50 protein-coding genes and 1 riboswitch (2 of these 51 only partly in view) are annotated in these 57,440 nt (G+C 73.2%); of the genes, 12 read left to right on the top strand and 38 right to left on the bottom strand.

Annotated elements, in window-relative coordinates:
* From argG to infC, 9 genes are all read right to left on the bottom strand, one after another.
* Positions 1–761, bottom strand: partial view of an argininosuccinate synthase gene (gene argG / locus AC3WRM_RS07585; RefSeq protein WP_492247605.1) — the 5' portion only. The gene continues 685 nt to the left of window position 1, outside the view; 761 of the gene's 1,446 nt are visible here — the first part of the coding sequence; its start codon is at positions 759–761; its stop codon lies off the left edge, out of view.
* Positions 762–1,475: 714 nt separating this feature from the next.
* Complete coding sequence (gene pheT / locus AC3WRM_RS07590) at positions 1,476–3,989, bottom strand: phenylalanine--tRNA ligase subunit beta (protein WP_492247604.1); 2,514 nt, start codon at positions 3,987–3,989, stop codon at positions 1,476–1,478.
* A gap of 82 nt (positions 3,990–4,071) precedes the next feature.
* A complete protein-coding gene (gene pheS, locus AC3WRM_RS07595) occupies positions 4,072–5,175 on the bottom strand; it encodes a phenylalanine--tRNA ligase subunit alpha (RefSeq protein WP_492247603.1) in 1,104 nt (367 codons plus the stop codon).
* A gap of 64 nt (positions 5,176–5,239) precedes the next feature.
* Entirely contained in the window at positions 5,240–6,268 is a 1,029-nt protein-coding gene (locus AC3WRM_RS07600) for a sensor histidine kinase (protein WP_492247602.1), read from the bottom strand.
* 24 nt (positions 6,269–6,292) lie between these two features.
* Complete coding sequence (locus tag AC3WRM_RS07605; RefSeq protein WP_492247601.1) at positions 6,293–7,021, bottom strand: 3-keto-5-aminohexanoate cleavage protein; 729 nt, start codon at positions 7,019–7,021, stop codon at positions 6,293–6,295.
* The gene (locus AC3WRM_RS07610; protein WP_492247600.1) at positions 7,018–7,842 is read right to left on the bottom strand and encodes a TrmH family RNA methyltransferase; all 825 of its coding nucleotides are present in this window, start codon (positions 7,840–7,842) and stop codon (positions 7,018–7,020) included. Before AC3WRM_RS07610 ends, AC3WRM_RS07605 begins: the two co-directional genes overlap by 4 nt.
* Positions 7,843–7,862: 20 nt before the next feature.
* The gene (gene rplT, locus AC3WRM_RS07615; RefSeq protein ID WP_492247599.1) at positions 7,863–8,255 is read right to left on the bottom strand and encodes a 50S ribosomal protein L20; all 393 of its coding nucleotides are present in this window, start codon (positions 8,253–8,255) and stop codon (positions 7,863–7,865) included.
* A gap of 27 nt (positions 8,256–8,282) precedes the next feature.
* Entirely contained in the window at positions 8,283–8,477 is a 195-nt protein-coding gene (rpmI, locus tag AC3WRM_RS07620) for a 50S ribosomal protein L35 (protein ID WP_253024664.1), read from the bottom strand.
* Position 8,478: 1 nt separating this feature from the next.
* Positions 8,479–9,207 (bottom strand): translation initiation factor IF-3, encoded by a 729-nt coding sequence (infC, locus tag AC3WRM_RS07625; RefSeq protein ID WP_253024694.1) that lies wholly within the window; start codon positions 9,205–9,207, stop codon positions 8,479–8,481.
* Positions 9,208–9,482: 275 nt separating this feature from the next.
* On the opposite strand from infC, the gene AC3WRM_RS07630 reads away from it, so the two are divergent.
* On the top strand, positions 9,483–10,502 hold the full coding sequence (locus AC3WRM_RS07630) for a GNAT family N-acetyltransferase (protein WP_492247598.1): 1,020 nt from the start codon (positions 9,483–9,485) through the stop codon (positions 10,500–10,502).
* An 18-nt stretch (positions 10,503–10,520) separates the two neighbouring features.
* Here AC3WRM_RS07630 and AC3WRM_RS07635 read toward each other — a convergent pair whose 3' ends face one another.
* The 9 genes from AC3WRM_RS07635 to rpe all read right to left on the bottom strand — a co-directional run bounded on the left by AC3WRM_RS07635 (position 10,521) and on the right by rpe (position 17,099).
* Positions 10,521–11,006 (bottom strand): SseB family protein, encoded by a 486-nt coding sequence (locus AC3WRM_RS07635; protein WP_492247597.1) that lies wholly within the window; start codon positions 11,004–11,006, stop codon positions 10,521–10,523.
* Entirely contained in the window at positions 11,003–11,419 is a 417-nt protein-coding gene (locus AC3WRM_RS07640) for a PH domain-containing protein (RefSeq protein WP_492247596.1), read from the bottom strand. The genes AC3WRM_RS07635 and AC3WRM_RS07640 overlap by 4 nt, the downstream gene beginning before the upstream one ends.
* Positions 11,416–12,261, bottom strand: coding sequence for an ATP phosphoribosyltransferase (gene hisG / locus AC3WRM_RS07645; RefSeq protein WP_492247595.1), 846 nt, complete (start codon positions 12,259–12,261; stop codon positions 11,416–11,418). Before hisG ends, AC3WRM_RS07640 begins: the two co-directional genes overlap by 4 nt.
* 91 nt (positions 12,262–12,352) lie before the next feature.
* Positions 12,353–12,616 carry a phosphoribosyl-ATP diphosphatase gene (locus AC3WRM_RS07650; RefSeq protein WP_492247594.1) on the bottom strand — a complete coding sequence of 88 codons (264 nt, stop codon included), beginning with the start codon at positions 12,614–12,616 and terminating at the stop codon, positions 12,353–12,355.
* 7 nt (positions 12,617–12,623) lie between these two features.
* Positions 12,624–13,103 (bottom strand): 6,7-dimethyl-8-ribityllumazine synthase, encoded by a 480-nt coding sequence (ribH, locus tag AC3WRM_RS07655; protein ID WP_492247593.1) that lies wholly within the window; start codon positions 13,101–13,103, stop codon positions 12,624–12,626.
* Positions 13,104–13,179: 76 nt separating this feature from the next.
* The gene (locus AC3WRM_RS07660; RefSeq protein ID WP_492247592.1) at positions 13,180–14,463 is read right to left on the bottom strand and encodes a bifunctional 3,4-dihydroxy-2-butanone-4-phosphate synthase/GTP cyclohydrolase II; all 1,284 of its coding nucleotides are present in this window, start codon (positions 14,461–14,463) and stop codon (positions 13,180–13,182) included.
* A complete protein-coding gene (locus tag AC3WRM_RS07665; protein ID WP_492247591.1) occupies positions 14,460–15,086 on the bottom strand; it encodes a riboflavin synthase in 627 nt (208 codons plus the stop codon). The genes AC3WRM_RS07660 and AC3WRM_RS07665 overlap by 4 nt, the downstream gene beginning before the upstream one ends.
* Positions 15,086–16,123 carry a bifunctional diaminohydroxyphosphoribosylaminopyrimidine deaminase/5-amino-6-(5-phosphoribosylamino)uracil reductase RibD gene (gene ribD, locus AC3WRM_RS07670; RefSeq protein WP_492247590.1) on the bottom strand — a complete coding sequence of 346 codons (1,038 nt, stop codon included), beginning with the start codon at positions 16,121–16,123 and terminating at the stop codon, positions 15,086–15,088. Before ribD ends, AC3WRM_RS07665 begins: the two co-directional genes overlap by 1 nt.
* An 81-nt stretch (positions 16,124–16,204) precedes the next feature.
* A riboswitch (FMN riboswitch) is annotated at positions 16,205–16,332 on the bottom strand.
* A 101-nt stretch (positions 16,333–16,433) separates the two neighbouring features.
* Complete coding sequence (rpe, locus tag AC3WRM_RS07675) at positions 16,434–17,099, bottom strand: ribulose-phosphate 3-epimerase (RefSeq protein ID WP_492247589.1); 666 nt, start codon at positions 17,097–17,099, stop codon at positions 16,434–16,436.
* Positions 17,100–17,175: 76 nt separating this feature from the next.
* Here rpe and AC3WRM_RS07680 point away from each other — a divergent pair, with 76 nt between their 5' ends.
* A complete protein-coding gene (locus AC3WRM_RS07680; protein WP_492247588.1) occupies positions 17,176–17,400 on the top strand; it encodes a hypothetical protein in 225 nt (74 codons plus the stop codon).
* 4 nt (positions 17,401–17,404) lie between these two features.
* On the opposite strand, the gene AC3WRM_RS07685 is transcribed toward AC3WRM_RS07680, so the two are convergent.
* From AC3WRM_RS07685 to AC3WRM_RS07720, 8 genes are all read right to left on the bottom strand, one after another.
* A complete protein-coding gene (locus AC3WRM_RS07685; protein ID WP_492247587.1) occupies positions 17,405–18,679 on the bottom strand; it encodes an RsmB/NOP family class I SAM-dependent RNA methyltransferase in 1,275 nt (424 codons plus the stop codon).
* Positions 18,676–19,599 (bottom strand): methionyl-tRNA formyltransferase, encoded by a 924-nt coding sequence (gene fmt, locus AC3WRM_RS07690; RefSeq protein WP_492247586.1) that lies wholly within the window; start codon positions 19,597–19,599, stop codon positions 18,676–18,678. The genes AC3WRM_RS07685 and fmt overlap by 4 nt, the downstream gene beginning before the upstream one ends.
* Before the next feature lie 59 nt (positions 19,600–19,658).
* Positions 19,659–21,653, bottom strand: a complete 1,995-nt coding sequence (locus AC3WRM_RS07695; protein WP_492247585.1) for a primosomal protein N' family DNA-binding protein — start codon at positions 21,651–21,653, stop codon at positions 19,659–19,661.
* Positions 21,654–21,768: 115 nt separating this feature from the next.
* Entirely contained in the window at positions 21,769–24,570 is a 2,802-nt protein-coding gene (locus AC3WRM_RS07700) for an aconitate hydratase (RefSeq protein WP_492247584.1), read from the bottom strand.
* A gap of 189 nt (positions 24,571–24,759) precedes the next feature.
* Entirely contained in the window at positions 24,760–25,476 is a 717-nt protein-coding gene (locus AC3WRM_RS07705; protein ID WP_492247583.1) for a hypothetical protein, read from the bottom strand.
* The gene (locus AC3WRM_RS07710; RefSeq protein ID WP_492247582.1) at positions 25,473–29,024 is read right to left on the bottom strand and encodes an SCO7613 C-terminal domain-containing membrane protein; all 3,552 of its coding nucleotides are present in this window, start codon (positions 29,022–29,024) and stop codon (positions 25,473–25,475) included. Before AC3WRM_RS07710 ends, AC3WRM_RS07705 begins: the two co-directional genes overlap by 4 nt.
* 56 nt (positions 29,025–29,080) lie before the next feature.
* Positions 29,081–30,286: a class I SAM-dependent RNA methyltransferase gene (locus AC3WRM_RS07715; RefSeq protein ID WP_492247581.1), complete on the bottom strand. Its 1,206-nt coding sequence runs from the start codon at positions 30,284–30,286 to the stop codon at positions 29,081–29,083.
* An 81-nt stretch (positions 30,287–30,367) separates the two neighbouring features.
* Positions 30,368–32,413 carry an APC family permease gene (locus tag AC3WRM_RS07720; RefSeq protein ID WP_492247580.1) on the bottom strand — a complete coding sequence of 682 codons (2,046 nt, stop codon included), beginning with the start codon at positions 32,411–32,413 and terminating at the stop codon, positions 30,368–30,370.
* Between the two features lie 119 nt (positions 32,414–32,532).
* Here AC3WRM_RS07720 and AC3WRM_RS07725 point away from each other — a divergent pair, with 119 nt between their 5' ends.
* Both AC3WRM_RS07725 and AC3WRM_RS07730 read left to right on the top strand, forming a co-directional pair.
* Positions 32,533–33,195, top strand: coding sequence for a potassium channel family protein (locus AC3WRM_RS07725; RefSeq protein ID WP_492247579.1), 663 nt, complete (start codon positions 32,533–32,535; stop codon positions 33,193–33,195).
* Entirely contained in the window at positions 33,195–33,857 is a 663-nt protein-coding gene (locus tag AC3WRM_RS07730; RefSeq protein ID WP_492247578.1) for a potassium channel family protein, read from the top strand. Before AC3WRM_RS07725 ends, AC3WRM_RS07730 begins: the two co-directional genes overlap by 1 nt.
* Positions 33,858–34,569: 712 nt before the next feature.
* On the opposite strand, the gene AC3WRM_RS07735 is transcribed toward AC3WRM_RS07730, so the two are convergent.
* From AC3WRM_RS07735 to dut, 4 genes are read right to left on the bottom strand one after another with little or no spacing between them, the layout of a single operon-like run.
* A complete protein-coding gene (locus AC3WRM_RS07735) occupies positions 34,570–35,262 on the bottom strand; it encodes a DUF3159 domain-containing protein (RefSeq protein ID WP_492247577.1) in 693 nt (230 codons plus the stop codon).
* Positions 35,255–35,611 carry an OB-fold nucleic acid binding domain-containing protein gene (locus tag AC3WRM_RS07740; protein WP_492247576.1) on the bottom strand — a complete coding sequence of 119 codons (357 nt, stop codon included), beginning with the start codon at positions 35,609–35,611 and terminating at the stop codon, positions 35,255–35,257. Before AC3WRM_RS07740 ends, AC3WRM_RS07735 begins: the two co-directional genes overlap by 8 nt.
* A gap of 9 nt (positions 35,612–35,620) precedes the next feature.
* Positions 35,621–36,268, bottom strand: coding sequence for a DUF3710 domain-containing protein (locus AC3WRM_RS07745; protein WP_492247575.1), 648 nt, complete (start codon positions 36,266–36,268; stop codon positions 35,621–35,623).
* Positions 36,265–36,723 (bottom strand): dUTP diphosphatase, encoded by a 459-nt coding sequence (dut, locus tag AC3WRM_RS07750; protein WP_492247574.1) that lies wholly within the window; start codon positions 36,721–36,723, stop codon positions 36,265–36,267. Before dut ends, AC3WRM_RS07745 begins: the two co-directional genes overlap by 4 nt.
* Before the next feature lie 51 nt (positions 36,724–36,774).
* Between dut and AC3WRM_RS07755 the strand changes: the two genes are divergently transcribed.
* On the top strand, positions 36,775–37,260 hold the full coding sequence (locus AC3WRM_RS07755; RefSeq protein ID WP_492247573.1) for a DUF3093 domain-containing protein: 486 nt from the start codon (positions 36,775–36,777) through the stop codon (positions 37,258–37,260).
* Positions 37,261–37,265: 5 nt separating this feature from the next.
* Complete coding sequence (locus tag AC3WRM_RS07760) at positions 37,266–37,712, top strand: DUF4235 domain-containing protein (RefSeq protein WP_492247572.1); 447 nt, start codon at positions 37,266–37,268, stop codon at positions 37,710–37,712.
* A gap of 42 nt (positions 37,713–37,754) precedes the next feature.
* Here the strand turns inward: AC3WRM_RS07760 and AC3WRM_RS07765 are convergent, their stop codons facing one another.
* The 3 genes from AC3WRM_RS07765 to AC3WRM_RS07775 form a co-directional block, all read right to left on the bottom strand.
* Positions 37,755–38,054 carry a DUF4193 domain-containing protein gene (locus tag AC3WRM_RS07765; protein ID WP_067857109.1) on the bottom strand — a complete coding sequence of 100 codons (300 nt, stop codon included), beginning with the start codon at positions 38,052–38,054 and terminating at the stop codon, positions 37,755–37,757.
* A gap of 64 nt (positions 38,055–38,118) precedes the next feature.
* Complete coding sequence (locus tag AC3WRM_RS07770) at positions 38,119–38,937, bottom strand: inositol monophosphatase family protein (protein WP_492247571.1); 819 nt, start codon at positions 38,935–38,937, stop codon at positions 38,119–38,121.
* Positions 38,934–39,986 (bottom strand): ferrochelatase, encoded by a 1,053-nt coding sequence (locus AC3WRM_RS07775; protein ID WP_492247570.1) that lies wholly within the window; start codon positions 39,984–39,986, stop codon positions 38,934–38,936. The genes AC3WRM_RS07770 and AC3WRM_RS07775 overlap by 4 nt, the downstream gene beginning before the upstream one ends.
* Before the next feature lie 907 nt (positions 39,987–40,893).
* Between AC3WRM_RS07775 and AC3WRM_RS07780 the strand changes: the two genes are divergently transcribed.
* Entirely contained in the window at positions 40,894–42,105 is a 1,212-nt protein-coding gene (locus AC3WRM_RS07780) for an MFS transporter (RefSeq protein WP_492247569.1), read from the top strand.
* A gap of 1 nt (position 42,106) precedes the next feature.
* Entirely contained in the window at positions 42,107–45,550 is a 3,444-nt protein-coding gene (locus tag AC3WRM_RS07785; RefSeq protein WP_492247663.1) for a proline dehydrogenase family protein, read from the top strand.
* A 4-nt stretch (positions 45,551–45,554) separates the two neighbouring features.
* On the opposite strand, the gene AC3WRM_RS07790 is transcribed toward AC3WRM_RS07785, so the two are convergent.
* Positions 45,555–46,175, bottom strand: coding sequence for a trimeric intracellular cation channel family protein (locus tag AC3WRM_RS07790; RefSeq protein WP_492247568.1), 621 nt, complete (start codon positions 46,173–46,175; stop codon positions 45,555–45,557).
* 103 nt (positions 46,176–46,278) lie between these two features.
* On the opposite strand from AC3WRM_RS07790, the gene sepH reads away from it, so the two are divergent.
* The gene (gene sepH, locus AC3WRM_RS07795; RefSeq protein WP_492247567.1) at positions 46,279–47,283 is read left to right on the top strand and encodes a septation protein SepH; all 1,005 of its coding nucleotides are present in this window, start codon (positions 46,279–46,281) and stop codon (positions 47,281–47,283) included.
* A gap of 16 nt (positions 47,284–47,299) precedes the next feature.
* Here the strand turns inward: sepH and AC3WRM_RS07800 are convergent, their stop codons facing one another.
* Genes AC3WRM_RS07800 through AC3WRM_RS07815 form a run of 4 tightly spaced genes read right to left on the bottom strand, consistent with a single transcriptional unit; the run spans position 47,300 to position 52,355 of the window.
* Positions 47,300–47,953, bottom strand: a complete 654-nt coding sequence (locus tag AC3WRM_RS07800) for a thymidine kinase (protein WP_067857088.1) — start codon at positions 47,951–47,953, stop codon at positions 47,300–47,302.
* 21 nt (positions 47,954–47,974) lie between these two features.
* Positions 47,975–49,084, bottom strand: coding sequence for an alkaline phosphatase family protein (locus tag AC3WRM_RS07805; RefSeq protein ID WP_492247566.1), 1,110 nt, complete (start codon positions 49,082–49,084; stop codon positions 47,975–47,977).
* Positions 49,081–49,653, bottom strand: coding sequence for a DUF5998 family protein (locus AC3WRM_RS07810; RefSeq protein ID WP_067857083.1), 573 nt, complete (start codon positions 49,651–49,653; stop codon positions 49,081–49,083). The genes AC3WRM_RS07805 and AC3WRM_RS07810 overlap by 4 nt, the downstream gene beginning before the upstream one ends.
* Positions 49,653–52,355 (bottom strand): bifunctional acetate--CoA ligase family protein/GNAT family N-acetyltransferase, encoded by a 2,703-nt coding sequence (locus tag AC3WRM_RS07815; RefSeq protein WP_492247565.1) that lies wholly within the window; start codon positions 52,353–52,355, stop codon positions 49,653–49,655. Before AC3WRM_RS07815 ends, AC3WRM_RS07810 begins: the two co-directional genes overlap by 1 nt.
* A gap of 171 nt (positions 52,356–52,526) precedes the next feature.
* On the opposite strand from AC3WRM_RS07815, the gene AC3WRM_RS07820 reads away from it, so the two are divergent.
* The 3 genes in view from AC3WRM_RS07820 to AC3WRM_RS07830 are tightly spaced (at most 4 nt apart) and all read left to right on the top strand, a layout consistent with a single transcriptional unit that may run on beyond the window.
* Positions 52,527–54,995: a DNA gyrase/topoisomerase IV subunit A gene (locus AC3WRM_RS07820; protein ID WP_492247564.1), complete on the top strand. Its 2,469-nt coding sequence runs from the start codon at positions 52,527–52,529 to the stop codon at positions 54,993–54,995.
* 4 nt (positions 54,996–54,999) lie between these two features.
* Positions 55,000–55,746 carry an LppX_LprAFG lipoprotein gene (locus AC3WRM_RS07825; protein WP_492247563.1) on the top strand — a complete coding sequence of 249 codons (747 nt, stop codon included), beginning with the start codon at positions 55,000–55,002 and terminating at the stop codon, positions 55,744–55,746.
* Positions 55,747–55,749: 3 nt separating this feature from the next.
* Positions 55,750–57,440: the 5' portion of an MFS transporter gene (locus tag AC3WRM_RS07830; protein ID WP_492247562.1), read on the top strand. 94 nt of this gene lie beyond the right edge of the window; 1,691 of the gene's 1,785 nt are visible here — the first part of the coding sequence; it begins with the start codon at positions 55,750–55,752; its stop codon lies off the right edge, out of view.

Below are 57,440 nucleotides of genomic sequence, written 5' to 3' on the forward strand. Positions count from 1 at the left end.
AACCGGGTCCCGTTGATCGCGACCGGACGACCCTCCTCGAAGGAGATCGTGACGTCCTCGGTGGGGATCTCGACGGACGCGTCCCAGAACTTGACGCCCATGATCGGGTCGACGGTCTCCAGGGAGACGTCGAGGTGCTCGAGGGTCTTCGCCTCGTGGGTGGCGCCCCAGATGTTGGCGTCGGTGGAGTACGCCTTCTCCGTGGAGTCGCGGTAGGGCAGGCCGTGCGCGACGAGCCACTCGCTCATCTCGGTGCGTCCGCCGAGCTCGGTGACGAAGTCGGCGTCGAGCCACGGCTTGTAGATCCGCAGGTCGGGGTTGGCCAGCAGGCCGTACCGGTAGAACCGCTCGATGTCGTTGCCCTTGAAGGTGGACCCGTCGCCCCAGATGTTGACGCCGTCCTCCTTCATCGCCCGCACGAGCAGCGTGCCCGTGACGGCCCGCCCGAGCGGCGTGGTGTTGAAGTAGGTGCGTCCGGCCGACGTGATGTGGAACGCGCCGCACGCGAGCGCGGCCAGGCCCTCCTCCACCAGCGGCGCCTTCGCGTCGACAGACCGCGCCAGCTCCGCGCCGTACTGCATCGCGCGCCCCGGCACCCCCTCGATGTCGGGCTCGTCGTACTGACCGATGTCAGCGGTGTACGTGCACGGCACGGCACCCTTGTCGCGCATCCACGCGACGGCCACCGACGTGTCGAGCCCTCCGGAGAAGGCGATGCCGACGCGCTCGCCGACGGGCAGGGAGGTGAGGACCTTGGACATGCTCACAGTCTTGCATATGGCTGCAAGGTCTTGCAGAGGGGGGTGGGGGTGGTGAGGGTGGGGTGGCGGCGGGTCGCCGCGCTGCGCGCGCGGCTCTGTGCTTGCTGGTGCGCTGCCGCATCCGGGCGGTGCTTGCTGGTGCGCTGCCGTAGGGGGTCTGTGCTTGCTGGTGCGCTGCCTCGGCTTTCGCTGTGTCTGGTCTCCGAAAGGGCCTCGACCGGGCAGCTGGCAACCGCGCTGGTCTGGGGTCTCGGGCTGCGGGTCGGCGCTGTGGGTGGACGCAAGATGCTGCGTTCGTGCGCTGGGACTCGAAGGATTCTGCGTTGGCTACGGGATCCCGTCGTGAACGCAGAAGCGTTCGACCTGACTCGCGTGAATGCAGAATCTTGGGTGCCGTTTGCGTTGGGGGGACGAAGGATTCTTCTTTCTCGTGGAACGGTCCACGAGAAAGAAGAATCCTTGCCACGTCTGGCCCCCGCGTCGGTGGATCTGCCACCTGTAGAGCGCTCAGAAGGTGGCAGATCCACCGCCGGACCGCGCAAACGCAGAATCTTGCGTTCAACGCGGGCCACAGCCCGAGAACCCCGACCAGCGCGCCCGCCAGCTGCCCGGTCGAGGCCCTTTCGGAGACCACCTCCAGCGCCAGCCGAGGCAGCGCACCAGCGAGACGAAACCCCCTGCGGCAACGCACTAGCAGGAGCACGCCACGCCGCCTCAGCGCAACGTGCCGCCCAACGCCTCGCCGGCGGCGACGAGGGCGGCGCGGGCCTCGGCGATCTCGGTGTCCTTGAGGGTCCGGTCGGGCGCGCGCAGGCGGACGGCGAAGGCGAGCGACTTCTGCCCGTCCGGCACGGGTGAGCCCGTGTAGACGTCGAAGAGGCGCACCGACTCGACCGCGGGGTGGGCCGAGGCCAGTGCCGCGCGCAGCGACTCGGCGGTCACGGAGGTGTCGACGACGAAGGCGAGGTCCTCCTTCGCGACCGGGTAGGTCGAGAAGGCCGGTCGCGGGCCGATCGCGGGCGATGCCGCGAGCAGCGCGTCGAGGTCGATCTCGCCCGCCACCGAGCGCGCGGGCAGGCCGTGCTCCTTGAGCACGGTCGGGTGCAGCTCGCCCGCGTGCCCGACGACGGTGCCGTCCAGCACCAGCGCGGCGCACCGACCCTGGTGGAACGGGGCGGTGGCGGCCTGCTCGACCGTCAGCTCGACGTGCAGCACGTCGGCCAGCCGACGCGCGACCGCGACGGCGTCGGACCACGCCACCGGGCGGCCTGCACCGTCCCAGCCGGATCGTTCACGCTCGCCCACGAGCACCCAGCCCGCGTGGAACGGCTGGTGCGGCAGGGCGGCGTCGAGCGCCGCGAGCTCCTCGGGCGTCGGACGGCGGTCGGTGCCGTAGATCGGAGCCTCGGGCGCTCCCTCCCGTGCGAGGAACACGCGGCCGACCTCGCTCACCTGCACCGACTCGTGACCACGCCCGACGTTCAGCGACGCCGCGCGCAGCAGTCCGACGAGCAGCGTGGTCGTGAGACCGGGCTCCTCGGTCGACAGCGGGTTCGCGAGCAGCACCTGACGTCGGCGGACGTCGTCGGCGTCGATGCCGAGCCGGTCGAGGTCAGCCGGTCCCGCGAAGGGCAGGGTCGTGACCTCGACGAGACCGGCACCCGCGAGCACGTGCCCGACCCGCCGGCGCAGCTCCTGGTGGCGGGTCAGCCCGCGACCTCCCGTCGGCGTCGGCAGCACCGACGGCACCTGGTCGTAGCCGGCCGTGCGCAGCGCCTCCTCGACGAAGTCGTAGGGGTCGTTCAGGTCGAAGCGCCAGCTCGGCGGCGTCACGACGAACACGTCGCCGTCGCGCTCGACCGTGCAGCCGTTGCGCTCGAAGGAGCGCTGGGCCTCCTCGGGGGCGATCGGCACGCCGCTGATGCGGGCCGGCAGGTCGACCGGCACGCGCACGGCGGCGCGGCGTGGCGCGGTGCCCACCACGGTCGCGCCCGGCTCGAGCGTGCCCCCGCCCAGCTCCACCAGGAGCTCCGCGACCCGGGCCGCGCCGACCAGGGGGAGCTCGGGATCGACACCCCGCTCGTAGCGCTTGGCGGCCTCCGAGGGCAGCCGGTGACGCTTGACGGCACGGAAGATGGTGACCGGGTCCCAGTAGGCGGCCTCGACGACCACCGACGTGCTGGTCTCGCTGATCTCGGTGGACGCGCCGCCCATGACACCGGCCAGGCCGATCGGCCCGGAGTCGTCCGCGATCACGAGGTCCTCGGGCGTGAGGGCCCGGTCGACGTCGTCGAGCGTCGTGAGCCGCTCCCCCGCACGCGCCCGACGGACGACGACGTCGCCCTGCAGGCGGTCACGGTCGTAGCAGTGGTTCGGCTGGCCGAGCTCGAGCATGACGTAGTTGGACACGTCGACGGTGAGCGAGATCGACCGCATCCCGGCGTCGGTGATCCGGCGGACCATCCATCCCGGGGTCGGCGCGGTCGGGTCGACGCCCGAGACGACGAGAGCCGTGAACACCGGGCACCCCTCGGGGTCCTCGACCCGCACCGGGTACGCGGGCGTGTCGGCCGACGGCACCGGCCGCTCCGCAGGATCGGTGAAGGGCACGTCGAAGGCGAGGGCCGCGTCGCGCCCGACACCGCGCAGGCTCAGGGCATAGGCACGGTCGGGGTTCACCTCGAGGTCGAGCGTCTGGTCGCCCAGGCCCAGGACCGCCACGGCGTCGTCACCCGGCTCCGCCGAGCCCGGGGCGAGGACGAGGATCCCCGCCGCACTGGTCTCGTCGTCCGGGAGGCCGAGCTCGCGGGTGGAGCAGATCATGCCGTCGGACACGTGCCCGTAGGTCTTGCGCGAGCCGATCTCGAAGCCCAGCTCGGGCAGGTAGGTGCCCGGCAGCGACACGACCACGAGGTCGCCGACGCCGAAGTTGTGCGCACCGCAGACGATGCCGCGCGACGGCACGTCGTCGCCCGGGGCGTCGGGCACCGACGGCTCGTTGCGATCCGCCCCGACGTCGACGCGACACCAGTTGATCGTCTTGCCGTTCTTCTGCTCCTCCGGCTGCACGGCCAGCACCCGGCCGACCGTGAGCGGACCGGTGATGCCGCCGCCGACGATCTCCTCGAGCTTGAGGTCGTACATCGTCAGCCGGTCGGCGATCTCCTCGGTGGTCACCTCGGCGGGCAGCTCCACGACGGAGCGCAGCCACTCCACGGGTACGTGCATCAGCGATCCACCCCCGTCGACAGGGCACGACGGCACGGGGGCAGAGAGCTGATCATCTGACGGTTCCCTCGCTGACGCTCGTTCACAGACCCACCCCGAACGGCTCGGTGAAGCGGATGTCGCCGTCCCAGAGGTCGCGCAGGTCCGCGATGTCGTACCGGCTGGTGATGGTGCGGTCCAGGCCCATGCCGAAGGCGAAGCCCGAGTACTCCTCGGGGTCGACGCCGCAGGCGACGAGGACGCGCGGGTTGACGACACCGCAGCCGCCCCACTCGATCCAGCCCTCGCCCCGGCACGTGCCGCAGTCGGCGACGGCGCCCGGCTCGTTGTGGCAGACGTAGCAGAGCAGGTCGACCTCGGCGCTCGGCTCGGTGAACGGGAAGTACGACGGACGGAAGCGCGTCGTCACCGCGGGCCCGTAGACGGCGGCGGCGAAGTGGTCGAGCGTGCCCTTGAGGTGCGCCATCGAGAGACCGCGGTCGATGGCGAGCCCCTCGACCTGGTGGAAGACGGGCATGTGCGTGGCGTCGGCCTCGTCGGTCCGGTACACCCGGCCGGGACAGACGACGTAGATCGGGGGCGTGCGGGTCAGCATGCTGCGGGCCTGCACCGGCGACGTGTGGGTGCGCAGCACGAGCGCGGCCCGCTCCGGCGAGACCCAGAACGTGTCCTGCATCGTGCGCGCGGGGTGGTTCGGGCCGAGGTTGAGCGCGTCGAAGTTCAGCCACTCGGCCTCGACCTCGGGGCCCTCGGCGACCTCCCAGCCCATGGCCAGGAAGAGGTCGGCCACGTGCTCCTGGATGGTCGTGATGGGGTGTCGGGCGCCGACGGGCTCACGGTCGGTCGGCAGCGTGACGTCGACCGTCTCCTCGACGAGACGACGCTCCTCCTCCAGCGCCTCCAGCGTGGCCGCCCGCGCGGAGAGCGCCTGGTTGACCGCGCCGCGGGCCTGGCCGATCCGCTTCCCGGCGTCCTTGCGGGCCTGCGGGGGCAGCGCGCCGATCTCCCGGTTGGCGAGCGCGAGCGGCGAGCGGTCGCCGGTGTGCGCGATGCGGACGGCCTTCAGGGCGTCGAGCGACTCGGCGGCCTCGATGGCGGCGAGGGCGGCGTCGCGCGCCTGCGCGACCTCGTCCTCGCCCAGCGCGGCGACCTGCTTGGGGTCGTAGTCGGAGTTCGGGGCGGACACCCGAGCAGTCTAGTGAGCCGCGCGGACGCCCCGGCACCGGTCGGTCCCTCCGCGGCGACGGTGCTCAGTCGGTCAGCGCGTCGGGCTCGTTGACGGGCACCCAGATGCGCAGCAGCGCACCACCCTCGTCGGCGTCGCCGATCTCGATCCGGCCGCCGTGCTGCTCCACGATGCCTCGGACGATGTACATCCCGAGACCGCTGCCGGCCCCCGGCCCGGCACGCCAGAAGCGACTGAACACGCGCTGGCGCATCTCCTCGGGGATGCCGGGTCCCTGGTCGTGGATCTCCAGGACCGCTCCCCCGGCGTCGGGCAGGTGCTCGACGACGACCCGGCGCAGGCCGTGCCCGTGGCGCAGCGCGTTCTCGACGAGGTTGGTGACCACCTGGGTCATGCGGTCGGCGTCGCCCCAGACCAGGTACGGATCACCGCGCGTCTCCAGCGCGAACGGATCGCCGCCGGCGGACACGCTGCGCAGCACGGCACGCGCGACCTCGTCGAGCTTGACCGGGCCGCGCCGCAGGGTCAGCCGGCCGGCGTCGATGCGAGCCGCGTCGAGCAGCTCGGTGATCAGGCGGCTGAGCCGGTCCGCGTCGGAGTCGACGGTCTCGAGCATGAACTGGCGCTGCTCCTCGGAGAAGCGGTCCCACTTGGACAGCAGCGTGGAGGTGAACCCCTTGATGCCCGTCAGGGGCGAGCGCAGCTCGTGGGCGACGGTCGCGACGAGGTCCGAGCGCTCGCGGTCGCGCTGGTTGCGCACCTTGGCGTTGCGCACGCTCGCGACGACGCGCACGACGGCGCCACCGGGACGGTCCCGGACGAGGCGCGCGGTCACGAGGTACTCGCTGCCCCGCGGCGAGTACCACGACTGCTCCGACAGCCGGTTGCGGATGTTCAGCCCCTCGTAGGGACGCGTGGAGTCGTACCAGCTGTTGCCGTTCAGGTCGTCGAAGGGCATCGCGTCGGAGAGGTGCATGCCGAGCATCTCGCCGGGGGCCGCCCGCGCCATGCGCTCGATGCGCTCGTTGACGTACTCGACGACGCCGTCGGCCCCGGCGATGACCACGCCGTCGGGGAAGTCGTCGAGATCCATGGCGAGGAATCTAGTACCAAAGGACTAGACGCGACGAGCGCCCCGGGCCACCGCGATGCGCACGAGAGCGGCGTTGTCGTCGACGGCCTCGCCGTCGGGACCCTCCACGACGTCCTCGAGACCGATCCGCGTGGACACGCCGTGGGCCACGGCGAGCCCCAGGATCGGCCAGGTCGAGCGGCCCTCGCCGTGCAGCAGCACGGGGACCCCGGTCGGGCGGACCAGCTCCAGCAGGCGCACGGCGGTGTCTTCCTGGTCGGGCGCGTCGGCGAGCTCGAGCAGCACGAGCGCGGTCCGCTCGGGCCAGGACGAGTCGAGCCACGCCTGCGCGGCGTCCTCGGTCCACAACCCGGCGTTGACGGCCACGCCGCGCTCGTGCAGGGCCGTGGCCAGGTCGGTGGCGCCGCGCTCGTGCCAGTTCACCGAGGCGTGGTCGGGCAGCGTGGTCCAGGCGCCGACGGCTCGGATGGGCGTGCCGCCCCCGGTCCACGCCCAGGCCCCGGTGGTGACGCCGACGGGGACGTCGACGGTCGACCGCACGGCCTCGACCCAGCGAGCCACGTCGACGGGTGCGAGGCTGTCGCGTCCGTCGTCCGTGCGCGGGTGCACGTGCAGGTCCTGAGCGCCTGCCGCGACCGCGGCGCGGGCGTCCTCGGCGCAGTCGGTCGCCGTCACGGGGACGGCGGGATGCTCGTCGACGTCGCGCGAGCCGTTGAGGCACGCCTGGAGGATGACCTGCTGCACGCTGCTCATCGTGCCCCCTGGGCCCGTGCGCTGGCGTAGAGACACACCGCGGCCGCGGTCGCGAGGTTGAGGCTCTCCGCCTGGCCGAGGATGGGCACCGCGACGGCCAGGTCCGCGGTGTCGCGCACCTGCGCCGACAGCCCCTGCGCCTCGTTGCCCATCACCCAGGCGGTGGGGGCCGCGAGGTCGACGGGCGACGACGTGCGTTCGGCGTCGAAGAGGTCGAGGTCGGCCTCGCCGTCGGTCGCGAGGACCTGCAGGCCGCGCTGACGGAGGGCGGCGAGCACCAGGTCGTGGTCGCGCTCGACGACGACCGGGAGGTGGAACAGGCTCCCGGCGCTCGCGCGGACGGCCTTCGGATTCGTGGGGTCGACGCTGTCGGCCGACAGCACGACCGCGTCGGCTCCCGCGGCGTCGGCGCAGCGCAGCACCGCGCCCGCATTGCCGGGGTCGCGCATGTCGTGGCAGACGACGACCAGCCGGGGTGAGTCGGGGAGCGCCTCGAGACCGCGGACGACGGTGTCGCAGACGGCCACCACGCCCTGCGGGGTCGTGGCGTCGGCGATCTCGGCCAGCACGTCGTCGTCGACGACGCTCCAGGGCACCTCGCCGTCGAGCGCGGCGTCGTGCAGGGCGGCGTGGCGCTCGGTCGCGGCAGCCGTCGCGAACACCTCGTGCGTCACGCCGGGTCGCGCGAGCGCCTCACGGACGGCCTGCGGTCCCTCGGCGAGGAACTGGCCGGTCTCGGCCCGGAAACGCCGCGTGGCGAGCCGTCGAGCACGCTTGACCCGCCCGGTACGGGAGGTCAGCGTCGGCTCGGGGCTCGCCACGGGCGTGGAGGCGAAGGCGGTCAGGCCGTCGCGTCTTCCTTGGGTGCGTTCACGTCGGCCGGAAGGTTGTCCTTCGCGACCTGCACGAGCGCGCTGAACGCGGCCGGCTCGTTGACGGCCAGCTCGGCCAGCATCTTGCGGTCGACCTCGACACCCGCGGCCTTGAGGCCCTGGATGAAGCGGTTGTAGGTGAGGCCCTCGGCGCGGACCGCAGCGTTGATGCGCTGGATCCAGAGGCGACGGAAGTCGCCCTTCCTGGCCTTGCGGTCACGGTAGTTGTAGACCAGGGAGTGAGTGACCTGCTCCTTGGCCTTGCGGTACAGACGCGAGCGCTGGCCACGGTAGCCGGACGCCCGCTCGAGGGTCTCGCGGCGCTTCTTCTGCGCGTTGACGGAACGCTTGACGCGTGCCATGTCGGTTCTCCTTCGGGTGGGGTGCGGTCAGAGACCGAGCAGCTTCTTGACCTTCTTGGTGTCAGCCTTCGACACGTCGGTCGTGCCGGCGAGGCGACGGGTCCGCGTGCTGGACTTGTACTCCAAGAGGTGACGGCGGTTGGTCTGCTCACGGCGGAGCTTGCCCTTGCCAGTGATCTTGACGCGCTTCTTCATGCCCGAGTGGGGCTTGAACTTCGGCATCTCATGCCTCCATGTCTGGGTCGAGGTTCTCGGAGCGACGCCGGGCCTTCTTGGGCGTCGCGGTCTTCTGCTGGGCCTCGCGGCGCGCCTTCTCGGCAGCTGCCTCGGCCTCGCGCTCCGCGGTCCGCTCGGCCGTGGTCTTCGCCTTCTCGGCGGCGACCTCGGCCTGGGCCTCGGACTTCTTCTTCAGCGGTGCGAGCACCATCGTCATGTTGCGGCCGTCCTGGCGCGGGTGCGCCTCGACGACTCCCAGGTCCGACACGTCCTCGCCCAGCTTCTGGAGCAGCCGGTACCCGAGCTCGGGACGGTGCTGCTCACGACCGCGGAACATGATCGTGATCTTGACCTTGTCGCCCGCCTTCAGGAACCGCACGACGTGACCCTTCTTGGTGTCGTAGTCGTGCTGGTCGATCTTGGGGCGGAGCTTCATCTCCTTGATGATGGTGTTCGTCTGGTTGCGTCGTGACTCGCGTGCCTTCTGGGCAGCCTCGTACTTGAACTTGCCGTAGTCCATGAGGCGGCACACCGGGGGGCGGGCCGTCGGGGCGACCTCGACGAGGTCGAGGTCGGACTCGGCGGCGAGGCGCAGGGCGTCCTCGATGCGCACGATGCCGACCTGCTCGCCTCCGGGTCCGACGAGACGGACCTCGGGTACGCGGATGCGGTCGTTGACGCGCAGCTCTGTGCTGATGGATCCTCCTGTGGTCTGTGTCCAGGAGGCCCACGACAATGGCCCCCGTCCCTCAGGACGGAGGCCACCGATGCACGCCGCCGGCGCGTACCGGACGGCGTCGCTCGACCGGGCGTACCGGGCGAGGTACCCCTCGATCCGCGGACCGAGCAGGTGGGAGGTGGGCCTCCACTTCCTCTCCAGGATAGCAGGCGGACGCCAGGGAGCGAAAACGGCGCGCCCGACCGCGCCGCAGCGGGTCGTCATCGCCGTGAAACACCGCGGACCCGGACGAGCAACAGCGCACCACCATCCTGGCTCCAGGAGGTGCGGACATGAGGTGGAGGGTGCGGGCGACGTTCCCGGACAGGCCAGGCCTGCTCGGGCGCGTGGCGCAGGCGTGCGGCGACGCGGACGTGAACATCGTCGCGATGCAGGTGTTCTCGACGCGGCCGACGGTGACCGACGAGTTCGTCGTGGAGGGTGACGACGGCTGGACGGAGCTGGCGCTCGCGGGCCTGTTCACCGACGCGGGCGGCTCGGAGGTGTCGGTGACCCGTGCCGACGGCGACGCGCACCTGGACGCCCCGACCCGCTACCTCGACGCCGTCCACGAGGTGCTCGAGGGCGGACGCGACGTCGAGGAGGTGCTGGGCGAGCTGCTCGCCATCGCGCCGCCGGACGTCGCGGACTACGCCGGGCACGACGTGCTCGACCTGCGGCGTCGCAACGGCACGACGCTGCGGGTCAGCCGTGCGGTGCCGTTCACGGCCGTCGAGCGGGCACGGGCGCAGGCGCTGCTGTCACTGGTCAGCGACGCGGGGGTCGACGTCCCGCTCATCGCGCCGTCGCCCCGCCACCCCGTGCCGCTGGTCCGGGTCGCCGGGCTCGCCGACATCGAGGCCGTGTCGGCCCTTCACGAGCGGTGCAGCGTCGACACCCTCTACACGCGCTACCAGGTCCCCCTGCGCATGCCGATGACGACCCGCATGGCGCGCCGGCTCGTGACGCCCGAGCACGGGATCGCCCTGGTCGTCCAGGTCGGCCTCGACCTGGTGGGGCACGGCGTGCTCGAGCGGGGCGTGCTCGAGGCCCGTCCGGACGACCACGTCTTCCAGCTGCTCGTCGAGGACGCCTGGCAGGGTCGCGGCTTCGGCACGCTGCTCGTGAAGCAGGCCGCGCGGCACGCGAAGTCCGACGGGGCCGAGCGGCTGACGTTCGTCTCCGCGGGCTCCAACGACACCCTGCTCCGGGCCGTCGGCGCCGCAGGCTTCGTCGCCCGCGTCGAACGTCACGACGCCGCGGTGCACGTCACCGTCCCCCTCGCCGGTGTGCGGGCGGTGGAGACGGCGTAGCTCCTGGGCTGCTCCCCGTCAGCTTCCCGTGACCCAGGCGTGACCGGCGTCGGTGGCGACGAGTCGGTCGCCGGCGGCGAGGTGGCGCAGGTCGTCGGTCTCGACGACCTGGAAGTGCGGCGACCCGAGGTCGAGCAGGAGCGCGGCGGCACCCTCGGCGAGGGCGGCGACCGCTGCTGCCTGCCCCCACACGGGCACCGGTCGCGCCTGCGGGTTCCAGCGGGCCATCGCGTCGAGGCTCGTGAAGGTGAGCAGCGCCTGGCGGCCGTCGCGGCCGGTCATGAGCACCGCCGCCATGTCGGCGTCCTTGTCGCCCGACACGAGCGCCTCCGGGCCGGCGGCACGGCTCGCCTCGCCAAGCGTCGCCACGATCGGCACGAAGACCCGCACCTGGCCGAGCAGGGAGAGCACGGCCGTCGCGTCGCCCAGCACCGCCCCCAGGCGGGGGTCGAGCCGGCCGTCGTCGTCCGGGAACGCGGGCTCGGCGAGGGAACGACCCGTCACGGCACCCGCCGGACCAGATCGTCCACCGCGTCACGCACCCGACCGTGACCGCTGGAGCCCTGCAGCGCGAACAGCATGAGCCGCTCGTCGTCGACGGTCACGAGCGTCGGCCACGGGGCACCCTCGCCGAACGCGAAGCCACGGACCTGCGACCACGGGACGTGGTGCGTGCGGAAGCCGTTGACCACCTCGAGCTCGTCGTCGCCGACCGTCACCCTGCTGCGTCCGATGCCGTGCAGGATCACCAGGAACACGACGATCGAGCCGTACAGGGTGAGCGCCTGCGACAGCGTCACCTGTGCGCGGATGTCCGGTGGCAGCGCGAGGGTCACGGCCACGCTCATCGCGACCAGCGCCACGCACGACCCGTACGCGACGTACCGGGTCCCGCCGGGACGGTAGGTCGTCCTCACACCCGGCACGCGAGGATGTCCGTGACGAGGATGCCGCGGGCGCCGAGGCCGTACAGGCTGTCCATGATCTTCTGGGCGGCGTCGCGCGGCACCATCGAGCGCACGGCGACCCACCCCTCGCGATGAAGCGGCGAGACGGTCGGCGACTCGATGCCGGGCGTGAGCTCGACGGCGCGCTCCACGTGCTCGACCCGGATGTCGTAGTCCATCATCACGTAGGTCCGGGCGACCAGGACGCTGTCGAGGCGACGCTTGAACACCTCGTAGCCGGCGGGCTCACCCGCGCCGGCGCGCGTGATGAGCACGGCCTCGGAGGACAGGATCGGGTCGCCGAACACGGCGAGGTCGGCTTGACGCAGGGTGCTGCCCGTCTCGACGACGTCGGCGATGGCGTCGGCGACGCCGAGCCGGATCGACGACTCGACCGCGCCATCCAGGCGTACGACCGAGGCGCTGATACCGCGTCCGCGCAGGTAGTCCTGGACGATCACGGGGTACGACGTGGCGATCCGCTTGCCCTCGAGCTCGTCGACGGTCTGCATCGTGCCCGTCGGTGCGGCGAAGCGGAACGTCGACCGGCCGAAGCCGAGCCCGACCTGCTCCGCCGCCGATGCGGCGGAGTCGAGCAGCAGGTCGCGGCCGGTGATGCCGACGTCGAGCGTCCCCTCCCCCACGTAGACGGCGATGTCGCGCGGACGGAGGTAGAAGAACTCGACGTCGTTCTCGGCGTCGACGAGGACGAGGTCCTTCGCGTTGCGCCGCTGCCGGTAGCCGGCCTCGGCGAGGATCTGGCTGGCCGCCTCGGACAGGGCGCCCTTGTTGGGTACGGCCACTCTCAGCATGGTGGGGTCCTTCTGACGATGGGGGGCGGGCCCGGCAGTCGGCTGCCGTGGACGACAGCGGCGCGGCCCACGAGGTCGGGCTCCGCTGTCGTCACAGATGCGCGTAGACGTCGTCGAGCGTGATGCCGGCGGCCAGCATCATCACCTGCGCGTGGTACAGCAGCTGGCTGAGCTCCTCGGCGGTCCGCTCGCGGCCCTCGTGCTCGGCGGCCATCCACGACTCGGCGGCCTCCTCGACGAGCTTCTTGCCGATGGCGTGCACGCCGGCGTCGAGCTCGGCCACGGTGCGCGAGCCCTCGGGCCGGGCCTGCGCCTTGGCGGCGAGCTCGGCGAACAGGTCCTCGAAGGTCTTCATGGTGAGCTCAGTCTAGGGACGCGAGACCGCGCAGGGTCGCCCAGGTCGACAGAGCGGCCTCGGCGGCCTCGCGGCCCTTGTCCTCGGCGCTGCCCTCGAGCCCGGCACGGTCGAGCGCCTGCTCCTCGGTGTCGCACGTCAGCAGCCCGAAGCCCACCGGGACGCCGGTGTCGAGCGCGACCCGTGCGAGACCGTCGGTGGCCGCCGACGACACGTACTCGAAGTGCGGCGTCCCACCGCGGATGATGACGCCGAGCGCGACGACCGCGTCGAAGCCGGCCGCGGCGCAGCCCTGCGACACCAGGGGCAGCTCGAACGACCCGGCCGCGCGCAGCAGGGCCACGTCGGTGACGCCTGCGTCGGCGAGGGCGCGCTGCGCGCCCGCGACGAGGCCGTCCATGACCTGGTCGTGCCAGCTCGACGCGACGATCGCGACGCGTGCGCCCGCCGCCTCCACCTGCAGGGTGGGTGCTCCGTGTCCGCTCATGACGTCACCCCCGTGGGAACAGCACGGTACGGGTGTGCCGTCATGTCGTGCTCGTGGTTCGCTCGCTGGCGCTCGCTCATGCCTGGTCAGCCTCCGTGGTGTCGCCGAGACCGAGGTCCGGCAGGTCGTGGCCCATGCGCTCGGCCTTCGTGCGCAGGTACTGGATGTTCTCGGGCGTCGGCTCGATCTGGATCGGGACGCGCTCGGCCACCTTGACGCCGTACGCCTCGAGCTGCGCGGCCTTGTCGGGGTTGTTGGTCAGCAGCCGGACCGAGCGCAGGCCGAGGTCGCGCAGCATCTGCGCACCGGCGGCGTAGTCGCGCTCGTCCTCGCCGAAGCCGAGCGCGAGGTTCGCGTCGACGGTGTCGCTGCCGGCGTCCTGCAACGCGTACGCCTGCAGCTTGTGCAGCAGACCGATTCCGCGGCCCTCGTGCCCACGCAGGTAGACCACGACGCCGGCGCCCTCGGCCTTGATCGCCGCCATCGACGCCTGCAGCTGCGGGCCGCAGTCGCAGCGCCGCGAGCCGAAGACGTCACCGGTCAGGCACTCCGAGTGCAGCCGCACCAGCACGGCCTGGCCGTCGGCGGTGGCAGCGTCGACGTCGCCGTGCACGAGCGCGACGTGCTCCGCGCCGTCGATCCGGTCGCGGTAGCCGAGCGCCCGGAACGCGCCGAACTCGGTCGGCAGCGACGTCTCCGCGAGCCGGTCGACCTGCGACTCGTGCAGCCGCAGGTGCACCTGCAGGTCCTCGATGGAGACGAGGGCCAGGTCGTGCTCGTCCGCGAACGCGCGCAGCGCCGGGGCGCGCATGAGCTCGCCGTCGTCGTGCACCACCTCGCCGATGACGCCCACCGGCGTGAGGCCGGCCAGGCGCGTGAGGTCGACGGCAGCCTCCGTGTGGCCGGCGCGGGCCAGCACGCCGCCGTCCTTCGCGCGCAGCGGGAGCACGTGACCCGGCATGACCAGCTCGAAGGACTCGGTCGCGGAGTCCGCGAGGACCCGCACCGTCCGCGCCCGGTCGGCCGCCGAGATCCCCGTGGTGATGCCGTCGCGCGCGTCCACCGAGATCGTGTAGGCCGTGCGCATCAGCTCCCGGTTGTGCGGCGTCATCAGCGGGATGCCCAGCCGGTCGAGAACCGCACCGGGTGCCGGCGCGCAGACGTAGCCGCTGGAGTGCCGGATGAGGAAGCCCATCAGGTCCGGCGTCGCCTTGCTCGCGGCGAAGATGATGTCGCCCTCGTTCTCGCGGCCCGGGTCGTCGACCACGACGACGGCCTTGCCGTCGCGGATGTCGGCGATCGCCCGCTCGATGCTGTCGAGCCGGACGGTGTCGCCGGCGGCGTCGGAGTAGGTGGTCATGCGGGGTTCTCCTTCGGGAGGCGGGCGGCGAGCAGCCGCTCCACGTACTTGGCGAGGACGTCGACCTCGAGGTTCACCCGGTCGCCGGGCGCGAGGGTGCCGAGGGTCGTGTCCGCGAGGGTGGTGGGGATGAGGGACACCGAGAACCAGGGAGCGGGATCCCCGGGGTCGGTCACCTCGACGACCGTGAGCGAGACGCCCTGGACGGTGATCGACCCCTTGGGCACGAGGTAGGGCGCGAGGTCGTCGGGAAGCGAGAACCGCAGCACCTCCCAGTGCTCGCTCGGGGTGCGGTCGAGCAGACGGCCGGTTCCGTCGACGTGCCCCTGCACGACGTGCCCGCCCATGCGGCCACCGGCGGCCATCGCCCGCTCCAGGTTGACCTCGTCGCCGGGCGTGAGGTCGCCGAGCGACGTCTTGTCGAGCGACTCGGCCATGACGTCGGCGCTGAAGACGTCCGCCTCCTGCGCCATGACCGTGAGGCAGCAGCCGTTCACGGAGATCGACGCCCCGTGGGTGGCGTCCCCGGTGACCACGGGGCCGCGCACGGACAGCCGCACGGAGTCGCCGAGCGCCTCCACGGCCGTGACGACGCCCTTCTCCTCCACGAGTCCGGTGAACATCAGGGCATCTCCTCCCGCGGGGCACGCCCGGGCGTGCCGATGATGCGGATGTCGGGTCCGATCCGCGCGACGTCGTCGAGGTCGATCGGCCGCAGGTCGGCGAGCGTCGCGGCCTCCCCCTCCAGCGCGGCCCGGCCCGAGCCCAGCATGGCCGGCGCGATGTAGCCGATGACGCGGTCCACCAGCCCGGCGTTCCAGAAGCCGCCTGCCAGCCGCGGGCCGCCCTCGAGCCACACGTGGTGCACGCCGTTCTCGACCATCTTCGCGAGCACCTCCTGCGGCTCGCGGGTCTGCACGAGCAGGGTCGGCGCGACCCGGTCGAACACGCGGTAGTACGAGGGGATGCGCGTCTCCCCCACCACGACGCGCAGGGGCTGCTGCGCGTACGGCAGGGGCAGGTCGTCGACGTCGCGCACCGTGAGGCGGGGGTCGTCGGCCAGCACCGCCCCGGTCCCGGCCATGATCGCGTCGGCCTCGGCCCGGAAGCGCTGCACGTCGCGCCGTGCCTCGGTCGAGGTGATCCACTTGCTCGACCCGTCGGGCGCCGCGCTGAGGCCGTCCATCGTGGCGGCGTACTTCCAGGTCACGAACGGACGTCCGTGCGTGACGGCGAACGTCCACTCGACGTTGAGCGCCGCGGCCTCCTCGACGAGGACCCCGCCCTCGACGTCGACCCCGGCGGAGCGGAGCCGCTCGGCGCCGCCCGCGGCCTCGGGGTTCGGGTCGGACTGGCCGTGCACCACCCGCGTCACGCCGGCGGCGAGGAGTGCGTCGACGCAGGGACCCGTGCGGCCGGTGTGGGCGCAGGGCTCCAGCGTGACGACCGCCGTGGAGCCGCGAGCCGCGTCGCCGGCCTGCTGCAGCGCGTCGACCTCGGCGTGGGCCGTCCCTGCGCCACGGTGCGCGCCGACGGCGAGCACCTCTCCCGAGGGCGCGAGCAGCACGCAGCCGACCCGTGGGTTCGGGAGCGTCCGCGGGGTGGACCGCGCGGCCTCGAGGGCCGTGCGCATCGCCTGCAGCTCGGTGTCGCTCGCCATGTCGTCCTCCGGTCGGGCTCGCCGTACCGGGGTCGACGGGTCGGACGCCTGGGTCCAGGACGGACCTCGGCACCAGACCCCGCGTGTTTCCTCTCATCCGGACTTTCACCGTCGGTACCGGAGTTCCACCGGTTCAACCTCACCTCGAGAGGTGAGGGTCGCGGACTGTCACCGCCGGTTCGGACTTGCACCGACCCCGGAACACGCGAGCTGTTGCTCGTTCGTGGACAGTCTAGCCAGGCGTGACGCAGCGACGGCCACGTCCCACGCTACGGACGTCCCGCACCGTCAGGCCTGGACGTCGCGGGGCTCAGTGGGCGCAGGCGCGGGTCGCGAGGTCGCGCAGGGTCTCCACCATCGCGCCCGGGTCGTCGGCGCCGAAGACCGCCGAGCCGGCGACGAAGGTGTCGGCACCGGCCTCGGCACACCGCTCGATGGTCTCGACGGACACCCCGCCGTCGACCTGGAGCCAGACCTCTCCCCCGCTGGCCGCGATGAGCTCGCGCGTGCGGCGGATCTTGGGCAGGCAGAGGTCGAGGAACTTCTGACCGCCGAAGCCGGGCTCCACCGTCATCACGAGGATCATGTCGAGCTCGGGCAGCAGCTCGGCGTAGGGCTCGATCGGGGTCGCCGGCTTGAGTGCCATGGACGCCCGCGCGCCCTGGGCGCGGATCTCGCGGGCCAGCCGCACCGGTGCCGCCGCGGCCTCGACGTGGAAGGTGATGCTCCCGGCGCCGGCCTCCGCGAACGCCGGCGCCCAGCGGTCCGGGTCGGCGATCATCAGGTGGGCGTCGATCGGCTGCTCCGCGGCCCTGCTCAGCGCCTCGATGACCGGGGCGCCCAGGGTGAGGTTGGGCACGAAGTGGTTGTCCATCACGTCCATGTGCAGCCAGTCCGCGGTCGGGATGCGGGCGGCCTCCCCCGCGAGGTTCGCGAAGTCGGCGTTCAGCAGGCTCGGCGTGATCTGGATGGCCATGGCCGACAGCGTAGTGGCGCTGGCACCGACCCAGCGGTCCGGTGTACCGTCGACCCACACCGGCTCGGGAGGTCCCATGTCCAGCTCGCTCGTCGTCCTCGTCGCGGTGGTCGCCGTGGCCATCCTGCTCGCCGCGGTGATCGTGCGCGCCCGGCGCGCTGTCCGCACCTCGCGCAGAGAACCGACCGAGCCGATCGACCGAGCCGAGCTGCAGGCGCGGCAGCGGTCGGTCGGTGGTGCGGGTCGCACGGAGCACGGGTACGGCGTCGACCGCACCTACGGCGGAGGCGGGTCGTCCTGACCCGCTAGCGACGCCGCAGGAGGGCGAGGAACATCGCGTCGGTGCCGTCGCGGTGCGGCCACCAGCGGTGGACGCCGACGAGGTCGGCCACGCCGGGCCCGACCGACTCGACGACCTCGAGGGTCTCCTCGACGAGCGGCGAGCAGGTGGCGTAGCCGACCAGCCCGCCGGGCCGCGTCAGCTCGACGGCGCGGCGGAGCAGGGACCGCTGCAGCGGCACGAGGGACTCGAGGTCCTCGGGCGTCCGGCGCCAGCGCGACTCGGGTCGCCGACGCAGCGCGCCGAGACCGGTGCAGGGAGCGTCGACGAGGACACGGTCGAAGGAGCCGGGCTCCCACGGCCCCTCGCGACCGTCGTGCACGGTGACCTCCCCCACGTCGGGGAGGGCGCGCAGGCCGCGCCGGACGAGGTCGGCACGGTGCGGCTGCACCTCGTTGGCGACGAGGTGTGCGCCGCGCTGCGCGGCCAGCGCGCCCAGGAGCGCGGCCTTGCCGCCGGGTCCGGCGCACAGGTCGAGCCAGCGCGCGTCGGTCCCCTCGAGAGGCGTTTCGGCGAGGGTGAGGGCCACCATCTGCGAGCCCTCGTCCTGCACGCCCGCGCGACCGTCGCGGACGGCGGCGACGTCGCCGGGGTCGCCACCGTCGAGCACCCGTGCGTACGGCGAGACACGGCCGGGCTCGCCCGGCAGGTCGTCGGGGTCGACGAGCCCGGGGCGAGCCACGAGCGTGACCCTGGGAGGACGGTTGTCGGCCTCGAGCAGGGCGTCGAGCTCGTCGGCCGCGTCGACCGCCCGCAGACCCGAGCGCAGCGCCCGGACGACCCACACGGGGTGCGAGCGGCGGACCGCCAGGGCGTCGTCCGGCGCGAGGTCCTGGGTGAGTCGCTCGACCCACGTCTCGAGGTCGTCGGCCGCGACCTTGCGCAGCACCGCGTTCACGAGACCGGCCGGCTTGTGCCCGACGACGCGACGGACGAGGCTCACGCTGGTCGAGACCGCCGCGTGCGACGGCACGCGCATGGACAGCGCCTGGTGCGCGCCGAGGCGCAGCACGTCGCGCACCTCGGGGTCGAGGGGACGGCCGACCAGCGAGTCCAGCACCGCGTCGTACGTGCCGCGCATCCGCAGCGTCCCGTGCACGAGCTCGGTGGCGAAGGCGGCGTCGCGGCCGACGAGGCCCCGCTCGCGCAGGAGCTGCGGCAGGAGCAGGTTGACGTAGGCGTCGCGCTCGTCGGCGGCACGCAGCACGTCGTAGGCGACGCCCCGCGACGGGTCGCTCACGCGAGCACCGTCCCCGGCTCGATCGACGTGCCGCGCGCCCAGTCCGCCGCAGCCATCGGCTTCCTTCCGGTGGGCTGCACCGTGCCGAGCACGACGTCGGTCGTGGCGGTGCCGACCCGGACCTCGCGACGCCCGGCCTGGACCTCCCCCGGCCGCAGCGTGTCGTCGGACGTCGGCATGACTGGTCCGAGCTTCAGTCGCTGGTCCTCGAGGAGCGTCCAGGCACCCGGAGCAGGCGTGCAGCCGCGCACCTGCCGGTCCACCGCGAACGCGGGTCGGCTCCAGTCCACGTGCGCGTCGTCGGTGGTCAGCTTCGGCGCGTAGGACACGCCGTCCTCGGGCTGGGCGACGGCGGCGATGTCGCCGTCCTCCACGTGGTCGATGGCGTCGACGAGCAGGCGCGCTCCCTCGTGGGCGAGCCGTTCGAGCAGCGTGCCCGCGGTGTCGTCGTCGCGGATCCGCTCGGTGATCGTGCCCAGCACCGGTCCGGCGTCGAGTGCCTCGACCAGGCTGAACACGGTGGCACCCGTGATCTCGTCGCCGGCCATGATGGACCGCTGCACGGGCGCGGCACCTCGCCACGCGGGCAGGGCCGAGAAGTGCAGGTTGAGCCAGCCGTACTCCGGCACGTCGAGCGCCTCCCGCTTGAGCAGGGCGCCGTAGGCGACGATCGGGCAGCAGGCGGGCTCGATCTCGCGGAGCCGCGTGAGGAACGCCGGGTCGTCGGCACGCGCGGGTTTCAGGACCTCGATCCCGAGCTCCGCCGCACGTGCTGCGACCGGCGAGGGGTGCAGGGTGCGACCGCGGCCCTGGCGCGCGTCGGGTCGGGTGACGACGGCGGCGACGTCGTGCCGGCTCCCGACCAGCGCCTCCAGGGACGGCAGGGCGGTCTCGGGGGTACCTGCGAACACGATCCTCACGTCGGCCGAGTCTAGGTGCTCGCCACGACCGCACCGGCGGCGCGTGGCAGCGCCCGACCTCAGAAGGCGTGCGGGTCGACCCGCACGCGCAGCGGCGGCAGCTTGGCCGCCGAGCGCGCCGCCTGCACGTCCTTCAGCGCCGCGGCCAGGCCCGGGCCCTCGCGGCGCGGTGCCCGGAGCACCAGACGCTCGTGGGCGGGCTCGCCGGGCCGGGCCGACGCGGGCACGGGACCGAGCACCTCCGTGGCGGGCGTCCAGCGGGCGTCGACGAGCGGGGCGACGTCGGCTGCCGGGCCCTCGACCACGGCCACCCGCGCGACCGGGGGCAGGTGCGCCTCCGCGCGCTCCGCCAGCTCCCGCTCGGCGAGACCGGCGGGGTCGGCGCGCACCAGCCCCTGGAGCAGCGCCGGGTCGCCGACCGCCACCGCGTCGGCCCGTTCGCGTGCCAGCGCGAGAGCGTTGAACCAGCGTCGGTGCGCCTCCTCCAGGACGCGCAGGTCGTCGCGGCCCAGCGCGAGCCAGGTGTCCATGAGCACGACGAGCGCGTAGCCTCCGGCCACCCGCGGCTCGGCGCCGGGCGTGGCCAGCACCAGCACGTCGCCCTCCGGCGCCACGGCGAGCACGTCGGCGCCACCGGACGTGACGACCTCGCGACCTGGGAACGCCGCGGCGTACTCCTCGGCGGTGCGCAGCTGGCCGACGACGGGTGCACGCAGCCGGTGCGACCCGCAGGTGCGGCAGGTCCAGCGCGGGGCGGGCGTCCCGCACCACCGGCAGGCGGGCGAGGCGTCGCGACCGGACTGGGCGAGCGGGCCCTCGCACGCGGTGCACCGGGCCGGGGTACGGCAGTCCTGGCACGCGAGCGACGTGCGGTACCCCCGGCGTGGCACCTGCACCAGCACCGGACCCTCGGCCCGGCGCACCGCGGCGAACACCTCGTGCGGGAGACGCGCGGGAGCGCCACCGGCGACGCTGCCGTCGGTGACCGAGAGCCGCGGCCAGGCCCGGCGCCGGGTGACGGCCTCGGCCCGCACCGAGCGTGCCCAGCCCGAGGCGACGAGCGACTGGCCCTCCGCCGTGCGCGCGTAGCCCGCGAGCAGCAGCGCCGTGTCCTCGCGGACCGCACGCGTGAGCAGCACCTCGCGCGTGTGCAGGTACGGGGCACGGGGCTCGACGTAGAGGTCGTCACCGTCGTCCCAGAGGGCCACGAGCCCGAGCCGCCGCACGGGCGCGAAGGCCGCGGCGCGCGTGCCCAGCACGACGGACACCTCCCCCCGGGCCACGGCCAGGAAGGCCCGGTAGCGCTCGGCGGGCTTCTGCCCGGACGAGAGCACCACGTGCCGACCCTCGCCGAGGACGGAGCCGAGCACGGCGTCCCAGTGGTCGAGGTCGCGCGCGTCGGGCACGCACACGACGCTGCCGCGCCCGGAGCGCAGCGTGGCCAGCACCGCCTCGGCGACGGCGACCGCGGGGTCGCGCAGCGGGAGGGCCTCCCACACGACGCGTGGCGCTCCCCCGGACTCCAGCGCGGCCAGGAGGGCGGGGCCGTCCGGCCAGAGGTGCCATGCCTCGTCGTCCACCTCGGGGCAGGGACCGTCGGGCGCGGGCGTCGACGGACGGGCCTCGACCCGTGCCTGGCGGGGCGGGACGGCGAGGCGCAGCACGTCGGACAGGGTGCCCGCCCAGCGGTCGGCCACCTCCCGCGCGAGGCCGAGCACCTCCGGGCTCAGCACCGGCTCGGCCGAGACGACCTTCGCGAGCGGGGCGAGGCGGCCCTCGTGGGACGACGACCCGCCCAGGCCGACCACGTAGCCGTCGGTCAGGCGACCGGCGAAGCGCACCTTGACCCGGCAGCCCGGCACGGGCTGCGGGTCGAGCTCGGCGGGCACGGCGTAGTCGAAGAGCCGGTCCAGGTGCGGCAGCGGCGTGTCCACCGCCACCCGTGCCACCAGCACGGGGTCGGCGGGCGCGGTCTCCGCACCGTCCTGCGGGCGCGGCGACGGCTCGGGCGACGGCGGGGCCGCGAGGAGCTCGAGCTGGTCGCTGGTGGTCACGCCGTCTGTCTACCAGTCGGCCCCGACGGTCCCCACGACCCGGCCACGACGACGAGACGCCGCCCCCGGTGGGGACGGCGTCTCGTGCGGTGCGACGGCCCGGGGGCCGGTGCGCTCAGTCCAGCAGGCTGCGCAGGACGTACGGCATGATGCCGCCGTTGCGGTAGTAGTTCGCCTCGCCGGGGGTGTCGATGCGGACGACCGCGTCGAACTCGACGGCGTCGCCGCCCTCCTTCGTCGCGACGACCTTGACCGTCCGCGGCGTGCGGCCCTCGTTGAGCTCCGTGACGCCGGTGACCGAGAAGGTCTCCTCGCCCGTGAGGCCCAGCGACTCGGCGTTCTCGCCCTGCGGGAACTGCAGCGGGAGGACGCCCATGCCGATGAGGTTCGAGCGGTGGATCCGCTCGTAGGACTCGGCGATGACGACCTTCACGCCCAGCAGCGCGGTGCCCTTGGCCGCCCAGTCGCGCGACGACCCGGAGCCGTACTCCTTGCCCGACAGCACGACCAGCGGGACCCCGGCGGCCTGGTAGTTCTGCGACGCGTCGAAGACGGTCGTGACCTCTCCCCCGGCCGTGAAGTCGCGCGTGAAGCCACCCTCGGTGCCCGGCGCGATCTGGTTGCGCAGGCGGATGTTCGCGAACGTGCCGCGGATCATGACCTCGTGGTTGCCGCGGCGCGAGCCGAGGGAGTTGAAGTCGCGCGGCTCGACGCCCTTCTCCATCAGGTACTTGCCGGCCGGGCTGTCCTTCTTGATGGCGCCGGCCGGGCTGATGTGGTCGGTCGTCACCGAGTCGCCGAGCTTGAGGAGCACCCGGGCGCCCTCGATGTCGGTGACCGGCTCGGGCTCCAGGCCCATGCCGTCGAAGTACGGCGCCTTGCGGGCGTAGCTGGAGTCCTCGTCCCAGGCGAACGTGTCGCCCTCGGGCGTCGGCAGGTTCTGCCAGCGCTCGTCACCGGCGAAGACGTCGGCGTACTCCTTGCCGAAGGTGTCGCTGGTGATCGAGGAGGCGATGACGTCCTCGACCTCCGACGGCGACGGCCAGATGTCCTTGAGGTACACCGGGTTGCCGTCGGTGTCCTCGCCGAGCGGCTCCGTCGTGATGTCGACGTCCATGGAGCCGGCGATCGCGTAGGCGACGACCAGCGGCGGGGACGCCAGGTAGTTCATCTTGATGTCGGGGTTGATGCGACCCTCGAAGTTGCGGTTACCCGACAGCACCGAGACGACGGCGAGGTCGTTCTCGTTGACCGCCGCGCTCACCTCGGGGATCAGCGGGCCGGAGTTGCCGATGCAGGTCGTGCAGCCGTAGCCGACGAGGTTGAAGCCCAGCTTGTCGAGGTAGGGCGTCAGGCCGGAGCGGTCGTAGTAGTCCGAGACGACCTTCGAGCCCGGGGCCAGCGTGGTCTTGACCCACGGCTTGCGCGAGAGGCCCTTCTCGACGGCCTTCTTCGCCAGCAGCGCGGCGCCGATCATGACCGACGGGTTCGACGTGTTCGTGCACGACGTGATGGCGGCGATGGTGACCGCACCGTGGTCGAGCGTGAACGTCTGGCCGTCGATCGTGACCTCGATCGGGTTGCTCGGGCGACCGCCGTCGGCAGGGACGCACGACAGGTAGTCGCGCGAGGGCGTGGTGCCCTCGGCGTCCGAGGCCGGCGGGTCGGACGCCGGGAAGGACTCCTCGAGCGCCTCGTCGTACTTGCCGCTGGTCGCCTCGGCGTCCTCCTCGACGTACGCGTTGAGCGCGCCACGGAAGCCCTGCTTGGCCGAAGTGAGCTCGACACGGTCCTGCGGGCGCTTCGGGCCGGCGATCGACGGGACGACCGTCGAGAGGTCGAGCTCGAGGTACTCGGAGTAGCGCGGCTCGTGCTCGGGGTCGTGCCACAGGCCCTGGGCCTTGGCGTAGGCCTCGACGAGCGCGACCTGCTCTGCGCTGCGGCCGGTGAGCTCGAGGTACTTCGTGGTCTCCTCGTCGATCGGGAAGACCGCGATCGTGGAGCCGTACTCGGGGCTCATGTTGCCGATCGTGGCGCGGTTGGCCAGCGGGACGGCACCGACGCCGGAGCCGTAGAACTCCACGAACTTGCCGACGACGCCGTGGTCGCGGAGCATCTCCGTGATCGTCAGCACGAGGTCGGTCGCGGTGGCACCCTCGGGCAGCTCGCCGTGCAGCTTGAAGCCGACGACGCGCGGGATGAGCATGCTGATCGGCTGGCCGAGCATCGCGGCCTCGGCCTCGATGCCGCCCACGCCCCAGCCGACGACGCCGAGGCCGTTGACCATGGTGGTGTGGGAGTCGGTGCCGACGCAGGAGTCGGGGTAGACCGTGCCGTCCTTGTCGAACACGACGCGCGCGAGGTGCTCGATGTTGACCTGGTGCACGATGCCGGTGCCCGGCGGGACGACCTTGAAGTTGTCGAAGGCGCCCTGGCCCCAGCGCAGGAACTTGTAGCGCTCGCCGTTGCGCTCGTACTCGATCTCGACGTTGCGCTCGAACGCCTCGGGCGTGCCGAAGACGTCGGCGATGACGGAGTGGTCGATGACCATCTCGGCGGGCGCGAGCGGGTTGATCTTGGACGGGTCGCCGCCGAGGTCGACCATGGCCTCGCGCATGGTGGCGAGGTCGACGACGCACGGGACGCCGGTGAAGTCCTGCATGATCACGCGCGCCGGCGTGAACTGGATCTCCTGGTCGGGCTCGCTCGACGGGTCCCACCCGGCGATCGCCTTGATGTCGTCGGCGGTGATGTCGGCCCCGTCCTCGGTGCGCAGCAGCGCCTCGAGCAGGACCTTCAGGCTGAACGGGAGCGTGGCGACGTCGAGGCCGTCACCCTGCACCGCGTCGAGCTTGAAGTACGTGTAGCTGGCGTCGCCTACCTCGAGCGTCTGCTCGGCGTTGAAGCTGTCGACCATGGCTGTCTCCTTCGCGTCGTGTTCCATCCTGCCGACCGGACCGCCGGGCTGCCAGGTCAGGTGCGCCTTACCTGACGGCCCTCCGGCTGCCGCGAGACGTGCGCCGCGGGAGCTGCCGGTCGAGAAAGTCTCTTGATATCAAGATACACGATGTCAAGAGGAATGTCCGGCGACGTGAGGAGCGGTGGCTCAGAGCAGCCCGGGCCAGCGCCAGAGGAGCGGCCACATGAACGCCAGGTGCGCCGCGCAGACCGCCAGGACGCCCACCACGCCGACCGCGTCGAGGACGACCAGGGCCCGACGCCGCGGCGCCGACGTCGCCGCACCGTCGCCGTGGGCGCGGACGACCTCCGTGCCGGCGACGCGGTCGAGCACCCCGCGGTGCATGCCGACGAGCAGCGGGACGAGCAGCGCCAGGAGGCCGAGGTAGGCCGCGAACCCGAGGTGCCAGGCGTCCGGGGTGGCCGTGCGCAGGACAGTGGGGAGCCCGATGGGCACCGCGGCCACGGCGAGGTCGAGCAGCACCGCGGCGGCCAGACCACGCAGCAGGCCCCGAGCAGCACCGGTGGGCCGCCCGTCGGACGTGCGGACCACGAGCAGGCCCTCGCGGTGCTTGCCGATGCTGTGTCCCCGCAGGCCCTGCCGCAGTCCGTTGTTCCACAGCACGAAGAGCTCACCGGCGACGAGGCCGCCGAGCAGCAGGCCGTCCGAGCGGCCGAGATCCCAGACGTCGCCCGTCGTCGCGCTGCCGAGGATCCGGGCGACCACCACGAGCAGCGCCCCCGCGCTGAAGGCCACGCAGAAGAGCAGCACGTCCTGGGCGAGCGCCGAGCGACGCAGGTCACCGACGGTGCGTTCCTCCTCGCCGAGGTCGGACGCGGGCGAGAGGTCCTGGGAGTCGTTCATCGCATCGCTCCGATCCAGCGGGCGGCCGCGCGGCCGTCGCGCACCCGACTCTCCCACGTCATGCCCACGGCGAGCATCGACACACCGGCGACGGCGATGAGGATCCACCGTGGGAGCGCCACGGCGACGGGACCGAGCTGGACGAGGAGCAGCAGCCCCACGAGGACCGCACCGGCGACGAACGGCGCCAGCCAGCGCAGCCGGACCCCGACGGCCAGGACCGCGAGGGAGACGAGTCCCAGCGTGAGCCCGCGCGGGCTCGCGGGGGCCAACAGGGCTTGCGGCAGGCTGGGCAGGAGCCCGAGCACGAGCCCCGGCCCGAGCGCGACCAGCGTGCTGCGCGGCGGCTCCGATCGCAGGAGCACCCACACGCCCGCACCGAGCAGGACGAGCGCGAACGGCACCGTGTAGGCCTCCACGACGCCGACGTCGCTGGCGACCAGCCTCAGCACGTACGCGAGACCCAGCGGCGCGGACGCCGCCCAGCGCAGGACGGCACGGTCGGGGACGAGCAGCGACACGAGCACGAGGGTCACGCCCAGCAGGGTGAGGAGGAGGGCGAGCCAGCCCAGCGAGGTCGTGCCGGCCGCCCAGAGCAGCGTGACGAGGACCGCGGTGGCCGTGGCCAGCTCGACGCCGCGGCGTCCGCGACGGTCGTCGAGGAGCGCGGACGCCGCCGCCAGGACCACGAGGGCCGCCAGGAGGACCGTGAGCGAGGCGAGGGTCGCCGGCGCGCCCACGAGCGCGAGCACCGGGACCGTCGAGGCGACCGCGGTCACGGACGCGGCCGACGCCGCGAGGTCGCGCCACGGCGGCCCGTCGTCCGGCACCGCGCAGGCCGCGAGGAGGATCGCGGCCACCGGCCACGCGGCCACCGCGGTCTCCCACTCGCCGATGCACCCGGCCACGGCGGCGGCCGCCAGCACCCCGCCGACTCCCCGCAGCACGGCGCGGTCCCCGACCAGGAGCGAGACCATGACGGCGGCCGCGGCGGGCAGCAGCAGGGCCGCGACCAGCCACACGACGTCGGCCTCGACGACGGCGGCGCCGACCACCACGCCGCCCAGGGCCAGCAGGCCCGAGCCGATCTCGACCCCGATCCGGCCGGTGCGGTCCCGCAGGACGGTGCCGGCGAGGACCAGGGCGAGGGCGGCCGACCCGGAGAGGACGACGCCGGCCGCACCTGTGCCGACCTCCGCCAGCAGCACGGGGGGCACGGTCACCAGCCCCACGAGCACGGTCGCGACGGCAGCCGCCGACTCCTGCACCGGTGCCGGCCGTGCTGCGCGGACGGCGGCCAGGCCCACGACCGCTGCGGCGCCCCATACCCACCACGCGGTGGACCAGTCCCCCGCGACCACGAGGTCCGCGACGACGGCAGCCGTGGCGGCCAGGGCGGGGTGGACGACGCGGCGTCCGTGCGGCGCGGCCGCGACGAGCACCAGGGTCGCCCCGACCGCCAGCGCGGCGAGCGCCCCGGCCACGGGGCCGACCTCGGCCGCACTCGTCGCGACGGTCACGAGCAGTGCGGCCGCGACGCCGGTCTCGACTCCGGTGCGCCGAGCGTCGTCGCCGACCAGGAGCACGCCGACGACGAAGGTGGCGACGAGCGCGGCGACGAGGGCGGCCAGCCGGACCTGCGCGTCGCCGTCCAGGGCCACGACCAGCGCCCCGGCGGTCCCCGGTCCCCAGGCGGCGGCCAGACCGAGCGCGACGGGACTCCCCGGGCGAGGCGCCCGCACGAGCGCGACGAGCACGAGGGCGAGGGTCGCGGCAGCCCACACGACGACGCACGCCCACGGTGCGTCGAGGGCCAGCACGGGAGCGACGCCGACGGTCGCGACCGACGTCCACCACCAGAGTGTGGGCGACCGTCCCGCCGGGCACGTGAAGGTCGTGACGGCCCAGAGCACGAGGCCACCGGCGACGACGCTCCCCGCCAGGAGCACCGCGGACGGGCCCGAGTCGGCCAGCACCGACCAGGCAGTCACGACCGCGACGCTGGTGGCCGCGCCCGGCGCCCAGGCGCGCAGGTGCCGTGTGACGCGCCAGCGTGCCAGGCCGAGGACGACCAGGGTCGCCGCGGCGCCGAGGACCCACGCGAGCCAGGGCCGGTCGGTGCCCGGGACGTCGAACGTCGTGAGCGGGCGGTCGATACGGGCCCCGCCGGTCGTCGAGAGCGCCTCGCCGACCACGGCCAGCAGCTGCGCTCCCCACGGGAAGAGCGCGAGGGCCACCAGGAGCGAGGGCACGATGCCCGCGGCGCGGGCCCCGCGTGCCCACGGTCCATCGCCCGGGACCCATGCCGTGGGGACCGCGACAGCGGCGAGCACGAGCAGGGCGCCGTACTGCGGTGCCGCCGACCAGGCGGGCAGGGCCGCCAGCAGGGTGAGGGCCGCGACAGCGGCTGCGGCTGCCACCGTCCGCAGGACGGCTGGCAGCCGGCTCCACGACGCCACGCCGGCGGCGGTCGCGCCGACGATCGCGAGCGGGACGCCGTGGGCGCCGCCGACCAGGTCGGCGAGTGCGGGGTGCGCGGCGGCGTCCGCGACGGCGAGGACCACCGCCACGACAGCGGCGACCCCACCGGCACCGACAGCGACCCAGGCCCCCACCCGCGCCGTCGCCCGGTGGAGCGCAGCGCCGGCGACCAGCGCGACGACGAGCGCCGCGGTCGCGGACCAGAAGGGTCGGGCGCCACCGTCGTCGACCACGACGGCCACCCGGACGGCGGCCGCGGTGCCGGCGAGCCCGCCGAGCACCGAGACGACGACCAGCTCCCGTCCCTCGTCGAGCGAGCGCCGCCCGAGCCGGACGATCCCCGCCACCGCGAGCACGACCAGGCCGCACCACAGCAGGTCCCACGGAGCGCCCGGCACCGTGTCGAGACCGAGGAGTCCCTGGTCGCGCGCGGCGAACCAGTCGAGCGTGGACAGGCCGAGGAACACGGTCCACAGCGCCTCGGCCGACGCCCGCAGCCGTCGGCGCGTGACCACGGTGGCGACGGCGCCCGCCGCGGCCGTCGCCGCGAGCAGCACCAGGGCTCGGCCGAGGATCCCCATGGGTCCCCAGTAGACGGTGATGAAGATGGCGCCGGCCACGATCAGGGCGAGGGCGCCGAGGGCGAGCAGGACCGTGCCCACGGAGACGGGGGTGCGCGGGGTCGTCGCTGCCACGGAGTCGACGGTGGGCACGGAGTCGACGGGGGGCACGGAGTCGACGGGGGGCACGGGCGAGGCCGGTGCCGGGACCGGCTCGACGGCAGGTGGGGCGGCCGGCGAGGGCGGTGTCATGGACGGGAGCCGGGCCACGGACGGGGCCGGCGACGGGACGGATGCCTTCTCCGCCGGGACCGGATCCGCCGCCGTGACCCTGGGCGGTCGGCTCGCCGCACGGGCTCGGTCGAGGTCACGGTCGACGCGCAGGAGCTGGTTCCAGAGCCGTCCCGCCTCCGCCGTGCGCAGGTCGAGGCCGCAGCGTGCGCAGACGCGGGCACCGGCGAGTCCCGCCCTGCAGTCGGGGCAGACGGTCGGGTCGGCGTAGGCCATGGCGACACCCTGCCCGTCCGGACGGTCCGCGGACAACCTCGGCCGGCCCCCGGCGGTCAGTCGACGCGGTCGAGGACGGCCACGCACTCGACGTGGTGCGTCATGGGGAAGAGCGCGAACGCCCGCAGCGGGCCGAGCCGGTACCCGTGCTCGGCGAAGGTGGCGACGTCACGGGCGAGGGCCGCCGGGTCGCAGGCGACGTAGACGACGCGGCGGGCGCCGAGGGCTGCGACGCCGGGCACGGCCTTGCGCGCCCCGGTGCGGGGCGGGTCGAGGACGACCACGTCGACGCCCGCCCCGAGCGCAGGATCGCGGCGCAGGGCGCCCTCGGTCGAGTCCGCCACCAGACGCACCTGGCTCCGACCGTGCAGCGACCTGCGGGCGTCGCGCGCACCCTGCCGGTCGGCCTCGACGCTGACGACGAGCCCGTCCGGCCCGACGGCGTCGGCGAGGAAGGCGGTGAAGAGCCCCACCCCGGCGTAGAGGTCGGCGACCCGGTCGCCGGGGCGCGCGTCGACTGCGCCCAGGACCGCGTCGACGAGGGTCCGTGCCGCCTCGGGGTGCACCTGCCAGAAGCCGGAGCCGGTGACGGTGAAGTCGTGCGGTGCGACGTGCTCGGTGAGCCGGGTGCCGCCGGCGCGGCGGTGACCGTCGGTACCGGCCACGCCGTCGACGTCGAGGTCGGCGGGCACGGCCGCGTCGGTGACGAGGAGGCGCTGTCCCGTCGAGGAGACGATGGCCTCGATCGGCCCGGTGTCCCACCGGTGCGATGTGACGTCGGGCAGGTCGGGGTGCGCGATGGGGCAGTGCTCGACGGGTACGACCTCGTGAGACCGGTGCTTGCGCAGGCCCGGCCTGCCGTCGGGCGTGGTCGACCAGGTCACGCGGGTGCGCCACCCGAGGGTGGGTCGGACCTCCTCGACGACGACGTCGCGCTCGATGCCAGCGAGTCGGCGCAGCTGCTCGGCGACGACGCCGGCCAGCAGCCGACGCTGCGCCGCGGGGTCGACGTGCTGGAAGTCGCAGCCTCCGCAGGTCCCGGCGAGGGCGCAGGGCGGCTCGACGCGGTCGGGCGAGGCCTCCAGGACCTCCACCGCGTCGGCACGGAGGAACCGCTTGGTGGTGTCGGTGACGCGGATGCGGACCCGCTCCCCCGGCAGGCTGTGGCGGACGAAGACCACCTGCCCGTCCAGCCGCGCCACGCAGCTTCCGCCGTGGGCGACGGGCCCCACCTCGACCACGGGCAGACCTGACTCGCTCACGCCCGACCACCTCGCACGGGCCCACGAGCCCACCGAGGGCACAGGGCGACGGGCCCCACCTCGACCACGGGCAGGCCGGGCTCACTCACGGCGATCCGGCCGGTTGCGGTGGGGCTTCTCCGGACTGGGCTGGTCGCCGAGGCCGCGGCGGACGTCGCCCGGCGCGGGGCCGATGACGCTGCGCGGGTTGACCTTGGCGGCGGAGCTGAGCTGGTACGGCACGCTCGTCACCATGACACCGGGCATGAACAGGAGTCGTCCCTTGAGGCGCAGGGCGGTCTGGTTGTGCAGGAGCTGCTCCCACCACCGGCCGACGACGTACTCGGGGATGTAGACGCTGACGATGTCGCGGGGGCTTTCGCGGCGCTTCTCCTTGACGTACTTGACGACGGGGCGCACGAGCTCGCGGTACGGCGAGGAGACGACGGTCAGCGGCACGGGGATCGCGAGCTCGTCCCAGCGCTCGCGCAGCGCGGCGGTGTCCTGCGGGTCGAGCTCGACGTAGAGCGCCTCGAGGGTGGAGGGGCGGGCGACGCGGGCGTAGGCGAGGGCGCGGAGGGCGGGCTTGTGGAGGCGGCCGATGAGCACGACGGCGTGCACGCGGGACGGGAGGGCGACGTCGGCGTCGTCGATCGCGAGTTCCTCGCTGACTCGCTGGTAGTGCCGGTTGATGCCGAGCATGAGGAAGAAGACGCAGGTCATGGCCAGGATGGCGATCCAGGCGCCGGCGAGGAACTTGGTGATGAGGACGATGACGAGCACGGTGGCGGTCATCGCGAGGCCGAAGCTGTTGACGATGCGCGAGCGCTTCATCCGGCGCCGTTCGGCGGGGTCGGTCTCGGTCGCGAGGTGGCGGGTCCAGTGCCGGATCATGCCGAGCTGGCTGAGGTTGAAGGAGACGAAGACGCCGACGATGTAGAGCTGGATCAGCTTGGTGACCTCGGCGTCGAACGCCAGGATGAGGACGATGGCGGCGACGGCGAGCAGGACGATGCCGTTGCTGAAGGCCAGGCGGTCGCCGCGCGTGTCGAGCTGACGGGGCAGGTGGCCGTCGCGGGCCAGGATCGAGCCGAGGACCGGGAAGCCGTTGAAGGCGGTGTTGGCGGCCAGGACGAGGATCACGCCGGTGCAGGCAATGGTGAAGTAGAACAGCGGCTGGGCGTCGCTGTAGAGCGCCTTCGCGAGCTGGGCGATGACGGTGGGCTGGTCGTACCCGTCGCCGACGGGCTGGCCGTCGAGGAGCAGCTGGTGCGCGGGGTCCTCGACGTAGCGGACGTGCATGGCGTCGGCGAGCATGATGATGCTCATCAGCATCGTGATGGAGATGGTGCCGAGCAGCAGGAGCGTCGTGGCGGCGTTCTGGCTCTTCGGCTTGCGGAAGGCGGGGACGCCGTTGCTGATCGCCTCGACACCGGTGAGGGCGGCACAGCCGGAGGAGAAGGCGCGCGCGAGGAGGAAGGCCATCGCCAGCCCGGTGAGCGCGGAGTCGTAGGGCGCCTCGGCGGCGATGTCGTAGGGCGCGCTCTCCGCCTGCGGCAGGTCGCCGAGCAGGTAGCGGACGAGCCCCCAGGCGGCCATGAGGCCGATGGCGAGCATGAACAGGTAGGTCGGCACGGCGAAGGCGGTGCCGGACTCCTTCGTGCCGCGCAGGTTGAGCGCCATGAGCAGCAGGACGAGGACCGACGCGGCGAGCGCCTCGTGGCCCACCAGCCACGGGATCGCCGAGGTCGCGTTCTGCACGCCGGAGGAGATGGAGACGGCGACCGTGAGGACGTAGTCGACGAGCAGGGCGCTCGCGACGGTCACACCGGCCTTGGGTCCGAGGTTCGTGGTGGCGACCTCGTAGTCGCCGCCGCCGCTGGGGTAGGCGTGGACGTTCTGCCGGTAGGACGCGACCACCGTGAGCATGACGAGGACGACGGCGATGCCGATCTTCCAGTTGAACGCGTAGGCGGTGATGCCGCCCATGGAGAGGGTCAGGAAGATCTCGTCGGGGGCGTACGCGACGGACGACAACGCGTCGCTCGCGAAGACGGGCAGCGCGATGCGCTTCGGCAGCAGCGTCTCCCCCAGCTGGGTACTGCGCAGCTTCCGCCCGACGATGGTCCGCTTGACGGACTCGACCATGCCCACGAGCGACGATGGTAGCCGCGGGGTCGTCCGCCCGCCGGGGCGCGGCCACGCGGCACGGCACCGGTGCCCCGGACCGGCCCACGACGTCCTCCCGTCCGTGTAGCGTCGCCCCCGTGCACATCGTGATCATGGGCTGCGGCCGCGTCGGGTCGACGCTGTCGCGCAGCCTCGAGGAGCGCGGCCACACGACGGCCGTGATCGACTCCAACGCCGACGCGTTCCGTCGTCTGGGCCCCGGCTTCACGGGGACGACGGTGACCGGCATGGGCTTCGACCGCGAGGTGCTGCGTGCCGCGGGCATCGAGCGCGCCGACGGCTTCGCGGCGGTCTCGAGCGGTGACAACTCCAACATCATCTCCGCCCGCGTGGCCCGCGAGCAGTTCGGTGTCGACAACGTCGTGGCACGCATCTACGACCCCGGTCGTGCCGAGGTGTACGAGCGGCTGGGCGTGCCCACGGTCGCCACCGTCCCGTGGGCGGCCGACCAGGTGCTCCGTCGGCTCCTGCCGGCCGGCTCCGAGCCGGCGTGGCGCGACCCGTCGGGCCAGCTGCGTCTGGACACCGTGTACGCGCCGTTCCCGTGGATCGGCCACCACGTCTCGGACCTGGAGGACGCGGCCGGGGTGCGCGTCGCGTACCTCACCCGGCTCGGGTCGGGGGTCGTCGCGACCGCCCGCACCGTGATGCAGGAGGGCGACGTGCTCGCCGTGTTCATGCGAGACGAGGACGCCGAGCGTGCCCACGCGGTCCTCGAGTCCGGACCTGAGGAGGCCTGATGCGCGTCGCCATCGCCGGTGCCGGGGCGGTCGGCCGGTCCGTCGCCCTCGAGCTGACGGAGAACGGTCACCAGGTCCTGCTGATCGACAAGTCGCCGGGCTCCATCCGCTCCGACGTCGTGCCCGACGCGCAGTGGCTGCTCGCCGACGCGTGCGAGATGTCGTCCCTGGCCGAGGCCGGGCTGCAGACGTGCGACGTCGTGATCGCGGCGACCGGTGACGACAAGGTCAACCTCGTCGTCTCGCTGCTTGCGAAGACGGAGTTCTCGGTCCCGCGCACGGTCGGGCGCGTGAACCACCCGAGCAACGAGTGGCTGTTCGGCGAGTCGTGGGGCGTCGACGTCGCGGTCTCCACCCCGCGTCTCATGTCGGCGCTCGTCGAGGAGGCGGTGTCGGTGGGCGACCTCGTCCGGCTGTTCACGTTCCGCCAGAGCAACACCAGCCTGGTGGAGCTGACCATGCCCGCGGACTCCCCCTACACCGGCCGCCTCGTGCGCGACGTCCCCTGGCCGCGCGACGTCGTGCTCGTCGCCATCCTGCGCGACAACGCCATCGAGACGCCCGACCCCGAGCGCTCACTCGAGGCAGGCGACGAGCTGCTGTTCGTCACCGCCGAGGACGCCGAGGTTGAGATCGGGTCGCTGCTCTCCCCCAAGTCCTGACGTCGCGGGGGCCTGCTGCTGCGTGGGCGCGGCTTCCTGCTCGGGTGGGGCTGCGGTGGTGTGACTTCTCGTTCGGGTGGGGCTGCGGTGGCGCGGCTCACTGCTCGGGTGGGGCTGCGCTGGCGCGGCTTCTCGTGGGTGTGGTCTCCGAAAGGGCCTCGACCGGGCGGCTGGCGGGCGAGGTGGGCTGGGTTCTCGGGCTGTGGCTCGCGGTGGACGCAAGATTCTGCGTTTGCGTGTGCCGGCGGTGGATCTGCCACCTTCTGAGCGCTGTTCAGGTGGTGGATCCACCGCTGAGGGGGCGAGGGGTGTGAAGGATTCTTCCTTCTCGTGGAACGGTCCACGAGAAGGAAGAATCCTCCGTCCCCCCAACCCAAAGGGCACCCAAGATTCTGCATTCACGCGAACCAGGTCGAACGCTCCTGCGTTCACGACGGGATCCCGTAGCAAACGCAGAACCCTTCGCCATTCCGCACACGAACGCAGCATCTTGCGTCCCACGCGGGCCACAGCCCGAGACCCGAAGCCGACCCCCGCCCAGCCGCCCGGTCGAGGCCCTTTCGGAGCGCAGGACGAGTCAAAGCCGCACCGACGCAGCCGTACCACCGCGAGAAGCCGCACCAGCGCAGCCCCACCCGAGCGAGAGCCCGCGCCGACGCAGCCCCACCCGAACGAGAAACCCGCTAGAGCACCACCACCAGCGCGGACAGCGTCAACGAGCGTGCGGGCCGGGCTCCAGGGGGGTGGCGTTGCGCGACAGCACCCAGGCCATCGCGGCGAACGCCGCGACCTGGAGGGGCCAGCCGAGCACGACCTTGGAGGTGCCGAGGAGGGCGACGTGGTCGCCTGCCCAGAGCGGGTACTGGACGAGGACGCGCAGGATGCAGGGGGCGGCGAACAGCCAGGTGAGGAGCGAGCACAGCCGGACGAGCTGACGGTCCTCGTGCCACTCGGTGGGCTCGCCGGTCAGGCTGCCGATGAGGAAGCCGACGAGCGGCCAGCCGACCAGGATCGACACGACGAACACGGCCGCGTAGGCGCCGTTGTAGAGGATGCCGGGCAGGAACACGTCACGCGCCTCGCCGCTGCGTGACGCGAAGAGCGCGGCGATCGCGATGCCGACGAGCGCGTTGAGCACGAACTGGACCGTCGAGCGCTGCACCAGCCTCACCGCCAGCAAAACGACGGCGCTGCCGACGCTCGCGGTCAACGAGGTGCGCAGGTCCTTCGTGACGACCCAGCAGACGGTGAACACGATCGTCGGGACGGCGCTCTCGACGATGCCACGACCACCGCCGAGCGCCTCGGCCAGCTTCGAACGGACGAGCTCCTCGACGGTGGCGTAGCGACGTGCCCCGTCGCCCGGGCCGTCGTGACGGGCGGGCTCGGCGGAGGCGTCAGGCATCGAGCTCGTAGCGCGGGTTGTAGAGCACGCAGGTGTCGCCGCGACGACCGATGCGCCCGTGGACCGTCAACCGGCGTCCGGGCTCGATCCCCTTGATCTCGCGCCGGCCGAGCCACACGAGCGTCACCTGGCCGGACCCGTCGTACAGCTGGGCCTCCAGCGCGCTGACGCCGTCGGAGACGGGGCGCGTGGTCACCGAGCGCAGCTCGCCGTGCAGGGAGCAGACGGCGCGGTCGGACTGCGACGCCAGCAGGCGGCAGCCGGCCTTGTCGGCGCTGCGCTGCAGCTCGTCGTCCTCGATCTGCTCGAGGGTCGGCCGGCGCCAGGCACGGCTCAGTCGCGAAGGCATACGTCCATCCTAGGTCGGTTCGCCGTCAGGACCGAGGGTCACCGGCTCGGCGTCCGGCGGCAGCTCGATCAGCAGCGGCTCGCGCACGGGTCGGGGGTCGTCGCCACGAACGACCACGACCTCGCGGAACGCCTGCTCCAGAAGGCCGTCCTCGTCGGGCTCGAGCGCCGCGGAGCCGAGGAACGTGGCCCGCAGCATCCAGCGCGGCCCCTCCACGGCGACGATGCGCGACGGCTGGAACCCGTCCTGGCCGTCGGGCAGGGTAACGGGGATCTGCACGCGGAGCTCGGGCCCGAACGGCCCGTCGAGCTCCTCGACCTCGCCGTCGAGCCGCTGGACCTCCGCGACGAGCTCCTCGCGCACCTCGTCCCACAGGCCACCGCTGCGCGGCGCGGCGAACGCGCGCAGCTCCAGGCCCGCCTCCTCCGTCACGAGCACGACGGACCCGGCGCCGCCGCCGTCGTCCTGCGGCACCTGCAGCTGGAAGCCGACCCTGCCGCGGATGCGCAGCGGGCCGAGGTCGACGTAGCCCGGCTCGTCCGCGGACGCCTCCGTGGAGTCGCGCGGTCGGGTCGGCGTGCTCGCAGCGTCGGACTGTGCGCTGTCGGTCGTGTCGTCCGGGACGGTCTGCTCGCGCTCGCGGCGACGTCGGATCATCGGTGCTCTCCCACGGATCGGTGGCCGCCGGTCGAGCCGTAGCCCCCGGCGCCTCGGCTGGTGTCCTCGAGTGACTCGACCTCGCGGAAGGTCACGTGCTCGACGCGCTGCACGACGAGCTGCGCGATGCGGTCGCCCCGCGCCACCTCGACGGTCTCCTCCAGGTCGTGGTTGACCAGCAGCACCTTGATCTCGCCGCGGTACCCCGCATCGACGGTGCCGGGCGTGTTCACGACCGAGAGGCCGTGCCGCAGCGCCAGCCCCGACCGCGGGTGGACGAACGCGGCGTAGCCGTCGGGCAGGGCGATGGCGATGCCGGTCGGCACGAGCACGCGCTCGCCCGGGGCCAGCGTGGCCGGTGCTGCGGCGTGCAGGTCGACGCCCGCGTCCCCCGGGTGCGCGTACGCGGGGACCGGGAGCTGCGGGTCGAGGCGTCGCACCGCGATCTCGAGCATGGTCGCGACCCTACTCGGGTGGACCTGGCCCGGATGCGGCAGGCTTGCAGGGTGCAGAACCGTCGTGAGCGCCTCGTGGCACCTGTGTCGTGGTGGGTCGGCGTGCTCGCCTTCGCCCTCGCGTGGGCCTGGCTGCTGCTCGTGGTCGCCGGCACCGGCGCCGCGGTCGTGACCTTCGTCGGCGTCGCCGTCCTGACGGGCGCCGTGGTGTGGGCGTACGGACGCACCGTCGTCGACGCCGGGCCCGACGGCCTACGGGTCGGGCGGGCGTTCCTGACGGCGGAGCACGTCGGTGCCGTCACCCCGCTCGACCGGGTCGCGACCCGTGAGGCCCTCGGCCCACGCGCCGACGCTCGCGCGTGGCTGCACGTCCGTCCCTACGTCGACACCGCGGTGCGGGTCGACGTCGACGACCCCGCCGACCCGACCCCGTACTGGCTGGTCTCCACCCGTCATCCGGGAGCGGTCGCGACCGCGCTCGGGGCGCGTCCCACGGCGTCCGACGTTCCTGACCAGACCACTCCAGACCCGAGGTGACGACCATGGCCCGCACGTCCCGCAAGGCTCGCACGACCCCCAGCCTGGAGAAGGCCACGCCGCCGCGGAAGCCGTCGCGCTCCAGCCGCAGCACGTGGAAGCTGCTCGACCGCTCGACCACCATCGCCGCCGGGCTGCTCGCCCGCCAGGCCTCGATGGTCACGTGGCGCCTCGCGACGGGTCGCAAGCCGCCGACGGCCGGACGTCACCCGGACGTCGAGACGAAGGAGGCCGTCGCGTGGGCGGTCGTCGGGGGCGCTCTCGTCGAGGTCGTCCGACTGCTCGTGCGCCGCGCCGCCGCCGGCTACTGGGTGCGGTCCACCGGCGCCCTTCCGCCCGGCATGAAGCCGCTGAAGGGCGCCTCCGTCGGTGCGCGCGTGGCGGCAGCCGCAGGAACGACAGAGCCGGCTTCCTCGCGGAAGCCGGCTCGGCGTCGTCGGCGCTCGCGCTGAGCGAGCCCGGGCTGGTGGGTCGCCCCACCGGTGCGTGCTGCGTCAGTAGGCGCAGTCCCGGCAGATGAGCCGGTCGCCCTTCTCCTCGGCGAGCTGGGACCGGTGGTGGACCAGGAAGCACGACGAGCACGTGAACTCGTCGGACTTGCGCGGCACCACCTGGACGGCCAGCTCCTCGTGCGAGAGGTCGGCACCGGGCAGCTCGAAGGACTCGGCCGCCTCGACCTCGTCCTCGTCCACCTTGCCCGAGTTCTTCTCGTGGCGACGCGCCTTGAGCTCCTCGATGCTGTCCTCGGACTGCTCTTCCTCAGTCTTGCGAGGCGCGTCGTAGTCGGTAGCCATGTACCCCTCCGTCGTGTGCGTTCAACCGACGGGATTGTTCCACACCGGCACAAGCCGTCGTCGGTCAGAACCCACAAGCCCGCACGACGTCGAAGTATTCCCCTGCGAGGGCAGGGTGGGCGGCCATGACGAGGCGTCCGTCGGGCGGTCCGTCGAGTCCCTCGACGCGCACACCTGCCTCACGGGCCACGAGCGCCCCGGCCGCCCGGTCCCACGGCTGCAGACCCTGCTCGACGTACGCGTCGAGCCGCCCGTCGGCGAGCGCGCACAGGTCGAGCGCGGCCGCGCCGATGCGACGAACGTCACGCACCTGGGGCAGCAGCTGCGCGACCGCGAGCCCCTGCTCACGACGTCGGTCCGGCAGGTAGCCGAAGCCGGTGCCGACGAGCGCCTCGGCGAGCGGCGGCGGCTCGGGGGCCTGCAGCGGCTGCCGCTCGTCACCCGTCCAGCGCCAGGCGCCGCCGCCGAGGACGGCTGCCCACTCCTCGCCCGTGGCGATGTTCACGACGTACCCGGCGACCTCGGCGGGGCCGTCGGGACCGTCGACGCGTGCCGCGATCGAGACGGCGTACGCCGGGATGCCGTAGACGAAGTTGACGGTGCCGTCGATCGGGTCGACGACCCACTCGACGCCGCTGGTGCCGCGGACGCCGCCGCCCTCCTCGCCGAGGAACCCGTCGTCGGGACGGGCGGCGAGCAGGCGTTCCCGGATGAGCTCCTCGCTGGCGCGGTCGACCTCGGTGACGACGTCGACCCGGCTCGACTTCGTGTCGGCCACGCTCACCCGCCCCTGCGGACGTCGCGCGCGCACGAGGGCGGCCGCCTCCAGCCCGACCTCCCGGGCGAGGATGACGAGCCCGTGGGGGTCGACCCCGGCGCTCATGCGTGCGCCGGGCGGTCGCCGCGCGGGTTGGCGCAGCAGCCCGGCACGCACACCCACGGGTTCGCACCGCACGTGCCGACCGTGGCGGGCGTCGGGTCCTCGCCGCGGTCGACCGCCGCACGCTCCTGCAGGAGGTCGGTGATCATCGCGACGAAGGCCGGGTGGGAGCCGGGCGTGGGCACGCGGACGAAGCGCAGGCCGAGCTCCTCCGCCGTGGCCTTGGCCTCGGTGTCGAGGTCGTAGACGACCTCCATGTGGTCGGAGACGAACCCGATCGGGACGAGCACGACCGACGTGACGCCGTCGGCCGCGAGCTTCTCGAGGTGGTCGTTGACGTCGGGCTCGAGCCAGGGGGTGCGCGGCGAGCCGGAGCGCGAGCAGTACACCAGCTCCCAGGGCAGGGTCCGGTGCTGCGGCTCGAGCCCCGCCATCACGAGGCGCGCCGTCTCGAGGTGCTGGTCGCGGTATGCGCCGACGCCGGGCCCGCCGCTCGCGTCGTTCATCGTGTCGGGGATCGAGTGCGTCACGAACACGACGTGCGTGTCGTCGGGCGCGTCGGCGAGGGCGGCGCGGGTGTGCTCCACGAACGGCGCCACGAACCCGGGGTGGTTGAAGGGCAGCCGCAGGCGGCTGAGCTCGATGTCGAGGCCCTCGGTCGCGTCGGCGAGGTTCTCGCGGTACTGGCGGCAGCCGGAGTAGGAGGAGTAGGCGCTGGTCAGGAAGTACGCGGCATGGCGCACACCGTCCGCGACCATCTGCTCGAGCGCCTCGCGGAGGTACGGCGCCCAGTTCCGGTTGCCCCAGTAGACCGGGAGGTCGACGTCGCGCGACGCCAGCTCGCCCTCGAGCGCTGCGATGACCTGCCGGTTGAGGTCGTTGATCGGGCTGCGACCGCCGAACAGGAAGTAGTGCTCCCCCACCTCCTCCAGCCGCTCGCGCGGGATGCCCTTGCCGACGGTCACGTTCTCGAGGAACGGGACCACGTCGTCGGGCTTCTCGGGACCACCGAAGGAGACGTAGAGGAGTGCATCGAAGGGGCGGACGTCCATGCCGTCATCGTCCCACGCACCGCCTCCACGCGCGGCGCGGCAGGGGTGCCCCGGGTCGTGTCGGTGTGCTGGCTGGCGGGGTCTCTACGTGCTGGTGCGTCGCCTGGGGGGGCTCGACGTGCTGGTGCGTCGCCTGCGGGGGGCTCGACGTGTTGGTGCGTCGCCTGCGGGGGGCTCGACTTGCTGGTGCGCTGCCGCAGGGGGTCTCTGCTTGTTGGTGCGCTGCCTCGACTCACGCTGGGTGTGGCCTCCGAAAGGGCCTCGACCGGGCGGCTGGGCGGGGGCCGGCTTCGGGTCTCGGGCTGTGGCTCGCGCTGCGGGACGCAAGATGCTGCGTTCGTGTGTGGAATGGCCAAGGATGCTGCGTTTGCCACGGGATCCCGTCGTGAACGCAGAAGCGTTCGACCTGATTCGCGTGAGTGCAGAATCTTGGGTGCCCTTTGGGGTGGGGGGACGAAGGATTCTTCCTTCTCGTGGACCGTTCCACGAGAAGGAAGAATCCTGCGTCACCCCCGGGCCCAGACCGGACCCCGAGACCCGAAGCCATCCCCGGAACCGCTGCCGGTCGAGGCCCTTTCGGAGATGACACCCAGCGCCAGCCGAGGCAGCGCACCAGCAAGCACAGACCCCCGCAGGCAGCGCAGCAGCAACCCCAGACCACCTGCGGCAGCGCACCCGCACGTCGAGCCCCCCGCAGCCAGCGCACCAGCAAGACGAGCCCCCCAGGCAGCGCAGCAGCAATGCCAGACCACCTGCGGCAGCGCACCCGCACGTCGAGCCCCCCGCAGCCAGCGCACCAGCAGGACGAGCCCCCAGGCAGCGCACCAGCGTTCGCCCGACCGCCGGGGGCCGTCAGGAGCGCGGGTAGTCTGCGGTCGCGCAGCCACACGGCGAGGGAGGAGGCGGCGTGCGATCGACGTACGGGCGGGTCCTGGCGCTGCCGGGTGCCGCGCTGTTCAGCCTGACCGGGCTCGTGTCCCGGCTGCCGCTGTCGATGGCGTCCCTCGGGCTGGTGCTGCTGGTGCGGGAGCACGGTGGCGGGTACGGAGCCGCGGGGCTGGTCGCCGCCGCCTACGTGACCGCTGCCGCGGTCGTCGCGCCGGTGCACGGCCGGCTGAGCGACCGCTGGGGGCAGCGCGTCGTGCTCGTGCTCGCCGGGGCGGGGTACGCGGTCGGCGTCGCCGCCGTCGTGCTGGCCGTCACGCGCGACGCCGCCGCTCCCTTGCCGCACCTGGCGGCCGCCGTCGCCGGGGTGTTCACCCCGCAGACCGGGTCGCTGGTGCGGGCGCGCTGGACCCACCTGCTGCGCGACGACCGACCGCTCCTGACCACGGCGTTCGCCATCGAGGCCGTCATCGACGAAGCGGTCTTCATCGTCGGTCCGGTGCTGGTCACCTTCCTCACGCTCCAGGTCGCCGACGTCGCCGGCCTCGCGACAGCTGCCGCCGCCGCGACCCTGGGCAGCTGGGCCCTCGCCGCGCAGACCAGGACGGAGCCGCCCGCCGGGGGCCGGCGCGCGGGCCGCCGCGTGCCGATGGGCTGGTCCGTGCTGGGCCCCGTCCTCGTCGCGGCGGTAGGGATCGGCATCCTCTTCGGGTCGACCGAGGTGCTCGTGGTGGCCTTCACCGAGGCAGAGGGCGAGCGCGGGGCGGCGGGGGTCGTGCTCGCCGTCTGGGCCGCCGGCAGCCTGCTCGCCGGCGTGGTCGTCGGGGCGCTGCCCGCACCGGCCGACGCCGTCGTGCGGCTGCGGTGGACCGTGCTCGTGCTGGGCCTGCTGTTCGCACCCCTGCTGCTCGCTCCCACCACGCCCTGGCTCACGGCGGGACTCTTCCTGGCCGGCGTCATGATCTCCCCGACCATGATCGCCGCCACGAGCGTCGTCGAGGAGTACGTCCCCCCGGCACGCCTGACCGAGGCGCTCACCTGGACGAGCACCGGTCTCGCGGTCGGCGTCGCCCCCGGCGCGGCCGTCGCCGGTGCCGTCGTGGACCGGTTCGGGGCGTCGGCGGGGTTCGTCGTGCCCCTCGTGGCGGGCCTCGCGGCGGCAGCGGTCGCGTGGTGGTTCCGGCCGCCACCTCGACCCGACCGCGCCCTCGTGCCCGGGGCCGTGGCGGACTAGGCTGTCCCGGGAGATGAGCTCCTCCGCCGCACCGCCTCCCGACGCCCTGCTCGACGACGCCCCGCTGGACGAGCGAGCCGTCGCGCTCGTGCGACGGTGGGTCTCCACCGCCGGCCGCCGCCGCACCGACCCTGCCGCTCGACGGCTGGCGACGCTGCTCAAGGACCCGGCCGGCCTCGACTTCACGATCGGCTTCGTGGACCGGGTCGTGCGTCCGGAGGACGTCGACGTCGCGGCCCGCAACCTGCGCGACCTGACCAGGTCGCTGCCCGCGTTCCTGCCCTGGACCCAGAGGTTCCTGCTGCGCCTGGGCGCCGTCGTCTCGGTGGTGATGCCCGGCCTGGTGGTCCGGACGGCACGGGCCACGCTGCGACGCATGGTCGGCCACCTCGTCGTCGACGCGAGGCCCGAGAGGCTCGGCAGGACCATCGCGACGCTGCGTCGTCGCGGCGACCGACTCAACCTCAACCTGCTCGGCGAGGCCGTGCTGGGCGAGGTCGAGGCGGTCCGCCGACGCGACCGCACGCTCGAGCTGCTGCGCCGCGACGACGTCGACTACGTGTCGGTCAAGGTCTCCGCCGTGGCCAGCCAGCTGTCGATGTGGGCCTTCGACGAGACCGTCGACCGGGTCGTCCAGCGGCTGGAGCCGCTGTACGACGTCGCGGCCGAGCGCGGCGCGTTCATCAACCTCGACATGGAGGAGTACCGCGACCTCGACCTCACCGTGGCGGTGTTCACCCGCGTGCTCGAGTCGCACCCCCAGCTCGAGGCGGGGATCGTGCTCCAGGCCTACCTCCCCGACGCGCTGTCCGCGATGCAGCGTCTGCAGGGCTGGGCCCGGGCCCGGCGCGAGGCGGGCGGGGCACCCGTCAAGGTGCGGGTCGTGAAGGGCGCGAACCTGGCCATGGAGCGCGTGGACGCGACGATCCACGGCTGGCCGCTCGCCACCTGGGGCACCAAGCAGGAGACCGACACCCACTACAAGCGGGTCCTGGGCTGGGCCCTCACACCCGAGCGGGTCGACGCGGTCCGGATCGGCGTGGCCGGCCAGAACCTGTTCGACGTCGCGTACGCCTGGCTGCTCGCCGGCGACCGCGGGGTGCGCGACGCGATCGACGTCGAGATGCTGCTGGGCATGGACGCGGGCCCCGTCGCTGCAGTCCGTGACGACGTCGGCGCGCTGCTGCTGTACACCCCCGTCGTCCACCCCGACGAGTTCGACGTCGCGATCTCCTACCTCGTGCGCAGGCTCGAGGAGAACGCCAGCCCCGAGAACTTCATGTCGGCCGCGTTCGACCTCGCCGACGACCCCGAGGCCTTCGAGCGCGAGGCGGGCCGCTTCCTCGACTCCGTCAAGGCCCTCGACGACGTCGTGCCGCCGCCGCACCGTGTGCAGGACCGACGCACCGACGCGACGGACCACCACGTGCATGCACACACGGACGGCTTCTCCAACACCCCCGACACCGACCCGTCCACCGCGGGCAACCGGGTGTGGGGACGTCAGGCGCTGTCCCGCTCGACCTACACGCAGGTCGGCCTGTCGACCATCGAGACCAACCGGGTCCACGGTCCCGCCTCGCTCGAGACCCTCGTCGTCGGTGCGCGCGAGGCCGGTCGCGACTGGGCCGCCCGCGGCGCCGAGGTGCGGGCCTGGATCCTGCACCAGGCAGCGGCGGCGCTCGAGACACGACGTGGCGACCTCGTCGCCGTCATGGCCGCGGAGACCGGCAAGACGATCGCCGAGGCCGACGTCGAGGTGAGCGAGGCCATCGACTTCGCCCACTACTACGCCGAGTCGGCCCGCCGGCTGGAGGTGGTCGACGGTGCGCGGTTCGAGCCGGTCGCCCTCACCGTCGTCACGCCGCCGTGGAACTTCCCCGTCGCCATCCCCTGCGGCTCGGTCGTCTCCGCGCTCGCGGCCGGCAGCGCCGTCGTCATCAAGCCGGCACCGCAGAGCCCGCGCTGCGCGGCCGTCATGGTGGAGGCGCTCTGGCAGGGGGGCGTGCCCCGCGACGTCCTGCGCTACGTCACGCTGGAGGAGGGCGAGCTCAGCAGGACGCTGGTGTCCCACCGGTCCGTCGACCGGGTCATCCTCACCGGGTCGTGGGAGACCGCCGCCCTGTTCCGGTCCTGGCGGGCCGACATGCCGCTGATGGCCGAGACGAGCGGCAAGAACGCGCTGGTCGTGACGCCCAGCGCCGACCTCGACCTCGCCGTCGCCGACCTCGTGAAGAGCGCCTTCGGGCACGCCGGCCAGAAGTGCTCCGCCGCCAGCCTCGGCATCCTCGTCGGGTCGGTCGCGACGTCCGAGCGCTTCCGTCGCCAGCTGGTCGACGCGGTCACGTCGCTCAAGGTCGGCTGGCCGGACGACCCCGACGTCTCCGTCGGTCCTGTCGTCGAGGCGCCGTCGGGCAAGCTCCTCGACGCGCTCACCGTGCTCGGGGAGGGCGAGGAGTGGCTCGTCGAGCCGCAGCGCCTGGACGAGACGGGGCGGCTGTGGTCGCCCGGCGTCAAGGTCGGCGTCCGCCCAGGGAGCACCTACCACCGCACCGAGTACTTCGGCCCGGTGCTCGGGCTCATGCACGCCGCCGACCTGGACGAGGCGATGGCGTGGCAGAACGCCACCGACTTCGGACTCACCGCAGGCATCCACTCCCTCGACCCCGACGAGGTCAACCGCTGGCTCGACACGGTCGAGGCCGGGAACCTGTACGTGAACCGCGGCATCACCGGCGCAATCGTGCAGCGACAGCCGTTCGGCGGCTGGAAGCGCTCGAAGGTCGGTGTCACCAGCAAGGCCGGCGGTCCCAACTACCTCTGTCACCTCGGCACCTGGCACCGGCGTCCGCTGCGTCACGTCCCCGCCGACGTGGCACTGTCGCCCGAGGTCGGTGCGCTGCTCGACGCGGTCGCGCCGCACGTGCTCCAGGACCCGCTCGCCCAGCTGCGCGCCGCGGCAGGCTCCGACGAGCTGGCCTGGGAGCGGGAGTTCGGCCGCGAGAAGGACGTCAGCGGGCTCGGCCTGGAGCGCAACGTGTTCCGCTACCGGCCCGGCACCGTCCACGTGCGGCTGGGCGACGACCTCGTCCTCGCCGCTCGGGTGCTGCTCGCCGCGCGTCGGTCGGGTGCGACGATCACGGTCTCCTCCCCCGTCGTGCTGCCCGACGGCCTCGCCGACCACGTCGTCGAGGACGCGGCCGCCTGGCTGCTCCGGATGGCCGACGAGCGACCGGGCGTCGTGCGCCTGCTCGACCCGTCCCTCGCCCAGCCGCTCGCCGAGGCCGTCGAGGGTGACCCCGACGTCGCCGTGCACGCCGACGAGGTCACGTGGTCCGGCCGGGTCGAGCTGCTGCCGTTCGTGCGGGAGCAGGCCGTGACGATCACCGCGCACCGCTTCGGCAACCACGACCCCGCGTTCGACCGCGTCCTGCCCCGGTCCTGAGGGCTCAGCCCTGCTGCAGCCCCGGCGGCAGCGGAGCCCGCCAGCCGCGCCAGAGGGCCAGCAGCCGCCAGTTGACGCACAGCGCCCCGGCGCCGACGTAGGCCCACCAGCCCAGGTCGGCCCGGTGGGCGAGGACGGCGAGCAGCGCCCCCGCGAACGCCGGGGTCGCGTACAGCTCCTCGCGGAAGATCACCGGCACGCGACCGGCGAGCACGTCGCGCAGGATCCCGCCGCCGATGGCGGTGACCATGCCGAGCAGCGCCGCGGGCAGCACCCCGAGGCCGTACTCGGCCGCCTTGACCCCACCCGCGACGCAGAACAGCGCCGCCCCGACGGCGTCGAGCACGGTGATCTGCGACTCCCGGCGTCCGAACGTCGGGTGGAAGACGAACACCACCACCGACGCGACGGCCGGCACGAGCAGGTAGCGCCAGTCGAGCAGGGCCGCGGGCGGCACCGCGCCGATCAGCACGTCGCGCAGCACCCCGCCCCCGAGACCGGTCACGAGGCCGAGCACCGCGGCACCGAAGACGTCGAGCTCCTTGCGCACGGCGACGATCGCGCCGGTGCACGCGAACACCGCGATCCCGACCAGGTCGAGCGTCACGATCCACACGTCGGGCACGGGGAGAGCCTAGGACGTCGTGCTGCGACCGGGCGAGCGTGTCGCCGCAGCGGGGCACCGGACGCCACCTACGATGGCGGTGCAACCAGTGGGAGGACGCTCGATGCGCGAACTCGGCCCCGATCGGCTCAGCGACGACGGACGGTACCTCGTCCTGCGCGAGCCCGGTCGTCCGGAGCTGTTCCGCGTCCCCATCGACCGGCGGCTCGCCGCCCTCGTCGAGGCCTCCCCCCGTGCCCGGGGCCGTGCCCACGGCCAGATGGAGATCACGATGGAGAGCAGCCTCAGCCCGCGCGAGATCCAGACCCGGATCCGGCGCGGTGAGTCCCCCGACCAGGTCGCCGAGTCCGCTGGCGTGCCCACCGAGCAGATCGAGGGCTTCGCGACCCCGGTGCTCGCCGAGCGTGCCTACATGGCCGAGCAGGCCCGCACCACGACCATCCGTCGCCGTCACGCGGCCGGACCGGGCGTGCTCCTCGGCACCGCCGTCGACGAGAGCGTCGCGGCCCAGGGCGGCGTGCCCGAGGACGCCGTGTGGGACGCGTGGCGGCGCGAGGACGGTCGCTGGACCGTCCAGGTCTTCGCGCCCGACGCGCTCGAGCCGGCGCGGTTCTGCTTCGACGCCAAGAGCCGCTACGTCCTGCCCGACGACGAGGCCGCCCGCCTCCTCGTGGGCGACGTCGCCGCGCCCGAGGCGACCGACATGGCGATCGCCGATGCGCTGCGTGCCGACGAGGAGCGCGTCGAGGAGCCGTCGACCCCCGACGCCGCACCGCAGGAGCAGCTGCTCGTCCACCTGCCCGACGAGGCGCCGCACGCCCTGGTGCACTCGCTGAAGGAGGCCCGCGACCGGCGGGCGATGGAGCAGCTGTCGCTGACCGACGAGCCGGCACCGGAGCCCGCACGTGACCCGCAGGGTCGCGAGGAGGCCCAGGGTCGTGACGAGCCTGCGACCGAGGCGCGCGAGCCGGAGGTCGCGCAGGTCGACGACGACGTCGAGGAGCACGTGGCCGTGCCCGACACGGTGGCGCCGCGCGGCAAGAAGCGTCCCGAGCGTCGACGGGTGCCCAGCTGGGACGAGATCATGTTCGGCGGCCGGCCGGAGTAGTCGCCCGCTCCCTCCGTCAGGGGAACGGCAGCACGTCGGGCGAGAGCGCCGCGGCCTTCGCCGTGGCCGCCGTCATGCGGCGGCGGTGGTGACGTCGGCACAGCACCTCGTAGCCCACCGACGGCGTGGGCCGGTCGGGGTCGTCCACGTCGCCAACGACGATGACCTCACCCTCCGTGACCATCACGCCGTCCTCCGTCCGGGCGTTGTGGGTGGCGCGCTCACCGCACCAGCAGAGCGCCTCGACCTGCAGGGGCAGCACCCGGTCGGCGAGCTCGACGAGCCGGGCGGCCCCCGGGAAGAGCCGGGTGCGGAAGTCGGTGAGGATGCCGAAGCAGAACACGTCGATGTCGAGCTCGTCGGCGATCTTCGCGAGCTGGTCGACCTGCTCGGGCGTGTAGAACTGCGCCTCGTCGCACACCAGGTAGTCGATGCGGCCACCGCGGGTCAGCTCGTCGACGACGTGCTCCCAGAAGTGCAGGTGCTCCTCGACCTCCGTCGCGGGCACAGACAGGCCGAGCCGGCTGGACAGCGTGGCCTCGCCGGCGCGGTCGTGCGAGGCGAACACCCGTCCGACCCGGCCACGGGCGCGGTGGTTGTGGTCGAGCTGCAGGGCGAGGGTGCTCTTGCCGCAGTCCATCGTGCCGGAGTAGAAGATCAGGTCGGCCACGGGCTCATCCTCCCAGCCGGGTCACGTCGCGAGCAGCACGGGGATCCGGAGCTCGGCCTCCGTGACCGAGCCGTGGAACCCCTTCATGCGCATCTCGAGCGGGAAGTCGTCGGTGCTGAACACACCGAAGTCGCCGAGCGACGCGACGACGACGTCACCGACCCGCCCGGCGACCTCGGGTGCCAGGGGTCCGAACCAGTCGTCGAGCTCGTCGCGGGTGCGCACGACCGCCCGGTCACCGCACGCGGCGCGCCAGCGGTCGGCGACGGCGTCGCGGTCCTGACGGGCGGTGTACAGGTGCCGGAAGCGTGCCTCCCCGGCGAGCAGGTCCACGCCCTCGAGCAGCTGCGGGTGGTCGGCGACGTCGAACCGCCCGTCGACGGGCAGGTCGACCATGCCGTGGTCGGCGGTCACGAGCAGGACGGTGTCGTCGGGCAGCAGGTCGCGCAGCTGCGCGGTCTCGCGGTCGACCGTGACGAGCACGTCGCGCCACTCCTGGGACGTGGAGCCGTGGGCGTGGCCGGCGTGGTCGAGCCGCGACTCGTAGGCGTAGACGAGGGAGCGGTCGGCGTCCTCGGTGACGTCGGCGACGACGTCGAGGCGCTCCCACACGGAGCCGACGCCGTGGAACGGCGCGCCGCGCTGGCTGCAGAGGGTGAGCCCCGAGCCCTCGAACCGCGACTCGTTGACGCTGGCCGCGTTGAGGCCCGCCTCGTGCAGCCGCTGGAGCACGGTCGGGTGACGCTGCCACTGCAGCGCGTCGACCGGCTGGTCCCAGGCCAGGGCGTTGAACCGTCGGCCGGTCTCGGGCACGCGGGAGGTGTAGCCGACGACGCCGTGCGCGCCCGCGCGCAGCCCGGTGCCGAGCGACGTTAGGCTCGTGACGGTCGTCGACGGTACGCCGCAGACCACGTCGGGGACCGACGGGAGGGACGACAGGAAGGGGGCGAGCTCGGCGTGCTCGCGCAGCAGCTGCTCCCCCATGCCGTCGACGAGCAGCACGACGTAGCGCCGAGCCTCGGGCAGGCCCAGCGTGTCGTGGAAGCCCAGGTCGGGCCCGGCGACGACGGCGGCTGCGGACGTCATGACCTCGTGCAGGCCGGGTCGGCCTGCTGGTCCGGGTCGACTCATGCGGTGCCGCTCGTGGCGGCCGAGAGCCGGCGCGCGAACTCCAGGAGACGCTCCACCGCGGCACCGCCGTCGGCCGCGGAGCTGAGCCGCAGCGAGAAGTCGTCGCCCGTCAGGTTGCCCGTGTAGCCGTGGTCGGCGTCGCAGTCGGGGTCGCTGCACTGGGCCGGCTCGAGGTCGAGGTGGGACACGGCGCCCCAGCCGATCGTGACCACGGCCTCCTCGAGCTTGCCGGACGTCGCGACCATGCGCGTGACGACGACCGAGCGGATGCGGTGGATCGACACCGCCTCGCTCGTCGTCGACGTGTAGGGCTTCGGCAGCAGGTCGTCCGGCGGGTGCTCGTCGGTGTGCACCAGGACCACGCGCGACGGCGTCATGACGAGGACGGTCATGTGGCGGCGGATCTCGTCGCGCTCGAACGTCGGCTCGTGGTGGACGACGTGCGCGAGGACGTCCTCACCGGCGAGGGCGTCACGGAGCCCGGCGGTGACGATGTCGGGGTAGTAGCCGCTGCGGGCGATCTCGGTGAAGACGTCCGAGCTCGGACCGGCGGGGCGCTCGCGTCGCATCAGGCCAGCGTATCCCTGCTGGGGGTGCTGAGTCGCCGCACGTACCGCTCCTCGCGCCGGTCGGTGGCGGGCACGATCTTGGCGCGCGCGCTGAGTGCCGTGAGACCGCCCTCGTGGACGAGCACCGGCTCGAGGTCGAGCTCGGCGACCTCGGGCAGGTCGTCCTTCAGCGCTGCCAGGCGCAGGATGACGTCCTGGATGGCCGCGGTGTCCACCGGTTCCGACCCGCGGTAGCCGTAGAGCAGTGGCGCGGAGCGGAGGTCCTGGATCATCGACTCGGCGTCGACGTCGGTGAGCGGCGGGATGCCGTAGGCCCGGTCACCAAGCAGCTCGCTCGACGCGCCGGCCAGGCCGAACGACACGAGCGGGCCGAACAGCGCGTCCTCGGTGACCGTGAACGAGAGCGGGATGCCCGCCGGTGCCGACCGCTGCACGAAGAACCGGGTGTCGGCGCGCATGCCGGGCCAGGAGGTGAGCTGGTCCCAGGCCTCCGTCATGTCCTGGCGGTCCTGGATGCCCCGCCACACGTGCGCGAGGTCCGGCCGGGCCCGCAGGTGCTCGCTGCCCGCCTTGAGGACGACGTCCCAGCCGAGCTGCTCCGCCGCGGCGATCGCCTCCTCCGGGTCGTGCACGTTGATCCACGTCCAGAGGTCGATCCCGTAGCACGCGAGCAGCGCGTGCACCTGCTCCGTCGACAGGATCGCGCCCCGGGGGGCGTGCGAGAGGACGTCGCGCACGAGAGCGCGGGCGTCACCGGTGCGGATGTCGGTGTGCGCCCGGAACTCGCCGTGGTCGCGGGCGGCCCACTCGGCGTAGGTGACGACCCGGGCGAGGGCGCGGACCGCCGACTCCGGCGCCGGGTACGACGGGACGGAGCCGCGTCCGGCCGAGCCGCCCTGCACGTCGGGGACGCGCAGCAGCTCGGGGATGCCCTCGGTGCCGAGGAAGGTGGACACGATCGGCTTGTCGGACTGCTCGCCGATCGACGCCAGCACGTTCGCGACCTCCTCGCCGGAGGTGTTCAGCGGCGGGATGTAGACGACCATGAGCGCGTCGATGTCGTCGGACGCGAGGGCCGTCTCGATGGCGACCTCGAAGTCGTCGGCGCCGGCGTCGGCGCCGAGCGGGACGGAGTCGGCGACCTGCAGCCCCGTGGCCGTGGCCGCGTCGGCGACCAGCAGGCCCATCGCGTCGGAGTTGCCGACGACGCAGATCCGGTTGCCGCGCGGCAGCGGCTGGTGCGCGACGAGCTGGCCGACGTCGAACATCTCCTCGAGCGTGTCGACCTGCACGACGCCCGCCTGGCGGAACATGGCGTCGACGGCCGCCTGCGGTGCCGTGCTGCGCTTCACCGCGTGGCCGACCGGGACGCCCTGCGTCGAGCGCCCCGACTTCACGGCGACGACGGGCTTGGACTCCGAGACGCGACGCGCGATGCGCGAGAACTTGCGGGGGTTGCCGATGGACTCGAGGTAGAGCAGCACGACCTCGGTGTCGTCGTCCTCCTGCCAGTACTGGAGGAGGTCGTTGCCGGACACGTCGGCGCGGTTGCCGGCCGACACGAACGTCGAGAGACCGAGGCCGCGTCGCGACACCGACTCCAGGATCGCCGTGCCGAGCGCGCCGGACTGGCAGAAGAAGCCCACGCGGCCCTGCGGCGGCATGGCGGTGGACAGCGAGGCGTTCAGCTGGACGGCGGGCGCCGTGTTGATGACGCCGAGGCAGTTGGGGCCCACCAGGCGCAGGCCGTAGGAGCGGGAGAGGTCGAGCAGCGTGCGCTGGCGCTGACGACCCTCCGGACCCTCCTCGGCGAACCCGGCCGAGATGACCACGAGTCCGTGGACGCCCTTCGCGGCGCAGTCGAGCACGACGTCGTTGACCGACTCGGCGGGCACGGCCACGATCGCGAGGTCGACCTCGTGCGGGATGTCCTTGACGCTCTTGAACGCCGGCAGGCCGGACACCGCCTCCGCCTGGCTGTTCACGGCGTACACGCTGCCCTGGTAGTCGCCCAGCACGAGGTTGCGCACGATGGTCTGGCCGATGGAGCGCTGGCGCCGGCTCGCGCCGACGACGGCGATGCTGCGGGCGGCGAAGATCCGCTCGATCGAGGCCGCCTCGGCCCGCTGCTCGCGCGAGCGCATGACGCCCACGGCGGAGTCGGTGGGGTCGATGCGGAACGAGAGCTGCTGCACGCCGTCCTCGACGACGCCTTCCACGGAGTAGCCCATCTCGCGGAAGACCTGCAGCATCCGGTTGTTGCTCGGCAGCACGTCGGCGGTGAACCGCTTGATGCCACGCTCGCGACCGGCCTGCGCGAGGTGCTCGAGCAGCAGCTGCCCGACGCCGCGACCCTGGTGCGCGTCCTCGACCAGGAACGCGACCTCGGCCTCGTCGTCGCTGGTGGCGTCGTAGCGTCCGACCCCGATGATGTCGTCGTGCAGCGTCAGCACGAACGCGACGCGGCGGTCGAGGTCGACGTGGGTGAACCGCTCGACGTCGCGGGCGGACAGCGTCGGGTAGGGCGCGAAGAACCGGTAGTACTTCGACTCGTCGGAGACCCGGGAGTAGAAGGCGACGAAGGCGTCGGTGTCCTCGGGCGTGATCGGCCTCAGCTGCGCGACGCGGCCGTCCTTCAGGAGCACGTCCGCCTCCCACACCCGGGCGCGCTCGGCGGGCGGATTCGGGGCGTCGGACGTCACGGGCCCAACCTACCGCCCTCGCGGACGCGTGACGGCGACGGAGCGGCGTGGGCGGGGCCACGGGTCCCCTGGCGGCGTGGCGGCTGTGCCCGCGGCGCGGCGACCGGGAGAATCAGGAGGTCACGCCCAGCCGCGCACCGCCGGCGACCCCCGTGAGCCAAGAGAGGATCCATGGCCCGCAGCAGCACCCCGAGCCCCCCCGAGGAGTTCGACGAGCACATCATCGACACCGACATCACGGACGAGATGAATGCCAGCTACATCGAGTACGCGTACTCGGTGATCTACTCGCGGGCCATCCCCGACGCCCGCGACGGCCTCAAGCCCGTGCAGCGTCGCACGCTCTTCACCATGGACGACATGGGTCTGCGCAGCGACCGCGGCCACGTCAAGAGCGCGCGCGTGGTCGGTGAGGTCATGGGTCGGCTCCACCCGCACGGCGACAGCGCGATCTACGACGCGCTCGTGCGGCTCGAGCAGTGGTGGTCGATGCGTCTCCCGCTGGTCGACGGGCACGGCAACTTCGGCTCGCCGGACGACCCACCGGCCGCGATGCGGTACACGGAGTGCCGCATGGACGCCGCCGCAGAGGCCATGACCGCGTCGATCGACGAGGACACCGTCGACTTCCGGCCCAACTACGACGGCCGCGAGCTCGAGCCGAGCGTCCTGCCGGCGTCGCTGCCGAACCTGCTCGTCAACGGCGCGTCGGGGATCGCCGTGGGCATGGCCACGAACATCGCACCGCACAACCTCGTCGAGGTCGTGCAGGCGCTGCGCCACCTCATCGAGCACCCGACGGCCGACCTCGACGACCTCATGCGGTTCGTGCCCGGTCCCGACCTGCCCACCGGCGGCAAGATCGTCGGGCTCGACGGCATCCGCGACGCGTACGCCACCGGCAACGGCTCGTTCCGCATGCGCGCCACCACGCGGATCGAGAACATCACGCCCCGCCGCAAGGGCATCGTGGTCACGGAGCTGCCCTACAACGTGGGCACGGAGAAGGTCGTCGAGGCGATCAAGAAGCTGGTGCAGGCCAAGAAGCTGCAGGGCATCTCCGACATCAAGAACCTCACCGACCGCCACAAGGGCCTGCACCTCGTGATCGAGGTGAAGAACGGCATCGTGCCCGAGGCGCTGCTCGAGCAGCTCTTCAAGCAGACGCCGATGGAGTCCTCGTTCTCGATCAACGCGGTCGCCCTCGTCGACGGGCAGCCGCGGACCCTAGGGCTCAAGCAGATGCTCGAGGTCTACCTCGACCACCGGTTTCAGGTCGTGCGGCGCCGCAGCGAGTTCCGCCGCGCGAAGGCCGCCGACCGGCTGCACCTCGTCGAGGGGCTGCTCGTGGCGATCGTCGACATCGACGAGGTCATCCAGCTGGTCCGCAGCAGCGACAACCGCGGCGAGGCGCGCACCCGCCTGATGGGGGTCTTCGACCTCAGCGAGGCGCAGGCCGACTTCATCCTCGACCGCACGCTCGGCAGCCTGACCCGCTTCTCGCGCCTGGAGCTGGAGAAGGAGGCCGACGAGCTGCGCGCCACCATCGAGCAGCTCGAGGAGATCCTCGGTGACGACGCCGTCCTGCGCGGTGTCGTGTCCGACGAGCTCACCGAGGTGGCCCAGAGCTTCGGCACGCCGCGCCGCACCGTGCTGCTCGAGTCGGCGGGCCAGACCGTCACCAGCACCGCGTCGCTGGAGGTGGCCGACGACCCGTGCTTCGTGTTGCTGTCGGCCACCGGCCTGCTGGCCCGCACCACCGACGCGACGCCCTTCGGCGACGTCGGGAACCGGGCCAAGCACGACGTCGTGGTGTCCGCGGTCGCGGCAACCGCCCGCGGGCAGGTCGGCCTGGTGACGCAGGACGGCGTGGTCCACCGGCTCGACGTCCTCGACATCCCCGCGCTCCCGCCGACGGCGTCGGCACCGCACGTGCAGGGCGGCATCCCGCTGCGGGAGCTGCTGTCGACCAAGGCCGCCCCCGTCACGCTGATGTCGTTGTCCGAGGAGGGCCCCGGCATCGCGCTCGGCACCCGCGCCGGCGTCGTCAAGCGCGTCAAGCCCGACCACGTGCTCACCCGCGACGCGTGGGAGGTCGTCAGCCTCGCCGACGGCGACATCGTGGTCGGTGCCGCGCCGCTGGCGACAGGCGACGAGCAGCTGGTCTTCGTGACGTCCGACGCCCAGCTCCTGCGCTTCGAGGCCGGCCTCGTGCGGCCTCAGGGCCGGGGCGGCGGCGGCGTGGCAGGTGTCAAGGTCGCGCCCGGTCAACGGGTCGTCGGCTTCGGCGTCGTCAGCGACGTCGACACGGCGCACGTCCTCACCATCGCGGGCTCCGGTGACGCGCTGCCGGGGACACAGACGGGGGCGGCGAAGCTCACGCCGCTGTCGGCCTTCCCGGCCAAGGGTCGCGCCACGGGCGGCGTGCGCTGCCAGCGGCTGCTCAAGGGCGAGGACGGGCTCATCCTGGCGTGGGTGGGCGACGGCATGCCGCTCGCCTGCGCCACGAGCGGGTCGCCGGTCGACCTGCCCGCGGTGGACCCGCGACGCGACGGCTCCGGGGTGCCCGTGGCACAGCCCGTGCTGGCGGCGGCGTCGCCCGCTGCGCTCCTGCCGGGACTCCAGGTCGTGCGAGACTGAGGCCGTGCGCCCTCTCACCCGAACCGCGTCCACCTCGCCGCTCCGGGCGGTCCTGCTGCCCGTCGCGCTGGTCCTCGCCGTGCTGCTCGCCGGCTGCACCGGAGGCGACGACGCCGGCTCCACGGACACCGCCGCGGTGCAGAAGCGTCTCGACGCGGCCAAGAAGACCATCGACGACGCGGAGACGGTCGACGTCTCCCTGACCACGTCGTCAGTCCCCGACGGCGTGTCCGGCCTGCTGTCCGCGAAGGGGAAGGGCAACCACTCCCCCGCGTTCGAGGGTGACGTGAAGGTCTCCTCCGGCGGCGCCACGCTGACCGCCAAGGTGATCGCCGTCGACGGCACCGTCTATGCGAACACCGGCATCACCCCGGGCTACCTCACGATCAACCCCGCGTCGCTGAAGGCACCGGACCCGGCGGGTCTGCTCGACCCCGACTCCGGCCTCACGAGCATCCTCGCCTCCACCGAGGACCTGAAGACGGGCGACCAGTCGCGCGACGGCCGTGACGTGCTCACCTCCGTGACCGGGACGCTCCCCGGCTCGGTCGTGGCCGACATCATCCCGTCCGCCTCGCGGCAGGGGACGTTCGCGGTCACCTACCGGCTGACCGACGACGACGAGCTGCGCGACGCGAGGATGACCGGGCCGTTCTACGGCGAGGGCTCGAAGGTCACCTACACGGTGCGTCTCGCCACGTCGGACGAGCCGGTCACGATCACGGCCCCCGCCGCGACCGGCGGCCGCTGACCCGTGGCGGAGCCCCGCGACACCGGCGACGTGCGACTGGCGTCGCGCACCCTGCTCGGCCTCGCGGCGGTGGCGATCGCGTTCGCGGCGGCCGACACCTACGTCGTCGTGCTCGCGCTGCCCGACATGATGTCGGCGAGCGGCCTCGACGTCGACGAGCTCCAGCGCGCGGCCCCGATCGTCTCGGGCTTCCTGCTGGGGTACGTGGGCGTGCTGCCGCTGATCGGCCGCATCTCCGACCTGCGCGGACGCGTGCCGGTGCTGCTGGGCTCCTTGGTGGTCTTCGCCGTCGGGTCGCTCGTGACCGCCGCGGCCTACGACCTGGAGACCATCGTCGCGGGACGTCTGCTGCAGGGCGTGGGAGGCGGTGGACTCATCCCGCCGACCCTCGCCCTGGTCGCCGACCTGTGGCCCCCGAAGCGCCGCGGACTGCCGCTCGGCGTCGTGGGAGCCGTGCAGGAGCTCGGCAGCGTCCTCGGGCCGCTGTACGGCGCGGTGGTGCTGGCCTTCGGGTCGTGGCGCGACATCTTCTGGTTGAACGCCGCCGTCGGTCTGCTCCTCGCCGCCGTGATGCTGCGGCTGCGCGACGCGGCCCCTGCCACGGACGGCGACGCGGCGGCCGAGCGTGGTCGTCCCGACGTGGTGGGCGCCGCCCTCCTCGCCCTCTCGCTGCTCGGGCTGTCGCTCGTGATGCTGGAGCCGCAGCGGCTCGTCACCGGCGTCACCTCCGGCCTGGCGTTCCTGCCCGTCACCGGGGAGTCGCGCTGGCTCACACCGGTCGCCCTCGCGACCTACGTGCTCGTCGCGCTCCTCCTGCTGCGCCAGGCCACCGCCCGACGACCGCTGGTGCAGTGGCGCAGCTGGGGCGAGATCGCGCGGAGCACCGACCTGGTCGGGGCGGGCCTGCTCACCCTGGCGCTGGCAGCCGTCATCGTCACCTTCGCCTCGGCCGAGCCCGAGTCCGGGGCGATCTCCCCCGCGGCGCCCTGGCTGCTGCCGGTCGCCGCGGCAGCCGCCGCGGGCTTCGCCTACCGACAGCGGACCGCCGCCACGCCGCTCGTGCCGCGCGGCGCCCTGGCGGCCCGTCCGGCGTGGGGCGCCCTCGTGGTCTCCTTCGTCGTCGGCGCCTCGCTCATCGCGGCACTCGTCGACATCCCGTTCTTCGCACGTCTCACGGTCTACCGCGACTCCCAGCTCGATGCCGCCCTCGTGCTCGTCAGGTTCCTCGTCGCGCTCCCCGTGGGCGCCGTGCTGGGCGGCTGGCTGCTGCGCCGAGTGCCTGCCGCGTGGATCACCGCGGCGGCGATGCTCATGAGCGCGCTGGCGTTCCTGCACATGGCGACCTGGGACGCCCAGTCGCTCGCGAGCGGCTGGGAGACGCTCTCGCTCGTCGCCGCCGGTCTCGGCTTCGGGCTCGCGATCGCACCGGTCAACGCCGTGCTGCTCGAGCACACGGCCGACGCCGTGCACGGGGTGGCGAGCGCGCTGCTCATCGTGGCGCGCATGGTGGGCATGCTCATCGGCATCTCGGCGCTCACGACCGTCGGGCTGCGCGCGTTCTACGCGGCGTCGGAGAAGATCCCGCCGGCGTCGGAGGTCTGCTCCGGCGCCGTCCAGCTGTGCCAGGCGTACCGCGACGAGGTCCGCGACGCGGGGATCGCCCAGCTGCACGCGGTCTTCGTCGGAGCCGCCGT

This window comes from Aeromicrobium sp. EU05-FHT14F07 (assembly GCF_058790455.1).

Coding starts and splice junctions, on each gene's coding strand:
- AC3WRM_RS07810 (WP_067857083.1), bottom strand. CDS start 49,653: ATGCGACGCGAGCGCCCCGCCGGTCCGAGCTCGGACGTCTTCACCGAG.
- AC3WRM_RS07680 (WP_492247588.1), top strand. CDS start 17,176: ATGTCCAGCTCGCTCGTCGTCCTCGTCGCGGTGGTCGCCGTGGCCATC.
- rpmI (WP_253024664.1), bottom strand. CDS start 8,477: ATGCCGAAGTTCAAGCCCCACTCGGGCATGAAGAAGCGCGTCAAGATC.
- sepH (WP_492247567.1), top strand. CDS start 46,279: ATGCGCGAACTCGGCCCCGATCGGCTCAGCGACGACGGACGGTACCTC.
- pheT (WP_492247604.1), bottom strand. CDS start 3,989: ATGCACGTACCCGTGGAGTGGCTGCGCTCCGTCGTGGAGCTGCCCGCC.
- rplT (WP_492247599.1), bottom strand. CDS start 8,255: ATGGCACGCGTCAAGCGTTCCGTCAACGCGCAGAAGAAGCGCCGCGAG.
- ribH (WP_492247593.1), bottom strand. CDS start 13,103: ATGAGCGGACACGGAGCACCCACCCTGCAGGTGGAGGCGGCGGGCGCA.
- ribD (WP_492247590.1), bottom strand. CDS start 16,123: ATGGCGAGCGACACCGAGCTGCAGGCGATGCGCACGGCCCTCGAGGCC.
- AC3WRM_RS07600 (WP_492247602.1), bottom strand. CDS start 6,268: ATGGATCTCGACGACTTCCCCGACGGCGTGGTCATCGCCGGGGCCGAC.
- AC3WRM_RS07735 (WP_492247577.1), bottom strand. CDS start 35,262: ATGCCTGACGCCTCCGCCGAGCCCGCCCGTCACGACGGCCCGGGCGAC.
- AC3WRM_RS07765 (WP_067857109.1), bottom strand. CDS start 38,054: ATGGCTACCGACTACGACGCGCCTCGCAAGACTGAGGAAGAGCAGTCC.
- AC3WRM_RS07660 (WP_492247592.1), bottom strand. CDS start 14,463: ATGACCACCTACTCCGACGCCGCCGGCGACACCGTCCGGCTCGACAGC.
- dut (WP_492247574.1), bottom strand. CDS start 36,723: ATGCTCGAGATCGCGGTGCGACGCCTCGACCCGCAGCTCCCGGTCCCC.
- AC3WRM_RS07730 (WP_492247578.1), top strand. CDS start 33,195: ATGCGCGTCGCCATCGCCGGTGCCGGGGCGGTCGGCCGGTCCGTCGCC.
- AC3WRM_RS07745 (WP_492247575.1), bottom strand. CDS start 36,268: ATGATCCGACGTCGCCGCGAGCGCGAGCAGACCGTCCCGGACGACACG.
- AC3WRM_RS07775 (WP_492247570.1), bottom strand. CDS start 39,986: ATGGACGTCCGCCCCTTCGATGCACTCCTCTACGTCTCCTTCGGTGGT.
- AC3WRM_RS07665 (WP_492247591.1), bottom strand. CDS start 15,086: ATGTTCACCGGACTCGTGGAGGAGAAGGGCGTCGTCACGGCCGTGGAG.
- AC3WRM_RS07740 (WP_492247576.1), bottom strand. CDS start 35,611: ATGCCTTCGCGACTGAGCCGTGCCTGGCGCCGGCCGACCCTCGAGCAG.
- rpe (WP_492247589.1), bottom strand. CDS start 17,099: ATGGCCATCCAGATCACGCCGAGCCTGCTGAACGCCGACTTCGCGAAC.
- AC3WRM_RS07700 (WP_492247584.1), bottom strand. CDS start 24,570: ATGGTCGACAGCTTCAACGCCGAGCAGACGCTCGAGGTAGGCGACGCC.
- AC3WRM_RS07770 (WP_492247571.1), bottom strand. CDS start 38,937: ATGAGCGCCGGGGTCGACCCCCACGGGCTCGTCATCCTCGCCCGGGAG.
- AC3WRM_RS07605 (WP_492247601.1), bottom strand. CDS start 7,021: ATGAGCAGCGTGCAGCAGGTCATCCTCCAGGCGTGCCTCAACGGCTCG.
- AC3WRM_RS07710 (WP_492247582.1), bottom strand. CDS start 29,024: ATGGCCTACGCCGACCCGACCGTCTGCCCCGACTGCAGGGCGGGACTC.
- hisG (WP_492247595.1), bottom strand. CDS start 12,261: ATGCTGAGAGTGGCCGTACCCAACAAGGGCGCCCTGTCCGAGGCGGCC.
- AC3WRM_RS07705 (WP_492247583.1), bottom strand. CDS start 25,476: ATGAACGACTCCCAGGACCTCTCGCCCGCGTCCGACCTCGGCGAGGAG.
- AC3WRM_RS07720 (WP_492247580.1), bottom strand. CDS start 32,413: ATGGTCGAGTCCGTCAAGCGGACCATCGTCGGGCGGAAGCTGCGCAGT.
- AC3WRM_RS07820 (WP_492247564.1), top strand. CDS start 52,527: ATGGCCCGCAGCAGCACCCCGAGCCCCCCCGAGGAGTTCGACGAGCAC.
- AC3WRM_RS07805 (WP_492247566.1), bottom strand. CDS start 49,084: ATGAGTCGACCCGGACCAGCAGGCCGACCCGGCCTGCACGAGGTCATG.
- AC3WRM_RS07650 (WP_492247594.1), bottom strand. CDS start 12,616: ATGAAGACCTTCGAGGACCTGTTCGCCGAGCTCGCCGCCAAGGCGCAG.
- AC3WRM_RS07630 (WP_492247598.1), top strand. CDS start 9,483: ATGAGGTGGAGGGTGCGGGCGACGTTCCCGGACAGGCCAGGCCTGCTC.
- AC3WRM_RS07760 (WP_492247572.1), top strand. CDS start 37,266: ATGGCCCGCACGTCCCGCAAGGCTCGCACGACCCCCAGCCTGGAGAAG.